Below are 54,700 nucleotides of genomic sequence, written 5' to 3'. Positions count from 1 at the left end.
GGCGACCGGGAACGAGACGCCGACTCGGACCTCGGCCGCCCCGATCCCCGCCTCGGGGCCGATCAGGCGGCGATCGCAGGCGCACGCCAGCACGCACCCGCCGGCGATGGCGGCACCATTGATGGCAGCCACCGTCGGCCACGCAAAGCTGAACAGCGCGTCGAACGTGTCCGACAGCGCGGGAACCAGCCGATCGGTGTAGGCGCTGCCACCCTCGACCACACGGTTTAGGTCGACCCCGGCGCTGAACACCCGACCGGCGCCGACGATGACCAGCGGACCGTTACCCGACTCTTGCAGTTCACGGACGGTTCGGGTCAGCTCTTCGAGCACTTCGACATCGAGGGCGTTGACGCGCCCGGCCGAAAGGGTCAACACCCGCACCGGGCCGACGCTCTGGATCTCCATCACAAGGACACTCAAGCATCCGCCGCCGGCGCTACTGCTGGTGGGTCAGCCTCGCCAGGATCACTGGAATGCCGGTGTTCTCGTCGGTGCGGTAGCTGCCGTCTTCAGTCACCGAGGCCGGGGCGAATCGGTTAAGTCGTTGATGCCCGCGCGTGTATCTCATTGAGGTAGTTGTAAACCGTATAGCGAGTGACATCTAGTGCGGCCGCAGCTGTCTCGGCGGATTGTTTGACCAGAAAGTAGCCTTGCTGATCGAGTTCGGCGACAACCTCCATCTTGTGTTCCTTGCGCATCTCGGCAACGCGCACGCCAACATTGGCGATCGCCGTATCGATGAGCCGTTCCGATAACTCCTCCACGCTGTGCGGAAAATGTTCACTGTCTGGGTCGCCGAGCGCAGGTCGGACAATTGGCGTGGAGGTTGGCAGCGGGATCGGTACGGCTTCGCCGTCCCCGTCGGCTGGTAGTAAGCCGTCGAGAGCGCCGCGGAGATGCTCCCAGGCCGTCACGTCGGTATTGATGCAAAGCGCAGCGGCGGGCTCGTCGTCGCGGGCGGTGAACATGATCGTGCTGGAGCGCAGCACTCGTCCGTCGGGCAGCACGGACTGATATGCGATCTCGTGGCGGATGTCTCCGGCGGCCACACTGCGCAGCAGTCTGTCCGTGGGAGGGTCTCCCGGTCGCCGCCCGGTGATGTCACCGGCAATCGCGCGCACGGTGTTGGGGATTCGGCGCAGGTCGTGCAGGACCACCTCGGTGGGCTGCGGATAGCTGCCCTGCAGTGCATCAACCATTTGCTCGAGCATCAGGTTGATCGTCTCGGCGTCGAGGATGCGCAAAGCGGCCACCAGCTGCCCGGCGTCCTTCTTCAACATGTTGTCGATTTTAGCTGCCATGAACGTAGACACTCCACAACGATTTGTGTAATCTTCGCCGCGGGGCGGAGATCTTTCAACGTACTGTTGAAATAGCTTTGCGTCGTCGGTCTCTCCGGTCCAACTGATGAGGACGCCACACATGACGAATGAGGTCGCCGCCGCATCGGTCGCCGACGAGAGCGCTCCGCACCTGCGCCGCGGCCTTGCCAACCGACATATCCAACTGATCGCGGTCGGTGGCGCGATCGGCACCGGCCTGTTCATGGGATCAGGGCGCACGATTTCTCTCGCCGGTCCGGCGGTGCTGCTGGTGTACGGCATTGTTGGGTTTTTCGTGTTCTTCGTACTGCGGGCGATGGGCGAACTTCTGTTGTCCAACCTGAACTACAAGTCTTTCGTCGACTTCACCTCCGACCTGTTGGGGCCCGGCGCCGGATTCTTTATGGGGTGGTCCTACTGGTTCGCCTGGATCGTCGCCGGCATCGCCGAGGTTGTTTCCATTACCGGCTACTCGCAGTACTGGTGGCCCGACGTGCCAGCATGGCTACCAGCCATTCTTACCGTGACGCTGATCCTCTCGCTGAACTTGTTCAACGTTCGCAGCTTCGGCGAGATCGAATTCTGGTTCGCGTTGATAAAAGTCGCGGCGATCCTCTGTCTGATCGCCGTCGGAGCGATTTTGGTGAGCACCGACTTCGTCAGCCCCGACGGTACCCACGCGGCACTGGCGAACCTGTGGAATGACGGCGGGTTCTTCGCCACCGGCGCGACGGGCATGGTCGGCGGCTTTCAGGTCGCATTCTTCGCCTTCGTCGGTGTCGAACTGCTGGGCACGGCGGCCGCAGAGACCGCTGATCCGCGTCGCACCCTGCCGCGTGCGATCAACGCCGTGCCGGTGCGGATAGTCGTCTTCTACATCGGGGCGCTGCTGGCGATCCTGTGCGTCATCCCGTGGCGACATATCGCGCCCGGACAGTCGCCATTCGTGATGATGTTCTCGCTAGCCGGACTTGCTGCGGCGGCTTCGATCATCAACTTCGTCGTCATCACTTCGGCAACCTCGGCAGCCAACTCGGGGGTCTTCTCGACCGGCCGCATGCTGTACGGCCTCGCCGACGCGAGCAGCGCGCCTGCGGGATTTCGCTGGCTCAACCGCGGTGGGGTGCCGGCCCCCGCGCTCGGGCTGACCGCCGCCTTGCTGCTGATGTCCGTCCCACTGCTCTACGCCGGCGGATCGGTGATCGAAGCCTTCACGCTCATCACGACGGTGTCATCGCTGCTGTTCATGTTCGTGTGGGTGATGATCGTCGCCAGTTACCTCGTGTACCGTCGCCGCCGCGCCCAGCGTCACGCCGAGTCGATCTACAAGATGCCCGGCGGTGTACCGATGTGCTGGGCGATCCTCGGCTTCTTCGCGTTTGTGATCTGGACCCTGACAACCAATCCAGATACCGCGACCGCACTGGCGTGGTTTCCCTTTTGGTTTGTCGTGCTGGCGATCGGGTGGCTGGCGGTCCGCCGCCGCCCAGATCGCGCAGGCCAGTATGCCGATTCCAGGCAGAGATGGACCAATCAACTAGACAGGAACCAATGATGACGCGCATTCCCGAGGAGATCGATACACCTGCCGTGGTCATCGATCATGACGCGCTGGAGCGCAACATCGCGCGGATGAGCGCCGCTATCACCGAACGCGGGATCGGGCTGCGTCCGCACGTGAAGACCCACAAGGTGCCCCAGATCGCGCAGTTGCAACTCGATGCGGGCGCAACGGGCCTCACCGTCGCGACCATCGGTGAAGCAGAGGTATTCGTCGACCATGGCGCCGACGACATCTTTATCGCCTACCCACTGTGGATCGGTCCGCGCCAAGCCGACCGCCTGCGCCGGCTGAGCGGGCGTGCCCGCGTCGCGATCGGGGTCGATTCGCCGCAGGCCGCGATGAACATTGCTGCGAAGTTGGGGAATGACCGTGCGGCAATCGATGTGTTCGTCGAAGTCGATAGCGGGCAACACCGTAGCGGCATCGCACCGCAGCGGGCGGGCGAAGTCGCCAGCACCGCCGTCGACGCTGGCCTGCAAATCACCGGCGTGTTTACCTTCCCGGGGCACAGCTACGGCCCAGGCAAAGCCGCCGAAGCCGCCGCGCAAGAACAGCACGCCCTCATCCAGGCCACTAATGCACTTGCCGCAGAAGGTATTGCGGTCACTTGCCGAAGCGGTGGATCAACCCCGACGGCACTCCTAACCGCCGCCGACGGTGCCACCGAAGTCCGCCCGGGCGTCTATGTTTTCGGCGATGCACAACAGCTCGAGCTTCAACGATGCCGATCCGAAGACATCTCGCTGACGGTTGCCGCAACGGTAGTCAGTCGGCACGACACTGCCGATGGCCCGCGCCGGATCATTTTAGATTCGGGCAGCAAGATCCTCGGCAGCGATCGCCCAGCATGGACCAGCGGCTTCGGCCGCCTCATCGACTACCCCAACGCCAGGATCACCGCACTCTCCGAGCACCACGCCACCGTCGCGTGGCCCGATGAGGCGCAGCTGCCACCCATCGGCACACGTCTACGCGTAATCCCGAACCACGTCTGCTCGGCCATGAACCTCATCGACGAGGTCACCGTCGTGCGCGACGATGCCGTCATCGACCGATGGCAAGTCGCGGCCCGCGGCAAGAATAGTTAGTCAAATCCCCTCACCTGAAAGGCTTTTGATGCCCAACATCACCTCGTCGAAGTCCACAGTGGAACGCCGGCTCGCCGAACGGGGTCTGACCCTGCCACCGGTCGCCGCCCCTGCCGGGGCCTACGTGCCCGCTGTCGCCGACGGTGCCCACGTGTATACCTCCGGACAACTTCCGCTCGTCGATGGTGCGCTTCACACTAACCGGCAAGGTCGGCGCTGACGTCGCACCCGACCAGGCGCGGGCACAGGCGCAGATCTGTGCGCTCAACGCGCTCGCCGCGATCCGTGCCGAGATAGGCGACTTGGACCGCATCACTCGGATTGTCAAGGTGACCGGATTTGTCGCATCCGAGCCCGGTTTCACCGGACAACCCGAAGTCGTCACCGGCGCATCCGAGCTCCTCGGCTGGGGCTTCGGACCCGCAGGCGTACACGCCCGTTCAGCCGTCGGCGTCGCCGCGCTACCGCTCGACGCCCCCGTCGAGATCGAGATCGCCGCAACGTTCAATTAGACCGATACCAGGTTTGGTCCCGTTCCCGCGACGGAGCCCGGTTTGCACCCAAAAGTTGGGATCGGTAGCAATTCGGGCGTTCTGTACTTGCTCCCATGACGACGCCAACGGGGCGGAGCATGAAGGAAGGAACCACCAGTGAAACGTCTTCTCGTGGGCGCAATCGGAACCCTCGGCGTGGCAGCGGCCGTGGTGGGCTGCTCGAGCGGCGGCCACACAGCCAGCCCGGCGTCGAGCTCAGCCCCTAGCGTGGCCTCCGGGAGCGGTGCTCAGATCAAGGTCGGTGGTGCCGACTTGGCAGGAGTCAACCCAGCCTCGGTGACCTGTGTGAAGCAGGGCGGCAAGATCGACATCGGTAGCGGATCCACCGGCGGTGCGCAGCAGGCGCTGGCAGTCGTGATGACCGACGAAGCAACTCCGAAGGTCGAGTCGCTGGCACTTGTGGTGGACGGCAACGCCTTGTCGGTCGCCAGCAACATGGGTGCCAATGTCGGGTCGGCCAACGTGGCGGTGGACGGCAAGACCTACAAAATCACCGGTCAGGCGCAGGGCGCCGACCTGAAGAACCCGATGGCCGGCATGATCACCAAGGACTTCAGCATCAAGGTGACGTGCGGTTAATCGGCTTCACTCCGGGCGGCGGACGTGCTTCACTCACACGTCCGCCGCACCGGGCTGTCCGGGGCAGACTCCCGGTAAATGGATTTATGATGCAGCCGTGTCGATCTCCGGCGAATTAGAGCGAGCCCGCCGCCTGGCACTGGACGCCGACGAGATCGGCGCCCGGGATCTGCTGCTGTCGCTGATACCCGCAATCGAACGCGAAGATCGCGACGAGGAGATCCTGGAAGCCTTCGCGCAGCTGGGCGAGATCTATCTGGCGCGAAGCGCGAATGACGAAGTGCACGAGTGCATCCGGCGTATCCGCGACTGCCTGGACATCTACTCCGGAATCCTGGCCGGCACCCGGCCGGAAACGACACCGATGCCCGCGGCCGACGTGGCACACATGATCCGCCGCTATTCGCGCCGAGCGCAGTTCCTGCAGAGCGGCCTGGCCGCCGCACACGGCGATCACGAAGGCGCCGCAGCGGCACTAACCGAGTTGAGCCGGGCCGACGACGCGTTCCCCGAGCTGGCCGGCGAGCACACCCGCCTGATCATTCATGCGCAACTGCTGTGCGCGAACGCGCTGTGCGACGACGACCTGCATGTGCGGTCGGTTCCGTTGTGGGAGCAGGTGGTCGACGCGATCGACCGCCTGGGCGACGACGAATTCGACGACCGGTTGCGGGTGGATGCATCCACCGCGTACGGCAGGTTCTGCGTCGAGACCGGACGCCTGAGCGAAGCCGAGCCGTGGCTGCGCCGGGCCGGGGCCCGGGCGAAGGCGCGTGGCTGGGAATTAGCCGAAGCCAGAACGCAATTGGAGCGTGCGGCGGCGCGTTGGCTGGTCAGTGACCACTCGACGACCGAGCAGCTGGTGTCCGAGGCCTACCCGGTGATCGCACGGTATGAGCGCGCACACGACGTCGCGCGGTGCTGGCTGTACCTGGGACTCACCCGGCTGGCTCGCGGGGAACTCAAAGCCGCCGACGAGTGCTGGGAGCATGCCGAACGGCACTGGCGCGAGCTGGCAAAGCCCTTGCATTTACATCGAATCCTTTTGCAGCGTAGCTGGATAGCGATCTTCTGGAGCAAGTTCACCGACGCGGTCGAGCTGATCGCCCAGGCCCGCGAACTGCTCGATACGTCGCCACGCAGCAGTTGGCTACAGTACGCCCAGCTGGACAGCCAGCTCGGCACCGTGTGGCGCGCGGATGCGTTGGCGGACCTCGGCTTCGACAGCTCGGGCGATCCCGACGAACCGCTGGAGGAAACCGAGGCAAAGCATGCCGAGGGGCTCGGCATCCTGAAGGGCGAGGTCGGCACGCCCGAATACTGGCGCGGCATGACCAAGCTCGAACAGGCCGCCGAGCTCAAGGTGCCGGCCGCGCTGGCGGTCGATTCGGTGCGCTTCTCGATCGCCGATGCCGACGCGAGGGCGCGCTGGGCGGCCAGCATCTCGGCACCGATTCTGGCCGGCGCCTTCGCCGTCGCGTACGAATGGGAGAACACCCAGCTGATCAGCGAGCTCATCGAATATCACAGCGCGCGTAGCACTTTCGATACCGATCCGCAGCGGCCGGCCATCGGCGAATGGGCGTCGACGGGCACTGCCACGGTGCTCGTCGACGCCGAGCTCCAACCGGCGTTGGCCGCCGCCGGTCCGCCGACGTCGGCCGGCCGTTCCCTTACCCGGCTGGGCCCGTTGCCTCCGTTACAGATGCAGCCCGACAGCCCGCCGATCATGAGTCACTATCGCGCCCTGGCGTTGCAGCGCTACGGCCGCGACGTCACCGCCGCCGAGCCCGCCTGGTCGACCTGGCCATGAGCGACCGGCTGACCCTCGTCCTGCGCTACGCCGACCTCGGGATCGCCACTTACGGCAGCTTGCGGATCATCGGGCAGCCATCGAGGACCGTCACCTGGGTGGTGGAGGAGCCCCTGCTGCTGGCCGCGATCGAAGAACTGACCGATGCCATCCCCGAGCCGTACGGCAGCGAGAGCAGGCGCGACGCGATCGAAAGAGCCTTGGCCACCGGACCTTTCGCGAATCCGGACACCGAGCTCACCGTCGCCTACATTCTAGGTGTGCTGCTGATCTCGACGCAGGGCTGGCAGCTGCTGAACGAGTGTGTGTCCTCGCCACGCGCCACGCTGTTCGTGGCCCCCAGCGCGCGGCTGGCCCGCGTCCCCTGGGGGCTGCTCGCGGTGCCGACATCGGGACCGAGCAAAGAGGAACTGGTGCGCGCCCGCCAGGACGCCATCACGGCAAGCGGAAGAGTCGCGGCCCGGATCCCCTGGCAACTTGCGAATATCGGCGAACACACCGACGGCCATCGGCTGATGGAGTTGGTGGACGTGCTGATGGCGGTGCCGGCGAACATCATGCACGCACCCCGCACCCCGGCACGATGGGACGCCCGCCAGGACGGCCCGCCGGTGCTGGTCCTCGACCCTCGGGTGCCCGGACAGCGCCCCGACTCCGCACTCGGGTCGGTGCTGGGCAGACCTTCGACGGAAACCCAACTGGCACAATACTTTGCCGAACTGATCAAGCGACGAGCGACGCTCCCCACTGTCGACGGGGCGGTCGAACTGTTCCGCCGGCAGGATGCCGACCGCACCTGGCTGGCCAACTTGCTGGCCCAGCACCCGAGCAGGCTGCTCTACGTCGGTCACGCGAGTTCTGCTGACGCGCAGCCAGATCACGCCGCCCAGGCCGACCGCGCGGCCCTGCACCTGGCCTGTACGGCGGCGAGTCGCGGCGATGCCGACACCATCGGCGACCACCGTCCCCTGACGGCGTCGGACCTGATGGCGTTGCGATTGCCGATGCCTCCCCGGGTGGCTCTGCTGGCCTGCGGGTCGGGCGGCGACTATCGATTCGACGAAGCGACCGGCTTGGTGGCGGCGATGATTCTAGGTGGCGCACAGCTTGTCACTGCCACGCTGTGGTCGCTGCCTACCACGGCCGCCTACCGTCAATTTGCCAGTACGGACGCCGATCCGATGACCGATGTCGTCGCCGCCGTCGACCGCGCCCACGAAGGCGACGATGCGGGCTGTGCGGTGAACCGATGGCAGCGCGAGCAGATACGGCGCTGGCGCGATGGAGACCACGCGGCCAGCCCGCTGTATTGGGGCGCACTGGTCAGTTTCGCCGTCGACGGCGCACGCTAGTACTCAGACCGCGGCCAACCACGACGCATGGACCGCCAATACATCGTCGGGCAACGAAAGTTCCTCGCGGGCAGCCGGATCGAAGGCCACCAGAACGACAAGGCCGGGCCGCAGCGTCGACACGTCGGGACCGTCCCCGCTGCGCGCCAATCTGCCGATGAATGTCTCACCCGATACGGCCACCACTTCAACGAAAACCTGCCGCTGACCGGCGACCGCGCGCACGGTACCGACGCCGACAGTACGACCTTCGGCATTCGGGTGCCGCCAGAACGCGAGACGCTCGACGGCCGCCAGCAATGTCCTGAGCTTGTTCATGCAACAAGGATCTGCGTGCCGGCCGGCTACCGAACCCAACTTTTTGGCTGCCGGTATCTTCCGAAAGCCCCTATCCTGTGCTGATGAGCGCGGATCCGCAGCCGGCCACCGCCGTGGCAGCGGGCCATCCACGCCGGTCGGTGATTGACCAGGCGTGGCGAGCCATCGGGCCCGGCGTCGAGGTGCTCAGCAGTGACGACGGCGGTCCGCTGACCCGGACCGTCAAGCGGATCATCGACCCGTTGGTGCTGCGGTTGCGGTCGAACCCGCAGTATTCGGCCCCGGTGGTCGCCCCGGATACCGCCGCGGCGATGCATGAACTGATTATCGGCGGTGCATCCGAATTACGTTCCACCGCATCATGGTTCGCGGTGCTCAAACTCGAGCGGCGCAGGCAGCGGATCCGCGCCGGAAACGCCCAGGAGCTCTACTTCCCGGTGTGTTTCGAACTCGCGGTCACCAAAGGCTTACCGGCGCCCGAAGATCGGGAGACCGCGGCCACCATCCTCGGTGAGATTCACCAGGGCCGCGACCGTACCGGTATCGAGGTCCTGCACCACTACCTGGCAAGTGCGGATGTCGTGGCCACCCTGACCGATCAGATCGAGGTCCTGCACCACTACCTGGCAAGTGCGGATGTCGTGGCCACCCTGACCGATCAGCTCGAAGGCAGTTGGGCTGACGTGCGGGCAGGCGAGACGATGACGGGTCCGTTCCTGGCTGAGCTTCCCACCGTGCTCGGGCCCGCCCACGGGCATCGCGCCGCGACCATCCGCCAGCGGGTCTGGTCGGCCATGATCAGCGACACCACCCCGTACAACCTGGGCGCCCTGGCCCGTGTCGAATCGGCAGAGCTGCCCTGGTCGATCGTCGGACTGGGACTGAGTTCGGTTGCACCGCAACGTCCTCCACCCATCGCCGGCGGGGCGGACGGCGACCGTCCGCTGGATCGCACTGTGGTGGACCGGGTCCGCGCGACCTTGCGCCGCGCCCTGGACCGCGACGCCCTGCCCGACATCCCGCTGCTCTGCGAAGAGGAGGTCGACCGCGCCTGCGCGCCATGGGGGCTGCTATCCGAGGACAAGCAAGCCACGCTGGTAGCCGGCATCGAGATCGCCGTCGAGCTGGCGCCGCTGGACCGAACCGTGGCAAGCCGTTACGCGCTGGCGGCGCAGATCCAGGCACGGCTGCGCAAGGAGGCGTACGTGCTGCACGCCCGGCGCTATCTCGCCGAGGGCGGCCCGATCCATCCCCGGCAGCGGCAAGTGGTCGACGACCTGGCCGCGTACGCGCTGCCCTACCTGAGCCGGCTGTGGGCCCGGCTGCACGGGCGCGACGTGTGGCAGGAGCCCTGCGAAAACGTCGACGAGATGCGGTCGCTGCTAGAGGGGGTCGCACGCTCGGTGAGCCTCGATCACCGCCAGCGGATCAAGTCGATGCTGGAATTGCAGGTAGCCGGATGAAATTGGTTGCCGATTCCGGCCTTTGGACCCTCGGACCGGTTAGCGCCGAGTCACCGCTGGCCGCGGTGCTGGAAGTCAGCGGCGCCGTGCTGTCCTGGACGGTCGACGATCCGTCCGGCGACGGGCGAGCCCGGATCACCTTCACCGATCTGTCCCGCACCGACTGGCTTTGGCGGGTGTTCGGCGAAGCCGGGCATGTCGCGCTGGCTGGTGCCGCGGCCGCGATGGACGGCGCGACCAGCATCGAGCTCACCGGCGTCGACATCGTGGCGGGTTCGATGGATCCGCTGCGCCGGCTGGCCATCGGGCATTGGCTGCGGCGCTGGTGGCCGGCGAGCCGCCAGGACGGCATCGCCGGCCTGGATCGTGCGTTGCTCGACGTCGAGATCGCGCTGCTGACCGTCGGCGCGCAGGGCTTCTTCACCGATGACACGCTGGATTCGGATGCCGCCGAGTTGCTGGCGCCGCATGCCGCGGCGTTGTTCACCCATGTCCGCAGCGACGACCCGCGCATCGCGGACCTGGTACGTGCCGGCGCCGGGCTTGCCGAAGAGATCGGCGTGGACGACGACGCGTGGGCGGAACTGCTTGCCGTTCTTGATGATTCGGCTAGCAAACCAGCGATACCGAGCGGACGACGCGACGACTACGCGCTAGCCGCCGGTGCCGGCGCGGGCCCAGGGGGCGCGACTGAAATCGCCAGGGGCGTCGCAGCCGTCAACTGGACCGCGGTGCCGCCCGCGATCTTCGATGCGGGCGAAGACACCGTCGAGTGGACGGTCGAGGCGGGGGTAGCCGCCGTGGTGCGGGCGGCGATTGTCGGGCCCGACCCGGCCACCGGTGTCCCGGTGCGGTTGCAGTCCGGAGCCGTTAGCGGGGCCGGGGTGCTGGACGGCGATGGCCACGCGACCCTTCCCCTTCTCGACGCCGAGGCGCGGCCGATGACCGAATCCGCGGCCTGGGATCACGATTGGTCGCAGACCGCGGTGATCGTCGGAGCCGACACGGCCGAGCCCCGCGACACCCGCGAACGGATCCGCCGCTGGGTGCACGCCCGCCTGGACCGGCCGCCCGCGGACGCATTTCTGGCCGAGATTTTGGCTTCCGAATCCGCCTACTAAGACCCACTAAGAACCCCTATGCTGAGCGAGTGCCAAACAACTATCGAGTCGTTCAGTGGAACACCGGAAACGTGGGCAAGAGCTCGCTCAAGTCGATCGCCGACAACGCCATCCTGGAATTGGTCGGATGCTTTGCCTGGTCGCCGGAGAAGGTCGGGCGGGACGCCGGCGAATTAGTGGGCATCGCTCCGCTCGGGGTCGCCGCCACCAATGACGTCGACGCACTGCTTGCCCTCAAACCGGACTGCGTCGTCTACAACCCGATGTGGATCAGCGTCGACGAGCTGGTGCAGATCCTGTCCGCGGGAGTCAACGTGGTGACCACGGCGTCCTTCATCACCGGGCACAACCTGGGCGAGGGCCGCGACCGCATCCTCGAGGCCTGCGAAAAGGGCGGGTCAACGATCTTCGGCTCCTGGGTCAGCCCCGGCTTCGCCGAACTGCTGGCGATCGTCTCGGCGATGGTGTGCAACCGGATCGACAAGGTCACCGTCAACGAAGCCGCCGACACCACGTTCTACGACTCGCCCGAGACCGAGAAGCCGGTGGGCTTCGGTCAGCCGATCGACCACCCGGACCTGCCCGCGATGGCCGCCAACGGGACCGCGATCTTCGGCGAAGCGGTCCGGCTGGTGGCCGACGCGCTCGGCGTCGAACTCGACGAGGTCAAATGCGTTGCCGAGTTCGCCCAAACCACAGCCGACCTGGAAATGGCGTCCTGGACCATCCCCGCGGGACACGTCGCGGGGACCTACATCAGCTGGCAGGGCATCGCCGACGGCAAGACCCTGATCGACCTCAACGTCCGTTGGAAAAAGGGCCAGACCCTCGAGCCCGACTGGCAGATCGAGCAGGACGGCTGGGTCATCCAGATCGACGGGCAGCCGACGGTGACGACCAAGGTCGGCTTCCTGCCGCCGCCTTACTTCGAGGCCACGACGCTCGAGGAATTCATGGACCTCGGCCACATCATGACGGCGGTGCCCGCCATCAACGCGATCCCCGCCGTTGTCGCCGCGGCGCCCGGAATCGCCACTTATGCCGATCTTCCGCTGACGCTCCCGCGCGGCTTCGCGAAGATCTAGACCCCCGACGCGGCCCTGGCCGGCGCGGCCGCCCGTCGCCGGCCCGGTTTGGCGTAGGCCGCACCCAGCTGGGGCACCTCGATCGGGCCCTGATGGCGGGCGGCCTCCATCGCGGAACGCAGCGGCCCGGCCAACCCGGCGAACGATCCCATGTCGAACACCCGTGACGTCAGCAGCCGGTTGTGGACGTAGCCGAACGAGCCACCGACCTCGGGGTCGGCCCAGCCGAGCGTCCCACCCAGACCCACGTGCCCGAACCCGCGCAACAGACCCGGCACCGGCGATTCATGATAGCCAAGGTGAAAGGGCATGGGCACCACCATGTTTGCGTCTGGCCACTTGATTCGTGCTTGACCGGCCAGCCCGCGTGCCAACTCCCCGGACAGGTACTTCTTGCCGTCAATGCGGCCGCCGTTGGCCAGCACGGCATACATCTTGGCCAGGCCGCGACCGGTGACCACGCCGTTGGCCGCGGGGATCTCACCGTCCAGGAACGGGGTGTCCCCCTGCATCAGCGACATGATCCCCGGGAAGTACATGGCGCCCAGCGCGCCCGAGTACCGCATGTTGGCCACCCGCGGAGCAATGAAGTTGAGCACCGGGGTCGGCATGATTCTTTTCTGCGGCATCAGGATCTGCGCCGGCGTGGTGGGCGAGCCCTCCGGCGGGCGGCCGAGATGCAGGCCGTCGGTGTTGAGCGGACGCGCGACCTCCTGACGAATCAGTTCTCGCATCCCTTTGCCGGTGACCGCCCGGGCCAGCCCGGACAGCAGCCAGCCGTACGTCAGCGCGTGATAGGCCTGCACGCCCCGTAGGTGGTCGACGGGCGCGGCGGCGAGGCGCTCCTCCATCGCCAGGTGATCCATCAAATCCGTCTTGGTGACGCCGCGCAGGTGTGACAGACCAGACCGGTGCCGAAGCACGTCACGAACCGTGATGTCGCCCTTGCCGTTGGCACCGAAGTCCGGCCAGTATTCGGCGACCGGATCGTCGTAGGACAACAAGCCCCGATCGGCCAACCGGTGAATCACCGCCGACGCGATGCCCTTGGTCGCCGAGAACACCATCGCGCCGGTGTCCGCGGTCCAGGGCTGCGTGCCGGCCCGGTCCGACCACCCGGTCCAGATATCGACGACGGGAATGCCATCGACGTAGACGGCCAGCGCTCCGCCGCCGAATCGCCGTCCAGGGAACTGCTGCGCAAACTTTGTGACGACATTCGCGAAATGCGGATCGGCGGCACCCGATACCCCGCGCGGCAAGCCGTCGTCAGTTACCAGCAGTGTCGACGGTGTCATGGTGCCCCCGGGCCTTGTGCGCATCGGCAGCAACCGCCACAGCGGCTCCTCCCCGATGAGGTGCGATTATCAGAACGAAGCTATCAGTCGAGCAGAGGCATGAGAATCATCCGGGCAGATCGCGCTCCGGAGGCTCGCCGCCTTGGCCACCAGGCAAATGCCCGGGAGGCGATTCGTTCAGATACTTGCGCAGCCGCAGCAGCTGATTGATCACGATGCCCAGACCCAGCAGCATCAGCACTACGACTATCGCCGCCACCGTTGCGGTGCTCATGGAATCCATTGTGATCCATCCCATGCCGCGCGGACGATCTGATTGTTTGCCAGCTTGACCTCGGCACCCCGGGCGGTATCTCCGAGCGCGGCGGTGGCGAATCGAAGTCAGGGGTTTTGGGATCACCGGTTCGGGGGTAGCCGGACTGAGAATCACATCGTGCGAGGAGGAAGCGAAACCCATGAGCGCCGAAGACAAGATCAAGAACAAAATCGAGGACCTGGGTGGCCGGGCCAAGGAAGCCATCGGTAAGGCCACCGGAGACGACGACACCAAGAATGAGGGCCGCGGCGATCAGGCCAAGTCCAGCCTGAAGGACGCCGGCGAGAAGGTGAAGGACGCCTTCAAGAAATAGCTCCCAGTCTCGACCAGCAGGTTTACTGAAGACGCCGGTAAACCTGCTGGTCGTCTCTGTCAGCACCGCAGGACAGGCACTGGCACTAAAGCTCGTCGGCGCGCAGGTTGTGCGGAAGATGCCCGCGCGCGCCTGAGTCGGGATTATCGTCGTTTCATGCCGCTACCGTTTGTCGACCCCCAGCGCCACACATCGGCTTTCAACCGCACCATGACGAAGTTTGCTCGTAGCGGGCTGGGGAAATTCCTCGCCCAGCACGTCGCCGCGAAGACCGATCCGTGGATGATGCGGGTGTCCCGCGATAAAGTGTCCTGGGGAATGTTTGCTGTGCCGTCGGCGACGCTGCACATGAGGGGCGCGAAAACCGGTGAGCCACGTCAGGCCCAGATCTCTTACTTCCACGACGGTCGCGACGTGATCGCGATCGCCTCCAACTTCGGCGGCAGCTCGCACCCGAATTGGTACTACAACCTCAAAGCGCATCCCGAATGTGAGTTGGGCGGGGAGAGCTTCCTGGCCGCGGAGGTCATCGATCCCGCCGATTGGGCGCGGCTCTACGGCCTCGCCGAATGCTCGTACCCTGGCTACAGCGACTACCGCGCCGCGACCGTGGCGATCGGCCGCAAGATCCCGGTATTGCGCCTGGTTTCCCGGTAGCGGTTGAGAATGCACGGTTTGGGCAATCCTTATCGCCGTCTGTATCGAATACCGACAAAAGGCAGACCCGGACTCGACTGGGTGGGATGAAGGTGAACGTCGTGAAGTTGATCAACACTCGGATGCGCAAGCTGGCGGCGGCCGCCGGGGTCGCCGCGCTGATGACGGCCGCCGTCCTGTTCAGCAGCCACGCGCCGTCGGCAGATGCCGAGCCGTGTCCCGATGTCGACCTGGTATTTGCCCGTGGCACCAGCGAGCCGCCCGGTGTCGGCGGCATCGGTTCCAGCTTCGTCGACGCACTGCGCGGGCAGATCGGTGGCCGGTCGCTGGCGGTGTACCCGGTGAACTACCCGGCCAGCAACGACTTCAGCAACCCCGACTTCCCGGCGACGTTCATCGACGGGATTCGGGACGCCACCTCGCACATCGAGTCGATGGCGGCAAGCTGCCCCAAGACCCGGGAAGTGCTGGGCGGTTTCTCGCAGGGCGCGGCGGTGGCCGGTTTCGTCACCTCCTCAGCCGTCCCGAAGAACGTTCCCGCGGCGTCGGTGCCGGCGCCGATGCCATCCGACGTCGCCAACCATGTCGCGGCCGTCATTCTGTTCGGCACGCCGTCGAATCAGTTCCTCGAGCATTACGGCGCACCGGATATCGTCATCGGCCCGCTGTACCAGCCCAAGACGCTGCAGCTGTGCGCTCCCGGCGATCCGATCTGCGGCGGCGGCAACGACGGCGCGGCGCATGCCTCCTACGTTGTCAACGGAATGACGGGCCAGGGTGCGAGCTTCGTCGCCAGTCACCTGTAGTTAACGCCCGCCAGGTTGCCCCGCGAGCGACAAGCCTTGCAGAATCGCTGCGTGCGGATTCTGATAACGGGCGGTACTGGATTTGTCGGTGGGTGGACCGCGAAAGCCATCGCTGACGCGGGGCATTCGGTTCGGTTCCTGGTGCGTAATCCCGATCGGCTGCACTCCTCGGTCGCCAAGCTGGGCGTCGACGTATCGGACTACGCCGTCGGGGACATCACCGATCGTGTCTCGGTGCGGGAAGCACTGCAGGGATGCGACGCCGTGGTGCACAGCGCCGCTCTGGTGGCGACCGATCCGCGCCAGACCAACGAGATGCTGACCACGAATATGCAGGGCGCTCAAAACGTGCTCGGTCAAGCGGTCGAGCTCGGTCTGGACCCGATCGTGCACGTATCGAGCTTCACCGCGCTGTTCCACCCCAACCTGGCGACGATGACGGCCGATCTTCCGGTCGTCGGCGGGGCCGATGGCTATGGAACCTCCAAGGCCCAGGTCGACATCTACGCCCGCGGCCTGCAGGACGCCGGCGCCCCGGTGATCATCACCTACCCCGGCATGGTGCTGGGCCCACCGGTCGGCGACCAATACGGCGAGGTCGGCGAGGGCCTCAAAGCGGCGTTGGGGATGCATGTGATTCCCGGCCGTAGCGGGGGGTGGCTGATCGTCGACGTGCGCGATCTGGCCGCGGTGCACGCCGCGTTGCTGGAGCCCGGCCGCGGCCCGCGCCGCTACACCGCCGGTGGCCACCGTGTTCTGGCGGCCGAGCTCGCGGAGATGCTCGGCCACGCCGCGGATACGCCGATGGTCGCGCTTCCGATTCCGGACACTGCGTTACGCGTCGCGGGCGCGGTTCTGGATAGAGCCAAGCGGCTTCTTCCGTTCGATACGCCGTTCACCTCGGCGGGAATGCAGTACTACACGCAGATACCGGCATCCGATGATTCGCCCAGCGAGAAAGAACTCGGCGTTAGCTATCGGGACCCGCGACAGACCGTGGCTGACGCGATTGACGCGTTACGCAGGGCGGGCGACTAGCCGGTCTTGCGAAGGCCGCGGACGAAGCCGCGCACACCGGCTCCGACGAACGGTACCGGCGCCAGCGTCGCGATCAGCGCGCTCCTGGTGCCGACGAGGGGTCGGCTGCGCAGCCCGAGTAGCAGGTCGGCGCTGTCACTGACCAAGCCCATCGCGGCCCAGTGTCGGAAATCGCCGCCACGCAACAACGCGACGCAGGCACCCGACCCGATAACCAGGTCCCGTATCCCGATCGTCTGCATCAGCAGCGTCTCGGTACCCGAGTCGGGCTTGAAGAATCGATCCGGCGCGAGCAGCATCGCGGCTCCGACTCCGACGCGGGCAGCCGCGACAAGTGCCAAGATCGGCGATGGAGTGCGGGTCGGTTCCGGTGCCACGCGTCAACCCTATCCAACGGCGCAGAGCCGCGGGAAGCGTTGCTAAGCGGTGGGTTTGATCTCCAGGCCGACGTGAACCTTGTCGATACCGCCACGGACGATCGAGTGCAGGTAGAACCACGGGGCGTGATACCAATACCGCTTGAGCACCGCGTTGTAGACCCGCCGCGTCTCGGACTTAGGTAGCACGCGGGCGACTCCCCCGACCTCTTCACTTTTGGGCTTGCCCAGGGCCGTGCTGTTGGCGATCGTCACACGGGGTGTGTTGTTGATCCGCTTGGTTTTCCACGAGCCGTCGTCGGTGATGACGAGAAGCTTGTCGCCCTCGGGCACACCCCAGATCGCCGTCGGCTTGGGACGGCCGTCCTTGGTGAAGGTGGTCAGCAGCAGGTACTTGGACTGGATGATGTCCTGGAAACTCGGGGCCACGCGTTTTCCTTATCTCTGGATGGTTCCCACGACAATTCCCCGGTTGCGAAGTTCTTAATCATGGCGTTGCGCACCGCCCGGTTGCCGCGCGAGCCGCTAATTGGTTGCGGCGGCCGAAATCGATTGGCTCACAGTGTAACTATCGATTCCCTCGACTCCGAGTTCCCGGCCATACCCGCTGTTCTTGACGCCGCCGAAGGGTGCGGCCGGATCCATGATGTAGCCCTCGTTGACGCCGAAGGTGCCCGACCGTACCCGGGCGGCGACGCCGTACCCGCGCTCGACGTCGGCGGTGAACACCGATCCGGCCAGCCCGTACTCGGAGTCGTTGGCGACCCGGATCGCCTCATCCTCGTCACGGTAGGAAATGACGGTCAGCACCGGGCCGAAGATCTCCTCGCGCGCGATCCGCATGTTATTGGTCGCGTCGCTGAACAGCGTCGGGCGCACATACCAACCGGTGTCGAGGCCGTCGGGCATGTCGGCGCCGCCGATAACCAGCTGCGCCCCTTCGCTTTTGCCCGACTCGATGTAGTCGCGGACCCGCTGCTGTTGACGTTGCGCCACCAGCGGGCCGATCTGGGTGCCGGCTTGCGCCGGATCACCGACGGTCATCGACGCCATCCCGGCGGCCAGCGCGTCGACGAACTCGCCTTTGCGGTTCTCGGGCACCAGGATCCGGCTCAGCGCATTGCAGACCTGTCCGCTGTTGGCCAGGCTGGCCATCTGGATGCCGGAGGCTGCTGCCACGGGATCAGCGTCGTCGAGCACTATGGCCGCCGACTTGCCGCCCAGTTCCAGGCTCACCTGTTTTAGCCCTTCGGCGCAGGCAAGGGCGACTTGCCGGCCGGCCGGCGTGGAGCCGGTGAACGAGACCTTGTCGACGCCGCGATGGGCCACCAGGAGCTCACCGACTTCACGGCCGCCGGGCAGCACATTGAACACGCCAGGCGGAAGGTCTGCTGCCGCAACCAGTTCAGCGAGCAGCTGGGCATCGAGCACCGATTCGGGCGCGGGCTTGAGCACCACCGAACAACCGGCCAGCAGCGCCGGCACCACCTTGGTCACGGTGAGGAATTGCGGCATGTTCCACGGCACCACCGCGGCGACGACGCCCACGGCAAGCTTGCGGATCCGGATGTTCTTGCCGTAGAGGCCGGGACGGTCCTGTTGCCATTCGTAACCGGACGCGAAATTGCAGAACGCCGACATGATGGTCAGCGGCAGCCCCACCTGCGCCCTCTTGGCAAACGTGATCGGAGCGCCGATCTCGGCGCAGACCAGTGCGGCCATGTCGGCTCGCCGCTCTTTATAGATGCCGGCCAGCCGGGTGATCGCCTCGATACGTTCCGCCGGCTGCATGCGCGGCCACGGTCCGGTGTCGAAAGCCGCCCGGGCGGCATCGACCGCGCGGTTGACGTCAGCGGGCCCCGCGCACTCCGCGCGCCCGATCACGGCCTCACTGTGCGGGGACAGCACCGAGATGGCGGCTTGAGAACCCTCACCCGAAGCCGGGGCGGCCCACTTCCCGTCGATGAAGAGTTGTTCCGAGTCGTACATGTCCTTGCCAGGCCCCTCTCTAGGTGTTGCGACCGCCGTTGACGCCAAGGATCTGTCCGGTGATGTAACTGGCCTCGTCGGAGATGAAGAAGGCGCACGCAGCGGCGATGTCTTCCGGCTTGCCTACTCGCCGCACCGGGGTGCGTGCGATGTGGTCCTGCACAGTGCCGCCAAGCAGGTGCCGCTTCTCGGCGCTACGCAGCATCGGGGTGTCGACAAACCCGGGCGGAACGGCGTTGACGGTGATCCCGCTCGGCCCGTATTCGAGGGCCAATGACTTGGTCAGGCCGTTGACTGCCGACTTTGCCGCCACGTAGTGGGCCATGAATGGCTGGCCGGAGTGCGTGCTGGACGACGAGATGTTGACGATGCGGCCCCAACCCGCCTCGACCATGTCTGGGAGCACGGCCTGAATGCTGTGGAAGACGCCGTGCAAATTGACGTTGATGACCTTGGACCAATCGGCGAAGGACATGTCGATGAATTTCTTGAAGCCCTCCACCCCCGCCGCGTTGACCAGCACCGAGATCGGCCCGAACGCCTCGCGGATCGCAGATACGGCGGTGTCCACCTGGGCCCGGTCGGTGACGTCGGCAACGTACCCGAAGCCGTCGTCGGTGGCGGAAAGATCGATGACGGCCACCGCGAGCCCGTCACTGCGCAACCGTTCGGCAACGGCGCGGCCAATTCCAGATGCACCACCGGTCACCACAGCCGTCTTCGCGCTCAATCCTCGTCCCATCTTCCTGAGCGATCGCCCAACCAACTGGCTTCCCATGACTATCACCCCGCGTCAACAGCGGTCAAGTAACGGGCCTTGAATATCGAATGCCGGGCAATTTAGGGTCCGGTGATGGACAGGCCGCCGTTCCGTTTCGCAGTCCAAGCGACCAACGCCGCCGGCGGCCGCGAATGGCGCGATACCGTTCGCAAAGTCGAAGACCTCGGGTACTCAACACTTTTCCTCGCGGACCACTACCTGGGTCCTGGCCCCGCACAGCGCGCCGCCCGCACCCCGCGCCAAGACCTCGCTCCCATTGCCGCGATGGCCGCCGCTGCCGCGGTGACCGAGACGCTGCGCATCGGGTGCCGGGTGTTTTGCGTCGACTATCACGTGCCCGCGGTGTTGGCCAAAGAAGCGGCCACACTTGACTTGCTCTCCGACGGGCGTCTGGAATTGGGGATCGGAGCCGGCTGGAGCGAAATCGAGTACGGCGCACTAGGACTGGAGTTCGACCGTCCCGGTCGACGGATCGCGAAGCTGACCGAGGTGGTCGCGCTCATCAAGGCGCATTGGCGGGGCGAGGAGCTCGACTATTCGGGTGACTTCGTCCGGGTGCACGGATACGCCGGACGGCCGCGACCGGTGCAGCAACCGCATCCGCCGATCATGATCGGCGGTGGTGGGCAGCGTGTCCTGTCGCTGGCCGGTCGCGAAGCCGACATCGTCAGCATCTCCAGCGTGCCGTTTGTGGCCCGTGACGACGACGGCCACGATCCACGGGCGGTCGCCGAGCAGCGAATCGCTTACGTCGCGGCCGCGGCCGGTGACCGGTTCGGGCGTCTCGACGTCGAGAGTTCGCCGTACTTCACCGAGATCACCGACGATGCCGATGCCGCGCTGGCGGGGCTGGCGAAGTCGACAGGCATTGCCGTCGACCTGTTGCGCGATCACCCCAACGTGCTGGTCGGGTCGTCGGAAAGCGTTGGGGAATTGCTGAGTTCACGCCGCGAATGCCTCGGCGTCAATTACGTCACAGTGCAGCAGTCGCAGATCGAATCCTTCGCGCCCGTGGTGGCGCTGCTACACGGGCGCTGAGCCTTGACCGCTGCTGGCTGAGGTGGGACCATTTGGGCGATCGCTCAAAGAATGGGACGGCTCTATGGCAAAGCGGACGAGGTTTAGCGAGTACCAGGATCGGTATGCGAACTACCGATTCGAACTCACCGACGACGGAATCTTGTTCATGCAGTGCCACACCAACGGCGGCAGCCTGGTCTGGGACTGGCGTGCGCACGACGACATGTCGGATGCGTTCGCCGACATCGCCGGGGACCGCGAGATCAAAGTCCTGATCCACACCGGCACCGGCGAGAACTACAACGCCAACTGGGGACGCTTGCCCAACGGAGACCTGGTCGACAAGCCCGAGTACCTGCTGATGCCCGGTACCCGTGGCCTGGTCAAGCTCGACGAAAAGGCTTGGTATGCAAGGCATCTGATCACCAACGTGCTCGACGTCGATGTCCCGATGATCAGCGCCGTCAACGGGCCGTGCAACATCCACTCCGAGGTGGCACTGCTCGGCGACATTGTGCTGGCCTCCGGGGACACCTACTTCCAGGACGCATCCCACTTCCCTCGCGGTCAGGTGCCCGGCGACGGCCAGCACGTCATCTGGAGCTTCTTGGCCGGCCACACCCGCGCCCGCTACTTCCTGCTGACCGGCATGAAGCTCGGCGCGCAAGAGGCCAAGGAGTGGGGCGTCGTCAACGAAGTGCTGCCCAAGGACCAACTGCTGGACCGGGCTTGGGAACTCGCACGCGAACTGGTCAAGCGCCCGCCACTGACGCTGCGCTACTCACGCCAGCTGTTCACCAACCCACTCAAGCGGGCGTTCCTCGACGAACTCGGCCACGGTCTGGCGCGGGAAACCTACGCACAGCGCGCCTTCTTCCCGTTCGGCGGCGAGATGGCCCCGCTGGATCGGGCCTGGGACGAAGAGCCCTGGAGCAATGGCGCATCCTCGCATGAAGGAGTCCCCTCGTGACGAGTATCCAGCAACGACTGTCGACCGGCCGCGGCAAGTTCACCACCGACTACCCCGAGCTGGGCACCGGCCCGGTCAACTACGAAGACTCGATTTCCGAGGAGTTCTTCGCCGCCGAACGCAAGGCCGTATTCAAGCGAAACTGGCTGTGCGTTGGGCGTATTGAACGCTTGCCGCGCAAGGGCTCTTACTTCACCCGCGACCTACCCGGCCGGCTTGCCTCGATCGTGATCGCCCGCGACCGCGACGATACCGTTCATGCATTCCACAACGTGTGCGCCCACCGCGGCAACAAGGTCGTCTGGCAGGAGCACCCGGGCGAGGAGTCATCCGGCACCTGCCGCGCGTTCTCCTGCAAGTATCACGGCTGGCGCTACGGCCTGGACGGCAAGGTCAACCACATCACCAACGAGGAAGAATTCTTCGACCTCGACAAGACCAGCCTGCGCATGCCACCGGTGCACTGCGGAGTGTGGGCCGGGTTCATCTTCGTCAACCTGGCCCAAGATCCGTTGCCGCTGCGCAGCTTCCTCGGCGATGGCCTGCTCGGTATCGAGTCATATCCGTTCGAGAAGATGACGCAGCGCTACGGGTTCTCGACCCGGATCAAAGGCAACTGGAAGCTGGCCGTCGACTCGGTGTGCGAGTGGTACCACCCGCCCTACGTGCACGGCCGCTTCATCGATCCCGACGTCTCCAAAGCCGAGCAGATGGTGCCGCCCGTCGACTCCTACCACTACGAACTGTTCCGGCCGCACATGCTTACCTCGGTACCCGGGCCGCCGCCGCTGCCGCCGCGCGACCCCGGCACCGCCGGACCCGCTCGACAGGACCAACGTTGGGTCTACAAGCTGTTCCGCGCAGAGCTTTTCGGTCCCGACGATGTGCCCGATATCGGTCTCGGAAATGAAGTCCCCGATTTCCTCAACCGCGGCGGCATCGCCTCATGGGGTAACGACCAATTCTGGGTCTTCCCAAACATCTCGATCCAGATCTGGGCACGCGGCTACTACATCACCTACACCTACTGGCCGGAAACCGTCGACTCGCACATCTACGAGATCGACATGTACTTCGTGCCGCCGGAAAACGCGCGGGATCGGTTGGCGCAGGAGTTGTTGGTGGACAGCACAATCGAGTTCGCGATGCAGGATGTGAACACCATCGAAGCGACACATTCGGCGCTGAAGACACGGGCGCTGAACACCTTCCATCTCAGCGACCAGGAATTGCTGATCCGCCAGTTCCACGCGGTCGTCCGTGACACGGTCAACGCCCACCAGTCCGGGGAGTCGTCATGACGCTGCCCGAAGGTTTCGCCGACCTCGTACCGTTTGTCGCCGGTTGGGCTCTGCCGACCCGAGCACAACGCTACGAGGCGCGGCTGTCCAAGCCCTACGACGACCTCGTCACGTTCTACGACGCCATCGCGCCAAGAGCCGAGGAAGCGATCGCCCACCTCGACGCCCTTGACATCAACGAGTTACCCGAGGACGCCGAGCGGCTGCTGCACCTGTTGTATTCGATGATTCTGGTCTCCTACGCCGTCAATGTGTTCAAGCAGAATCGCATCCCAGACTCCGGCGCCGCGTTCTTCGGCATGGTTGCCGAACCCGCGGTGTGATAAGACCGGACTGTGACCGCATCTGAGCGACCGAAGGCACGGGACTCCACAACGCGCGACATGCTGGTGGCGGCGACGAGTCAGATCATGGTCGAAGAGGGTTATGCCGCGGCCACGTCGCGGCGGGTCGCCGCCAAAGCCGGCGTCAAGCCGGCCTTGGTGCACTACTACTTCCCGACTATGGACGAGCTGTATCTGGCTGTCTTCCGCATCGGTGCCGCTGTCTATCTGGAGCGTCAGCAGCAGGCCTTGTCTTCCGACCGGCCGCTGCACGCTTTCTGGGACACGCTGATCGCGCCCAAGGACACCCGGCTGTTGCTGGAGTTCATGGGACTTGCTAACCACCGCAAGGAGATTCGTGCTGAGATCGCCGCGTGGTCGGACCGGTGGCGCGAGCAGCAGATCACCGCTCTGAATTTCATCATCCGAGAACACGACATCGATACCGACGAGTTTCCGCCCGCGGCCATCGCGGTCTTCATCGCCTCGATCGGCCGCACCCTGATCTTGGAAGAAGGGCTGGGTTCCTCCGGGGGGCACGACGCGGCCGTCGCGCTGGTCAATCGCCTCTTGGACCGGTTCGAGATGCCGGAACCCAAGGCTCGCCGAGACCGCGGAGCCCAGGGCTGAGCCAAGCGGCTCAGGGCAGCACGACCCGCAGTCTCTCCCAGCCGCGCACGGTCGAGGTCGATGCGAGCTGCGCTGTGTCGTAGTCGATATCCCACTCGGGCCAGCGGTTGAGTATTTCGTCCAGGGCGACGCGCCCCTCCAGCCGGGCCAGGTTCGCCCCGAGACAATAGTGCACGCCTTTTCCGAAGGTGATGTGCGAGATGTTGTCGCGACGGATGTTGAACGTATCCGGATCGGTGTACCGGCGAGGGTCGCGGTTGGCCGCGCCGAACAGCAGCAGCATCGCACTTCCCGCCGGAACGGTGGTGCCGTAGCACTCGAAATCCTTTGCCATCCACCGTGCTACGTGCGGTCCGGTGGGCTCGAAGCGCAGTGTCTCGTCTACGGTGCGGTTCAGCAGCGACCGATCCTGGTTGATCTCGCGACGCTGGTCGGGGTTTTCGGCGAGCACCTTGGCGAGCCAGCCGATCAGCCGCCCGGTGGTCTCGTTGCCCGCACCGGCGACTACCTGGGTGTAATGCAGCACCTCTTTGCGGGTCAGCTTTCGGTGCACCCCATCCTCGTCGTCGAACTCGACGTTGAGCAGTGTCGTCATCAGATCGTCGGACGGGTTCTTCGATCGCCATTCGACATAGTCGGCGTAGATCCGGCCGTCGGCGATCGAGTCGGCGTTGGCGACCTTGAGCGGCGCTCCCGGCTTGGTTCGCAGGTTGGCGTCATTGGCGTCGCGCACCGAGATCTGTTCGGATTCAGGGATTCCCAGCAGCATTCCGATCACCCGCATCGGCATCATCGACGCGAGCTCGGCAATGATGTCGAAGCCCGACGACCCGACGAGTGGGTCCAGACAGCGGATGCAGTACCGCCGGATCTGATCTTCGATTTCGGCCATTCGGCGCGGTGTGAACACCCGCGACATCAGCCCGCGCAGCATCGTGTGCTCGGGTGGATCCTGGAACATCATGACGCCGCGGGGCATATCGAATTTCGACTGGACCAACTCGAGAATGTCGCTGCGACGGTTCGAGAATGTCTCCCAGTTTGCCAGCCCGTGCTCGACATCGGAATGCCTTGACACCGCCCAGAAGTCGTACTGCTCGTTGTAATAGAGCGGGGCCTCGTCGCGCAGCCGCGCGTAGGTCGGATACGGGTCGGAGTTGATGCCGACGTCGTAAGGGTCGTAGTAGACCTCGGTGTCGTTGGTGACGGTCATCGAAGCTTTCCCTTATTTCAGGCAGCTGCCGGCGTCCACCGGCAGCGCTACCCCGGTGATGTAGCTCGCTTCGTCGGAGGCAAGGAACAACACTGCGTTGCTGATGTCTTCGGGCTCCACCCACGGGATCGGCAGATAGTGAAAGCTTTGGCACACCGGCGCAAGATCTTGGGGTCCAGGGTTTTCCAGCTCCGGCCGGAAGGCGCGGTAGGTCGCCTCGTTCAACAGCAGCGGCGAACCCACGTGCGTCGGCAGGACGGCATTGACCCTGACCATGTGCTGCCCTAATTCGACGGCGAACGACCGCATCAGCCCGATGACGCCGTGCTTGGCCGCGACGTAGTGACCCACATGCGGATAGGCCTTGTTCCCGGCGACCGACGACGTCAGGATGATCGCACCGCCTCGGTCTGAAGCCAGCACATGCGGCACTCCGGCTTTCACGGTCTTCCACACGCCGCTCAGGTTGACATCGATCATCTCTTGCCACAGCGCCTCTTTGGCCTTGTGCAGCTTGCCCGCGGTGGTACCGATGCCCGCATTCGCCACGATGACGTCAAGGCGGCCGAGCTGCTCGACGCCACTGTCCACGGCGGCTTTCAATGCTTCGAAATCCCGCACATCGACTTCGGCCGTCACGACGCGCCCCCCGGCGTCCTTGACCATCCCAGCGGTGATGTCCAGGTCTTCCGGCGTCGCACCAGCTACCGGGGAGTTCTCGAAGTCCCGGCAGATGTCGACGGCAATGACGTCGGCTCCCTCCTGCGCGAGCCGAACCGCGTGGCTTCTGCCCTGCCCGCGCGCCGCACCGGTCACGAATGCGACCTTGCCGTCCATTCGGCCCATGGCAACCTCCACCGAGTACTTTTTGAGCGATCGCCCAAATAAGTAACGCAGGCCATGTCTAACAGCCCCGGGACGGGGTCGTCAAGAGTTCGGCGAGGCGTCGATCTGCATCACTCACGTCGCCTGAGCGTGCCGGGCGGCTTCCCGAGCGAGCTGTAGGCGAGAAGTCAAACCCAGCTTGGTGCAGACGTGCGTGAGATGGGACTGCACCGTACGCGGTGACACGAAAAGTCCTGTGGCGATGTCGCTATTGCCCAGTCCCCCGCTGACCAGCCGCACCACCTCGCGCTCAGCCGGCGTCAGGGGTGCCCGCTGCAACTCCAATGCCGCCGCGACCGGGTCGGAGGCACGGGCGAACGCCGCAACGAAACTGTCGCCCTCGCCCTGCTCGACGGGCCGTACGCCGTCATACGTGGCGGAGATGTCCGACACTGCCTGATTCAGCCGTGCGATGGCCGCGCCCATCTCCGCGGGCTGGGTTTCCCACAGCCGCGTCCGCTCACGCCAAGTTCACTCCAATCCACCAGCGGCGTCCCCGCACGTGGATCAATCTCGCTCAGGCTAGCCAGCATGGGGCGTCCAAGAGCAGCAAAACATCAGCAGAAGCGCGCAGATTGCGGCGAGCCGGGGCGGAGATCGCATCGCCACCGCAAAATTCGTGAAGATTGATCACGCGGGTGTGAAAAATTCGTTAAGACGGTGGCCGGGCACCGCCGCAGACCTCAACTTGGAAGTATGACGCTGTTCGAGCTGCTTTTGTCGCCTCGGCACGGACTGCGTCCACAACTCGATCGCGCAATCTGGCCGTTGAGTGCCTCCATCGACGAATTGGGCCGGCTCTGTGTCGGCAGCGTGGCCGCGACCGACATCGCCGCCGAGTTCGGCACACCCGCCTATGTGCTGGATGAGCAGGACTTTCGGGCCCGTCTCCGCGGTTATCGGGCCGCGCTGCCCGGGGTCGAACTGGTCTACGCGGGCAAGGCGCTGTTGAGCACCGCGGTGGCCGAATGGGCCGCCGCCGAAGATGCCGGCCTGGATGTCTGGTCGTCGGGAGAACTGGCCACCGCATTGGCCGCCGGGGTGGCGCCGTCCCGGATCATCTTGCACGGCAATGCCAAGGCCGCCGCCGAGCTGGACAGCGCCCTCGACGCCGGGGTAGGCCGCATCGTCATCGATTCCCCGAACGAGATCGCGCTACTGGCCGCGCGGGTTCGCCGTCGCCAGGGCGTGCTGATCCGGGTGATTCCCGACGTCGAGGCTCGCGGACAGCGCGACGACGGCTTCGGCTTCACCGTGGCGGACGGCCTGGCCACCGGTGCCGTCAAGCGCGTGCTGGATCAGCCGTCGCTGAACCTGGTCGGATTGCACTGTCACCTTGGATCGCAACTCACCGACCCCCTGCTCTACGGTGCGGCGATCCGGGAATTGGTGGCCCTGATGACGCAGGTGCGCGATCGCCACGGCGTCGTACTCGGTGAGCTCAACCTCGGCGGCGGATACGGGGTTCCCTATGTCGCCGGCGACCCTGACTTCGGCCCACCCGAACTCGCCGCAGTCCTCGAAGATGCGCTGGCATCCGCTTGTGCCGACTACGGTTACCCGCGCCCGCAGATCGTGATCGAACCGGGCCGAGCGATCGCGGCGCGTGCGGGAATCACGTTGTACCGGGTGATCGCCGTCAAACACCAGCCCGAGGGGCGCACCTTCGTCGTCGTGGACGGTGAAATGGCCGACAACCCGCATGAGGGATTGCGCGGCGTGAAACATACTGTGGCGCTCGCGAACTGGCACGAACAAACCTCAACCACACCCGTCACCATCGTGGGCCGGCATTGCGAGGCCGGGGAAGAGATCGCGCGTGACATCGAGCTGCCCGACGACGTCCATCCCGGCGATCTGCTGGCGGTGGCGTGTACTGGCGCCTATCACTATTCGATGGGCGCCGCCTGCAACTTGGTGGGCCGTCCGCCCCTGATCGCGGTCACCAACGGCCGGCCTCGCGCACTGGTGCGCCGAGAAACCCTCGCTGACCTGCTGGTCCGTGACTGTGACTGGTCTCACCCGCCACACCGCTCCGGCTCCGTCACAATGGATATCGACGACGCGAAGGGGGAATAGGCATGTCTGACATGGCTGTTGACCCATACGGCGGCAGTTGGCCGCCGATCGCTTCCCGGAACACCCACGAAGGTGCAACCACAGTGCTCCGCGAAAATCGTTGGACAACGATGAGATCGCGGCTGGTGTCCGTGGCGGCGTGGTTGCCTGTCACCATCGGGTACGCCGCCATGCTGCTGGGGGTGTCTTTCCTACTGACGGCGCTCGGCCCGCACACACACGACGTCGCGGTGAGTGAGATGAGCACCAACGTGCACAATCTGGCGAACGGCCACGTGGCCACGTTGGTCGGCAGCGCATTTCTCAGCGACGGCGGACATGTGCTGCTTTGGCTGCCGGGCCTGGTGTGCTTACTGGCCCTGGGCGAACTGATCTGGCGCAGTAAGGGTTTGGTCGTCACATTCACACTCGGCCACATTGGCGCTACCTTGGTCGTCGCCGCTTGGCTGGCCACTGCGCTCACGGCCGGCTGGTTGCCGATGTCCTTAGCGCGCGCCACCGACGTGGGGATGAGTTACGGCGCGGTGTGTGTCCTGGGGGCGCTCACCGCGTCTATACCGTCACGCTGGCGGCCCATCTGGATCGGTTGGTGGCTCGGCAACGCCATCGCCGCAGCCTTGAGTGCGGACTTCACCGCCGTTGGTCACGTGGTTGCGCTGCTACTCGGCATCGCGTTGTCGTTCCGCCTGCGCTCGATCTTGAGCTGGACACTGCTCCATTCGGCTTTGCTTGTCGTCGGTTCGGCCTTTGGCTACATGGTGCTGTGTGGACCGGCAGGGCCGGCGCCGGTGGCCGGCGCGACCGGTGCGCTGATCGCTCTGGTCGCCGCCTGGGCGTTGCCGTCGCGCAGCGGCGCAACCCTGGTGGGCCGCCGGGGGCTGCTGCCGCGGCCGGCACAGTCGTAGTCGGCCAGCCGACAACAACGGACCCGGAAGTGTCCCCGCTATCTTTGAAGCCGCGCTGACCATCGCACCTTGATTTAGTGAAAGTGTTGTGCAACAACACCTTTCAGCGCAAGCGTAGAGTCGGGTGGATGAACTTGGTCGATTCAATCCAGCGCGGCCTCAACTGGCTTGCGACCCCGCACTACCTCGAGCCCCACCTGGAGATGGAAACCCGCCCGATACGGCAGGCGCCGCTGGAAATGGAAATCGTGTACTGCACGCTCTCCCGCGGCAGCGCGACGCTGAAATTTCCGGTGACGATGATGATTCTGCCGACAGGCGCCTCGCCCGTCAGGAACTAGTTAGCCCAAAGAGCAGGTGAAAGTGCCGCAGTCAACCGTGAAAGGCACCGTACATCCCGCGGTCGCGGTGGCGGCAGCGGTGAGGATCGCCGCGAGGATGAGCTTGCTCTTGAGACCAGACATGCCGCTCCATTCGTTAGGCCCCCGGCCGTCGTCGCCTAGACCGCAGTAATTCCCGTACCACGGCGATACGCGACGATTTGACGACAGAATGCCAGAATGTGGCATGCACGCGGACGGTAATTGCAGAGGTTAATCACCACCGGCATGCGCACCTATCGCGCAGCTTCATTCAATTCGACTTATTTTTCCTGGTCAGATCGGTATCCCGACTCGGCTGCACTCGTTTCGGTTCGCCGGGCATTTTCGGGTAATTCGGCGGATAGGGCATATCGCCCAGGCCGCGCTCTTCATCGGCCTCGACCATGTCCAGCAACCGGGTCAGGGATTGCACCTTTTCGTCCATGCCGGCCCATGGGTCGTCGCGGCCCGACACCAGGTCGGGCACGGTCGCCATCGTGTAATTGTCCGGCTCCGCGCCGGCTAACTCGTCCCACGTCAGCGGCATCGACACGGTCGCGATCGCCGTGCGTCGCACGGAGTACGGCGAGGCCATCGTGCGGTCCCGGGCGTTTTGGTTGAAGTCGATGAAGATGCGCTCGCCGCGTTCCTCTTTCCACCACGACGTGGTCACCTCGTGCGGCGCACGGCGTTCGACCTCGCGCGCCAGCGCGATACCCGCCCGGCGGACGGCGATGAAATCCCAGCCCGTGGCGATCCGGAGGAACACGTGGATCCCGCGCCCCCCGGAGGTCTTGGGATAGCCGACCAGGCCGAGCTCGTGGAGCAACGGCCGCAACACATCGACTGCAACCGAGCGCGCCTGCTCGAAGCCGACGCCGGGTTGCGGATCCAAATCGATGCGCAGCTCATCCGGGTGCTCGGTGTCGGGGCAGCGCACCTGCCACGGGTGCAGCGTGACCGTGCCCATCTGCGCCGCCCAGACGATGGCCGCCGGGTGGGTCACCATCAGCGCGTCGGCGGTCCGTCCCGACGGGAAGGTAACCCGGCAAGTCTGCAGGTAATCGGGATGATGCTGCGGTATCCGCTTCTGGTAGATCTCCTCGCCGTCGATGCCGTCCGGAAAGCGCTGCAGGTGGGTGGGCCGGTTGCGCAGGGCGTCCAGCATCGGGCCGCGCGCCACCGCGAGGTAATACTCGACGAGCCGCCGCTTGGTGCCGTTGGATCCCAGTTTCGGGAAATACACCTTGTCCGGGTTGGAGAGTCGCACCGAGACGCCGTCGACGTCGAGCTCTTCTGCTGCCGCAGCCATCTCTCGATTCCAGCACGGCGCACGTCAGAATGAACCAATGGACTTGCCCGTCATGCCACCGGTTTCGCCGATGCTGGCCAAATCGGTCAAGGCAATCCCGCCGGATGCGTCGTATGAGCCCAAATGGGATGGATTCCGATCCATTTGCTTCCGCGACGACGATCAAGTTGAACTGGGCAGTCGCAACGAGCGCCCGATGACCCGATACTTCCCCGAGCTGGTCGCGGCGGCCCGGGACGAGCTGCCGCAGCGCTGCGTGATCGACGGTGAAATCGTGATCGCCACCGATCACGGCCTGGACTTCGAGGCACTGCAACAACGTATTCACCCGGCCGATTCGCGGGTGCGAATGCTCGCCGAGCACACCCCGGCGGCATTCATCGCGTTCGACCTGCTGGCCCTCGGCGACGATGACTTCACCGGGCGCCCGTTCAGCGAGCGGCGCGCCGCCCTCGTTGAAGCCTTGACGGATTCCGGGCACTCGTTTCATGTCACGCCGGCGAGCACCGATTTGCACACCGCACAACAATGGTTCGAGGAATTCGAGGGGGCGGGTCTCGACGGGGTGATCGCGAAGCCGCTGACCGGCACATACCAGCCGGATAAGCGCGTCATGTTCAAGATCAAGCACGAGCGGACGGCCGACTGCGTGGTCGCGGGTTATCGAGTGCACAAATCGGGCGGCGACACGATTGGGTCCCTGCTGCTCGGGCTTTATCAAGGTGACGGCCAGCTCGCGTCGGTCGGCGTGATCGGCGCGTTTCCGATGGCCGAACGGCGGCGGCTGTTCACCGAGCTGCAGCCACTCGTCACCGGCTTCGAAGACCACCCGTGGAACTGGGCCGCATCCGAGGCCGGCGAACGAACCCCACGCAAGCACGAAACCTCCCGGTGGAACGCCGGCAAGGACCTCTCATTTGTCCCGCTGCGGCCCGAGCGGGTCGTCGAGGTCCGTTTCGACCACATGGAAGGTCGGCGGTTTCGCCACACCGCGCAATTCAGCCGGTGGCGTCCCGACCGCGATCCGCGCTCATGCAACTACGAGCAACTCGAGCAACCAGTCAGCTTCAGCCTCGGCGATATCGTGCCGGGCCTCGGCTAGAGCCGATTGCGTTCCCGCAGCTCGGGCGGGCTTCACTACACGTTCGGAATCCGCGCGGGAGGCCACTTCGCGCGAGGTCCACACAGCGTTTGCACAGCTACCTAGAAGCGAAAATCCGTTGCAGTGCCCGCGGCGAAAGCGGATCGTTGATGTCTAGACGGTTAACGGAAAGAAGTCAACGGATGAACTCATCGACATTCATGAGGTCCTTGCCCCTAGGAATCTTGGCGGCCATCGCGCTTTCGTCGGGCACCCCGGTCGCACATGCAAGTGGCACGGATGACTTCCTTCGACAGGTGCGCGCAAATGGAGTTGGGCTGCACAAATCAGATGCCGCCTTGGTTGAGGACGCCGAGGAAGTGTGCGCCATGCTCGACTACCAAGAGTCGGCCTACCAATACCTTGACCAGAACTCCGGTCTGAACGACAAGCAATCCGCCATGTTCGTGGCCGTCTCGGTGCAATACTTCTGCCCGCAATACACCCCTGGATAGGCCCCGAGCAGCGGGTCACATTCAGCCGCGGCGACATCTTGCCGGGCCTTGGATATAAGCGGCGGGATCGAAAGCCGCTAACCCATGCCGAGCCGTGCCTTTTGGCAGGCAGGCAAATGGCGTCGTGATGGGTCATAATTCTTTACCGCTTGTTTGGTCCACGTGCACTGAGGCCGCTTATGGTCTCCCTCCGTATTGACCGGCGGTGGAAGCAGATCCTTGATCGATAGGTCGAAAGGAAGTCAACGAATGAACGCTGTGGCGGCCGCGCGGAAGCCCCTGGGAATCTTGGCGGCTAGCGGGCTTGTGTTGGTAGGGGCGGCGCCGGTCGCGCAGGCAACTCCAACGGATGACTTCCTCCGTCAGGTGCGCGCAAATGGGATCGGGGTCAACGCACCGGATGCCGCCGTGATCGAGGATGCCCAGGAAGTGTGCGCCATGCTCGACTACCAAGAGGCTGCGTACCAATACCTTATTCAGCACTCCGGTCTAGACCGGAATCAGTCCGCCTTCTTCATCGCCGCTTCGGTCACCTACTACTGCCCGGAGTTCGCGCCCAAGCTAGGCCCGGGTCACTGATCGCAACCCGCAGCTTTCAGACAGCCACCGTCAGCTCCGATAGTCCGCGCAGCGTGACGTTCGCCTTGTACTGCGGCTCGCTGTCCAGGCGCGCCTGCGGAAAACGCGCCGTCACCTCCGACAGGGCAATGCCGGCTTCCATCCGCGCCAGCGAGGCGCCCAGGCAATAGTGAATCCCTCGCCCAAAACCTAAGTGCCGCAGTACTCCCCGATCCGGGTCGAAGATGTCGGGCCGATCGAATTCGGTGGGATCCCGATGCGCCGCGGCCAGTAGCAGCATCATCACGTCACCTTCGGGCACCTCGATGCCGCCAATCATCATGTCTTCTAGGGCAATTCGGCCAACCATTTGCACCGGCGGGTCATACCGAAGGGTCTCCTCGACGACCCCCGAGACGCGGTTGGCGTCCGCACCGAGCGCAGCCCAGTGCGACGGCTGCCGCAGCATCGCCAGGATGGCGTTGCCGATCAGGTTGACCGTGGTCTCGTGACCGGCGACCAGCAACAGCAGGCAGGTCGAGACGATCTCTTCCTCGGCCAGCTGATCGCCGGACTCCTCCACCGCGACAAGGCCCGACATCAAGTCGTCACCGGGCTGCGAGCGCCGCCGATCGATCAAGCCGTGCAGGTACTCCCGCAACCACGCACCGGCGTCGAGGCGTTCCTGCAGGCCATCGGAGGCCGAGCCGGTGAACGTGACGAACGGGTCCAGTGATTGCGCGAGTAGTCCTGACGCATGGCTGAATTGCGGCTCGTCGTCCAGCGGCACACCGAGTAGCCGACAGATGACCGCCACCGGCAGCGGATAAGCGAAGTCTTCGACGACGTCGAAGCAGCCCTTCTCGGCGATCCTGTCGAGCATTCCGGACACCACGACGCTGATGTCGGGCCGCAGCGCACTGACCACTTTCGGCGCGAACGCCTTGCTGACCAACTTGCGCAGCCGCGTGTGATCGGGGGGGTCAAGGAACAGAAATCCCGGCGGCACTTGCGCCGGCGGCGGCGCACCGGCGGCGGTGAGTTCCCGGATCTGCGCTTCGACCTGCTCTTGGGCGCGCGACGACTTCATCCGATCGCTGCTCGACGACGGGTGCCGCAGGGCGTCGTCACAGTCGCGGTAGCTCGAGAAAACGACGAGGTGCGCGTCGGGCAGCAGGATCGGCCCACGGTCACGAAACTGTGCGCCCAGCCGATATGGATCGGCCCGATTGGCCGGATCGAGGAATCCGAATAGCAACTTTTGGGATTCGGCCTGGTCGGCGGGTTCTGGGGGCTGCTGAATCGACGCAGTCGTCATGCTCACATTGTGCATGCCGCACCTTAATTCGCACTGAGAACGGCGTGACCGTACCCGCTTCAGCAACTAGCATGTCGCCATGAAGGTGCCTCGTACATGCGGGTTGGGCCTGATCGCCGTTTTCTTGGCTACCCTGGCCAATGTGGCCGTAGCTGCTCCGGGTCACGCCTGTGCGTGCGGTGCGGTGGTCCCTCCCGCCGGCGGCCAGGCCACCATGAATCATGAAGTGGCGCTGGTACATTGGGATGGATCCAGCGAGACCGTCGTCATGCAGATCGCCCTGAACGCCGACACGAACAACGTCGCCCTGGTAGTGCCCACCCCCGCGCCGGCGACCGTCACGGAAGGCGACAAGGCGACATTCACCGAGCTGGACACCCTCACCGCCCCTCGTGTCCAACAGCGCCGGCACTGGGTGCTGGGGCAGACGGGTTCGGCTGCGCACGCCCCGCTCGAGGCCGCGGCTCCCAGGGGACCCACGGTGGTCAACCAGGTCCACCTCGGGCCGCTGGAGGCCACCACGCTGGCCGGCGGTGACCTGAGCGGATTGCAAAAGTGGTTGGGCGACAACGGTTATGCCATCCGTCCCGCCGTGTCGGAAGCACTGGGCCCTTACCTACGCGACGGCTGGTCGTTCGTCGCGATCCGGCTGACCAGTTCAAACCCCATCGTGGGTGGTCTCAACCCAGTGCGGATGACCTTCCCATCGACGCAATTGGTCTATCCCATGCGCCTTTGCGCGGCCGCCGGGGGCCCACAACAAGTCACGATCTTCACGCTGTCCGATCATCGACAGCAGCGCACCGACGCCGATGCCTCAGCCCAGGCCGTCCAAGTTCAGTTCGCGGGCAACATCGCTGCCGCTGTTCAGAATTCGCTGCTACGTGAACTGACGGCGAATCACGGCGGCTATCTGACCAAGCTCGCGGTGAATATCCCTAAGCCGGAACGAATCTCCTCGGACTTCACGTTCGGCAACGCCGCCAACGATGACACCTACCGGCAGGTGATCTACGTCGATCACGATGTCGTGATCCCCATCGAGCTGATCCTGTTCGCCGGATTCGTGCTCGCGGTGATCGCGGTGACGGTGATCATTGTCGTGCTCCGCCGCCAGCGGCGCCGCAGCGCTTAGCGGCGCGGTGTTGGTCATCGGGGAACGGCGCATCGTAGCCCGACCCAGAAGATCCGAAGCGTGCCGCCGCCGTTATCGGAAACATCGGAATGCCTTGCAGTACAAGGAAAGTTTGGCAAGTCGTCGAAGCGTTCGTCGGGTGTTCGCAACGTCTTCACGTCTGGAACATCCTTCCGCTCGTCAAACCCCTTCGGTGCAGCCCGCCAACTCTCGACGCGCCATCAACGCATCGAGATAGGCCAGCTGTCCCTTGAGTAGTTTCCTGCGTGCCTGCGCCACCGGGAACCACCCGACCCGATCGACTTCGGGGAACTCCCGCATCGTGCCCGAGCCCTTCGGCCACTCCAGTTCGAAGGTGTTGCTGCGGGCTTCGGTAACGTCGAGGTCGCTGCGGACGGCGAAGGCGGTGACCACCTTGCCACTTGGTTGTTTGACCGTGCCGAGGTCGAGGCGTGGCCCATCCGGAACGGCTAAGCCCAGCTCCTCGGAGAACTCGCGCTGCGCCGCGGCCCAGGGATCTTCGCCGTCGGTGTACTCACCTTTCGGAATCGACCACGCCCCGTCGTCCTTGCGGGCCCAGAACGGCCCGCCCGGATGCGCGATCAAAGCTTCGACGACACCGTCGCGGATCCGGTACAACAACACACCCGCACTGAGTTTTGGCACCGGGCTCAGACTCCGACGGCGCGTTCCAGATCTTTCAGCGACGACTCCAGGTGCGCTAGCAGGCGCTGCATGTGCGGGACGCTGCTCCGACACCCGACCAGACCGAAATCCAGCTTGTCGGCATTGCTGACCAGGGTGATGTTCAGCGCTTGGCCATCGAGAATCGCAGACAGCGGATAGCTGCCGTCCAGGCGAGCACCGCCGTAGTACATCTGCTCACGGGGGCCCGGCACGTTCGAGATGATGACGTTGAAAGGCGGCGACGTCGAGCTCACCCATCCGGGAACCATCGACATCGCCAGCGCACTCATGTTCACCGCGGAAAGCGCCAAAGCTTGAACTCGCGGCAACTGGGCGAACACCGTCTTGTTCTTGTACATCGACTCGCTGACGGTCTCCAGCCGCTTGGCGGGATCGTCGATGTCGGTGGCCAGGTTGCACAGGATGGCTCCGACCAGGTTGCCGCCGGCGTCGGCCTCGTCCTCGTGACGCAGGCTCACCGGGACCATCGCCAGCAGCGGTGCTTCCGGCAGGGCGTCCTGCTCTAGCAGGTAATACCGCAAAGCGCCCGAACACATCGCCAGGACGACATCGTTGAGCGTCACCCCCGCCGCGCTCTTGACGTTCTTGATTCGGTCCACCGACCATGACTGCGCCGCGCAGCGGCGGGCGCCGCCGATCTTGACGTTCAGCATGGTGCGCGGGGCTCCGAACGGCAGCGTCAGCTGCTGTTCGAACAGCGCCGCACGGGCCAGTGACACCGTCGACGGGGCAAGTGCGGCAAGCGATCCCGCCGTATGCATCAGCGAACGCAGCCGCGACGACGGCGCAGCGTCCGGTTTGGGTTTGCGCAGGCTCCAGGGTGCCCGGATCTCATCGTCGTCGGGGTCGTTGGACAGTGCGCGCTGCATCAGCTTCAGTGCCGACACGCCGTCGATAAGGGCGTGGTGCATCTTGGTGTAGATCGCGAAGCGGCCGTCCTTGAGGCCTTCGATCACGTACGCCTCCCACAGCGGGCGGTGGCGATCAAGCAGGCTGCTGTGCAACAGCGAAGTCAACTCGAGCAGATCGCGGACCCGCCCGGGAGAGGGCAGCCCGGAGCGCCGAACGTGATAGTCGAGGTCGACGTCCTTGTCGTAGGACCACCCGAGGTTGGCGATTCCGCCAAAGAAAGTCGCCGGGCGCTTGAGAAAGGTGGGCTGGAAATCCTGCTGCGCGACGAGGCTGTCGTAGAACTCTCGCACGAACTCCCGACCGGCGCCGGCGGGGGGCTCATATAGCGACAGACCACCGACGTGCATCGGGTGCTCACGGGATTCGCCCAGCAGAAATACCGAGTCGGTGGGGTTCATCAGTTCCATCCGCCAATTAGACGCCCACCGGGGCGCGACCCGCCACCGCGCCCCCGGTCTTGTGCGGGTACGGCTCCGGGCGTGCGCTGCGGGTGGACTCGGTCGACGTGTCACCACCCGAGACACACAGTCAACGCCGACGGCGCACGCCGCCGTTATGCGATCTCACATTCGAGACGAAAGTACTGCGACGCCGTCGCCGCTCAGGTGCCGCAGCGCCCAGGGCCTTCCCGCGAGAACGGATGCGAGGTGGGCGGCTTGCCCCGTGACCGCGGGCCCATCGGCGCGACGAGACCAGTCGGCGTCGCTGGCAAGCAGATTGAGGCCACGAGCCCGCGCTGCTGCCGGGACGAACGGGTTGGGCACTCGAACTTGAGTGTTCAGCACAGCGACGACGGTCGATACGGGCACCGCCGACGCTTTGCCCAACGCATACGCGATGTCGAGTTCATGGATGACGTGGTCGCCCAGCAGCAGCCGCCTCGGGAAAAGGCGGCCGATTCCTCGGGGTCGGCGCGCCAGCTGCACAAAGTCGCCGAGCAATTGGTCTGGACTGCGCCGTGCCGCCAGGCCATGGGCCAGTTTGGTGTTCGCGGCGTCGAACGAACCGCGATGCCGCAGCATGCTCGCGGCGACCGAGGACGGCGCGACACTGTATCCGATAACGAGATGAGCCAGTACTTCGTGATTGGTCCACTCGGTGCACAGGCTCGGTTCTGCCCACTGCGTCGCGCTGATATCGGAAGCCAATTCCGCGAGCCTTGTGTCGTTGTCCCGCAACGTGTTAGCCGACTCGGACACCCAAGTGCTCCTGTAAAAAGGCGGTCTGATCGGCGAGCAGCTCGCTGCGCAGCGGCGGGTGATAGATCTGGAAGTGATCACCGTCGTAGTGCCGCGCGATTCCGCGCGGTGCCGCAGCGGCGACGTCTTCGGCGTGGCGCGGGTCCATCAAGGTTTCCCGACGTGAAACGCAAACCAGCAGCGGCACTTTGATTTTCGCTGCCTCGCGTTTCGCGCTGCTCGACGCGATGCCGAGCACGTCCATCGCCGCCATCCGGTTGTCGAACGTGCACCCGGGCGACACGGTGGAATACCAGCCGTCCAACGCGCCCGCGCCGGTCACCGCGGCCAAGCCGCCGGGCTCGCCAACGATGGGGACGTAGGTTCGGCCCACCCTTCGAATCCGGCCGATGGCGTCGGCAACGATCGCCGGCGTGAGCCGCAAGGCGGGTAGCAGGCCGCTTCGCAGCAGCGTTCCCGGACCGTGCACGATCGGGCATTGCACCACCACCGCCGCGACGTCGAGCCCGTGTTCCGCCGCCTGTAGCACGTGCATCGCACCCAGGCTGGTTCCCCACAATCCCAGCCGGGCAGCGTCGATATCGGCGTGCCCGCGCAAATAGTCACAGGCCGCGGCCACGTCCTGCCGGTGCCCGCACATGCTGAACTGCTGACGCGGCTCACCGTCCGACTCGCCGGTATAGCGATAGTCGAACGCCAACGTTGCGACCCCGGATCGCGCGAAATGCTGCTCGTACTGGGACAGCGACATGCCGTGCGTGGCGCCCAGGCCGTGGGCCAGCACCAGGCCAGGATGCGGCCCGGGCCCGTCGGGAAGAGTGAGCCAGGCCGCGCAACGGGTGCCGCGCGACATGAAGGACACCCGGGTGGTGTCGTAGGCAGCGGTCATGTGAGATCCTTCCCTAGATACGTACACCGTACGTTTTAACTTACGTACGGTGTACGTGTCAATGGGTACGCGTAATGAGGAGGCCGGCCGCAGATGCGGGCACGATTCACTCTCGCCGAGGTGCGGGCGCAGGCGATTTCCATCGTCGACAAGGATGGACTCGCCGGCCTGAGCATGCGATCGCTGGCGGCCGCACTGGGCACCGGGCCTATGACGCTCTACAACTACGTCAAAGACCGCGAGGAGCTCGAGGGCCTCGTCGCCGACGCGGTGCTCGCCGACATCCGCCTGCCACGCCATTCCGACGATTGGCGTGCCGACGTCAAAGCCATCGCGACCGCCTGGTGGCTGGGCGTGCGTCAGCACCCCAATGCCGCGCCGCTGGTATTGACGCGCCGCACGGTATCGGTCGCCGGCTACCTTCCCGCCGAACGCCTCATCGAGGCGCTCCGGCGCGCGGGATTGAGCGACCTCGATGTGCTCGCCGCGTTTCGCGGAGTGCTCAGCCTCGTAATGGGCGCTGCCCAAGTCGAATTGGCCGGCCCGCTCGCTGGAGCCGACCGCGAACAATCCAATGCGGCAGTCGCGAAGCGCATCGGCGACCTCGCCGGCGCCGAGCACCCGCACTTGGCCGCGCTATCCGAGACCAGCCGGCGTTCGACGATGGTCGACGACTTCGACGGCGCCCTCGAAATGCTGCTCACCGGCATCGAGGCCGCGTCATGCGCGCCCAAACGCCGACGGTAGCCGTTGCGGGCCTTGGGAACTCGCCGTGCGGAGGATTAGAGCAGGTCGGTGATCGTCTTGAGGCCCGCGTCGTAGAGCACGCCGGGCAGCATGCCGCCGTCGCATTCGATGGTCGTGCCGTTGACGAAGTCGGCCTGCCCGCCGGCCAGGAAGACGCAGACCCGTCCGACTTCCGCGGGCTCGCCGGGCCGGCGCAACGGAACGGCGGCGAAATACTTCTCGCCGGTCGGATCGTCTTTGGGCAACACGAACGACCGGAAGTTCTCGGTCATCGTCGGGCCCAATGCCACACAGTTGACCCGCACCTTCGGCCCCCACTCCTGCGCCAGTGACCGAGTCAGGTGGTTGAGGCCGCTCTTGGCCGCGCCATAGGAGACCAAGGTGGGTGAGCCCGCCGGGTGCCCGGCGCCGCTGGAGACGTTGATGATGCAGCCGACGCCATCCTGCGTCGACATCTGCCGGTAGGCGCGGATGGCGAACCAGAGCGGACTGATCAGGTTCATCTGCACCGCGAACGCGTGGAACAGCGCGGTGCGTTCGTAGTCGTCGTTGCTGGGCGGTGCGCCCTGAATGCGTTGCACGAGTTCGGGAATGTCCTCCACGTGTGGCGCCGGGACGGTACCGCCCGCGTTGTTGACCAGAATGTCGACGCGACCGTGGGTCGCCACCACCTCGGCGATTAAGGCGTCGATCGAGCGGCAGTCGCCTTGATCGCAGACTCGTTGCGAAGCACGCGCCGCCCATTGCGATTCGATGCCGGGAATGGTGTCCAGCGGCCCGCGCGAACAGCCGATGACGGTGGCGCCGGCGCGCAGCAGTTCATGGGCGATGCCGACGCCCACGCCGCGGCTGGTTCCGGTGACGATCGCGATCTTGCCGTCCAGGTCGCTCATGCACAGGCCCTTCCTACCCGAAACCATTGTTGACAGTCACTGCCAGCGGGTCATACTGTGCCATTTCGATCGTTGACGTGTAAAGGCGTGCAATCGAAAGGACAGCGATGAGTAGTTCGTCCAAGCTTCGCGTAATTCAATGGGCGACCGGCGGCGTCGGCAAGGCCGCCATCGGATGCGTGCTCAACCACCCGCAGCTCGAGCTGGCGGGCTGCTGGGTGCACAGCGCGCAGAAGAATGGTGTCGACGTCGGCCGGATCATCGGGACTACAGACCTTGGTGTCACCGCTACTTCGAGCATCGACGAGATACTCGCGCTGGACGCCGACTGCGTCATGTACAGCCCGCTGGTACCCAACGACGACGAGGTCATCGCGATCCTGCGGTCCGGCAAGAACGTGGTCACCCCGGTCGGCTGGGTATACCCCGATCCGGGCAACGCGCGGCACCAGGCGGTCGCCGACGCTGCGACGGAAAGCGGTGTGACGCTGCATGGTTCAGGCATCCACCCCGGGGGCATCACCGAGCGCTTCCCGCTGATGATTTCCTCGCTCTCGTCCGCGGTCACCCATGTGCGCGCCGAGGAGTTCTCCGACATCCGCACCTACAACGCACCCGATGTGGTGCGCCACATCATGGGCTTCGGCGGCACCCCGGAGGAAGCCACCCAAGGGCCAATGGCCAGCCTGCTTGAAGCCGGCTTCAAGCAGTCGGTGCGGATGATCGCGGATCACATGGGATTTCTGATCGATCCCAACATCGTCACCATCCAGGATGTCGCCGTGGCGACCGCCGACATCGACTACGAACCCTTCCCGATCACCACTGGCACCGTGGCCGCACGCCGGTTCCGCTGGCAAGCTACCGTCGACGGCCAGCCGGTCATCACCGCGGCGGTGAACTGGCTGATGGGTGAGGAAAACCTTGACCCGGCTTGGAATTTCGAGGGGCGGGGCGAACGCTTCGAGGTGGAGATCACCGGCGACCCCGACGTGAGCCTCACCTTCAAGGGGCTGCAACCGGAGACGATCGAAGAGGGACTGGTGAAGAACCCGGGCGTGGTGGTCACCGCGAACCATTGCATCAACGCCATCCCGGACGTCTGCGCCGCCGAACCAGGCATCAAGACCTACCTGGATCTACCGCTATTCGCCGGGCGCCCGGCTGCCAATCTCGCGAAGCCATCGTGACCGGCGAAGGCGTCCTCGACGATGTGTCGTTCTGTCACCTTGTCGTGGGCGTCACGGACATGGACCGTGCACTGGTGTTCTACCGGGACCTGCTCGGTATGGACGTCGTCTTCGAATCCCTGATCTCCGGGGAGCCTTTCGACGCGGTACTGCACGCGACCCGTAAGCAGGAAGGCCGGGTGGTCGGCGGTTTGTTGGGCGGCCTGATGATTGAGCTGCTCTCCCTGGGCAATGAGCGAGCTGGGGAGCAGAAGCCGACCCATCGGGGTATCACCGGGATCCACAACGTGTCGTTGTCGGTAACCGAACTCAACGACATCCATCGCCGTGTCGTCGACGCCGGCTACACGCCGGACCAGGACCCGTTCGAAATCGGCGGAGTCCGAATGTTTTTCGTCAAGGACCCGGACGGGACGCCGGTGGAGTTCATCGAGCTGCCGGGCGGTGCGCGCAGCACTTACGAAATGCACCGCGGCGTGCAGCTGCAGATGGGACCCGTCAGATGAGCTACAGCCATCCCGATTCGATGCGCGGGCACGCCGCGATCGTCACCGGTGCCGCTCAAGGCGTCGGCAAGGGCGTTGCGACCGCACTGCTCCAACGCGGCGCGCAAGTGCTGTTGGTCGACATCCAGGAAGAGGCCCTGGGCACGACCACCACGGAGCTCGAGGCAATCGGACGGGTGGAACAGTTAGTCGCCGATCTGCGCGACCCGGACAGCGCGCAGCGGATCACCGCCGCCGCAGTCGGCGCCTTCGGCACGGCGCACGGCCTGGTCAACAACGCCATCGCCACCAATGAGCCCAAGGCATTCGTCAACATCACCCTCGAGGACTTCGCACTCGGCCACGACGTCGGTCCCCGCGCGACCTTCCTGCTGATGCAGGCCGTGTACCCGCTAATGGTTGAAGCGGGCGGCGGGTCCATCGTCAACCTCGGCTCGGGGACGGGAACAGGTGGTGAACCCAAGTGGGGCGGCTATGCCACCGCCAAGGAAGGCATCCGCGGCCTGTCGAAGGTCGCAGCGCTGGAATGGGGACGCGACAACATCCGGGTCAACGTCATCTGCCCGTTCGCTGAATCCGACGGCGTAAAGTTCTGGAAGTCGTTCGCGCCCAAGGAGTACGACAAGGCCGTGGGGCGTGTTCCGATGAAGCGCATCGGCGACGTGCACACCGATGTGGGGGCGCTGGTCGCATTCCTGCTCGGCAGTGACGCGACATTCATCACCGGTCAGACCATTCACGTCGACGGTGGGATCGGCTGCTTCCGGTGACCACCGAAGGCGAGTCGCTCCGGGATCGCCAGCGCGCACAGATCCGCGCCGATATCCGACGAGCGGCCTTTCGGCTGTTTGTCGAACGCGGATACGACGCCGTTACTACCGAGGAGATCGCCACTGCCGCAGGCGTTTCACCGCGCACCTTCTTCCGGCATGTGCCGACTAAGGAGGAGCTGCTGCTGGCACCCGTGCGCTATGGCGGTGCCGCGATCGTCAACCACTTGGAGAAGCGGCCCGCCAGCGAGTCACCCGATGTCGCACTGATCAACGCCATCATCACGCGGACCCGGTCATTCGACCGCGCCGACTGCGAGGAGTGGCGGGCAGCGCTGCTGGTCGCGCCCGGCCTGCTAGACAAGGCAACGATCCACACGCCCGCCGACAAGGAACGGGCGATGAAGCTCGTCGCCGAGCGCATGGGTGCCGACCCCGAGACCGACATGCGTCCCGGTTTGTTGATTCAACTCGCTTTTGGTGCAGCCGATTTCGCCTTCCAGCAGTGGGTGTTGCGGTCGACCAACCGGCAGCCACTGGATCGCTACGTGACCGAAGCCCTTGAAGCGGTTAAGAACCCTTACTGGAAATAGCGCCTATCGGGACTTGTTAGGCCGAGTGTCACAGTTCCTCATCTTCTATGCCAAAGGCGTTGACTGCCATGGCCAATAGGCAGTAACCCCCAACGGTGAACACCAGGTCCATGCGCTGGTCGTCGGAGAAATGTCGACCCAACTCATGCCAGGTTGGAGTGCAGATGGTGCCCTCGTCAATGAGGTCGTCCACTGTGGAAAGCACCGACTGATCACTATCGTCGGCGAGTTGACCGTCGCGAATGGCATCGATTTCCTCAGCGCTCAACCCGGCTCGCTGCGCGATCGGAAGATGATGAGACCACAGGTAGTCGCAGCCGCGCCGATGCACCACACGCAGCAGGGCCACCTCGCGCACCCGCGCCGACAGCGTGGAGCCGTTGAGCAAGTAGGTATTAAACGGCAGATACGCCCGCGTCAGATCGGGATGTCGCACCAGGGTCGACAAGATATTGCCAGCACCCATCGGGTTAGCCCGCTCAACGGGTATCAGCGAGGCGATTGCGCGGCGGCTGCGGTCGTCCCATTCATCGGCGGGCAGCGGGGCAAGCCGCGGCGAGTGGTGGTCGGTCACCGGGGTCTACTGAATCGGCTCGTCACCCAGCACTGTGGTGCGCAGCATTTCGCGCTCCGAGCTGGAGTCGTAGGGAGCGGCCCGGTGCAGCACACCGCGGTTATCCCAGATGACGGTGTCGCCGATCGACCAGTTGTGGCTGTAGACCAAGGCGGGCACGGTGGCGCGGTTCAGCAGCTCCGCCAACAAGGCACGGCCTTCCTCGCGGCCCATGCCCACCACGTAGTCGGCAGAAGCGCCGAGCACCAACGACTTACGGCCGCTGCGGTGCGTCCATACCAGGGGGTGTTCGTGATCGCGGCGGGACCGCCACAGCGCCAACTGCTTCGGAGTCGGGTCGGGGGTGATGCGGCGCTGAGACGCCTCCAGCGAATGCACTACGCGCAAGGCGCCGTAGCGGCCCTTTTCGTCGTCGGTCAGCGCATCGTAGGCCGCGTATGAGGAGGCGAATTCGGTTTCTCCGCCGCGCTCGGCGACCTGCTTAGCCGACAGGACAGTGGCTTTCTGCGGATAGTCGTCGCCGGTAGGGGTGCAGCCGTCGATATGCCAGTCGAAGGTCGCCTTCAGATAGGCGGCCGAGGAGTTCTTCGACTTGTCCAGCGTCTCCGGGTAGATGCCGGCGACCGGATGATGACCGTCCGAGGAGTGGTCGATGGCGCCGAGGCGGCGACAGAATGCGACTTGGGACTCGGGGTCGAGATGCAGCCCGCGGAAGACTAGAACACCGTCGTCCTCCAAGGCATCCAGGATGGTTTCGCCCACTGGATCGTCGGCGGCCAGGTGCGCGGGATCCAGGCCGGTGACCTCGGCGCCGACGGAGTCGCTGAGCTTGGTGATGGTGAGCAGACTCACGGTCTGTCCTTTCTTGTGGATATCAGGGAGCCGGCTCGACGGTGCGGATCATCACCGCATCCGCGGCGTCGGTCGGGACGGGTTGATGCATGACCTCCACGGCCATGGCGACCATGATCAGCGAATAGATCATGTGCAGCAGGTTGAGCGCATCGTCGGGCAGGTCCTCGAGCGTGAACTTGTCGCAGTAGTCGATCGCCTCTTCGAGCCGCGGGAAGAAAGCATCGTAGAACTCGTGCATTTCGGCCATCGTGCTGGCCATCCGTGCGTTCCAGCGTTCGGTTTCAGTGGCCAGGCACCAGACGCGGGCGTAGCTTTCCAGCTCGGCGAATCCGGTGGGCAACAGGGTATCCGGCACGATCACACTCCCGCCGGCGCCGGGGCATTCTCGCGTCGGTATGCCTCGACCCAGTCGACGACGACCTTGTGCAGGTGGCGGACCAGAATCTCTTGGTCGTTGAGCGGAAACTCCTCGACGATTCCGTATTCCAGCGCGGCCTGCGTCCCGCCGAGCATGCCCGCGTCTTGCAGGGCAAATTCCTTGAGAACCACTGCGGCGACTTCGTGTTCGATGCGCTCATGCACGCTGCGCGCCGGGCTGAAGTAGGTGTAGGCCTCGAACCGGTGCGTGTTATGCGAGGTGGGCCAGTAGCGGTACAGCAGGTACCAGCCGCCGTATATCAATATCTCGGTGTTCGGGAAGATCTGGAAGTTGCTGATTCCCCAAGGTTCAATGCCACCGGGGTTGAGCCCCGCCGGTAGTTCGCCGATGTCCGGAGTGCGCCAGGGCCCGACCAGCCCACTCTGGGTGGCCCGCTCGATCGGATACATGTACTCGTGCGGCAGCAGCCAACGGCGCCTCCCCGCGGTCGACACCAACCGGTGTGGCCCGTCGAGTTGGAAATGGCCGCAAGTGAATCCGGCCTTCGGGTCACGCACCCCCGGGGGGACCTGCTGCGGGTGCAGCGACGGCACGTGGTAGTACTCCTGAAATGCGTCGGCGAAGATCTTCCAGTTGCTGTTGTTGTGCGCGACCCACTCGTAGCGTTCGGTCAGTTTGTCAAAGGGATAACTGTCCAGGCCGGTGACCATCGGGCCCAGGAATTCGCGCAGGCTCTGCCGCGGCTCGGCGTCAAAGTTGATGAAAATGAAGCCATTCCAGATATCGCAGGACACCGGTCTCAGGCCGTAGTCCGCGACGTCGAGGTCGAAGAACTCCGATTCCTGCTGTACGAATTTCAGTGCACCCTCGAGATCGTAGCGCCAGCCGTGGTACTTGCAGGTGAACTGACGGCATGTCCCGTGGGTTGGATCATTGGGAAAGTCGTTCCACACCAGCTTGTTTCCACGGTGTCGGCAGACGTTGTAGAAGGCTCTAATGTATTCGTCTCGGCCCTTGACCAGGATCACCGAAGTCCGGGCGACCTCGATTTCCTTGGTGAGATAGCTGCCGATGCGCGGCAGCTCTTCGACTCGGCCAACGTTGAGCCATGCACGTTTGAAGACCGCTTCGCGTTCGTCCTTGAAGAACTCTTTGGAGGTAGAGTCGGCGAAAGATATATCGCCGGTGCCCAGTTCGGGATAGTGCTCGGTCCAGGATCCCTCCGGGGGCCTACCTTCTCGCGTCATCTGAACCTCCTCGTCTCACAGTCACATCACCGCTCCGCCGTTGACACCCAGCACCTGGCCGGTGATGAAGCCGGCCTCTTCGGATGCCAAAAACCCGACCGCCGCCGCGATGTCGGCTCCGGTACCCAAGTGGCCCAGCGGGATATTGGCGGCGATCTCATCGCTGGACTTGAGGTGCCCCTCGGCTTGCGCCTGGTGCTGCATCGGGGTTTCGATGCCCGACGGAGGAATGTTGTTCACGGTGATTCCGTGTGGGGCGTATTCGCGGGCCAGCGACTTGGTGAGGGTGATGACCGCGCCCTTGGATGCCGCATAGTGCGCAGCAAAGGGCGAGCCACGCTGGGCGCTGGACGACGAAATCATCACGATCCTGCCCCAATTCGCGGCGACCATGTCGGCCAGCGCCACTTGGCAGCAGTGGAACGTACCGGTCAGATTGACATCGACGATCTTCGACCAGGACTCCGGAGTGATCTCGGCGAACGGGGAGAACCCGAACATCCCCGCACTTGTCACCAGCACCACCACCGGCCCCAACTCGCGGTGAACTTTCGCGAACGCCTGCTCAACGGCGGCCCGATCGGTGACGTCGGCGCCGATACCGATTGCGGTGACCCCGCCCGCGCGCAGATCTTCGGTAACACGCTGCGCTGCTTGCTCATTGCTATCGAGGACAGCGACGTTGAGCCCACGGCGGCCCAGCTCGTGGCACGTCGCCTCACCGATGCCAGAGGCGCCACCGGTCACCACCGCAACCCTGTTCATTCGTAAACCACCCGTACCGTCGGGCTCGTCGGCAGGGCCTGGCAGGTCAGCACCCAGCCGTCGGCAACCTCGTCGTCTTCGAGCGCATCGTTATTGAGCATCCGCGCACTTCCCTCGGTCAGCCGGGCCATACACGTTCCGCAGGAGCCGACTTCGCACGACGATGGCGGAGACAGACCTGCCATCCGCGCGGTCTGCAGCAAGGTATCCCGTGCGGAGTAGACCACCGTCGTGGTCGACCGATCCAGCTCGATCGTCACCTTTTCGGTAGCAACACCGTCGCCGGCAGGTCCGGCATACGACGGAGCGCGGGAATCCTGCATGAGGGCAGAGTATCAAGTACTTGTCATTCATCTCAAGTACTAGATACATCGCGCTGAGTGAGCTCGTGGCCGGTGCCCTTTTCGACCACCCGGCCCAGCAATTCGCGCAGCGTCTCCTGCTCCTCAGCAGTGAGCACGCCAAACACCCGCTCGTGAGCGGCGATTGCATCACCGAGTACCTCGGCCACGACGTCTCGTCCCTGATCGGTCAGGTAGGCCCGCAGGATGCGCTTGTGCTGCGGATCTTGCTTTCGTTCCACCAGGCCGCGCCGTTCGAGTGCCGTGACAGCCAGTTGCACGCCTTGCGGGCTGATCAGCAGGCGCCGGGCCAGTTCGGCACCGGATAGTCCGGGTTCGTTGGATAGCTGGCGCAGCACGCCGATCTGCGCTGTGCTCACACCGTGCGCGCTGATCGCGTCGTTGACGGTGGTCAGCGAGAAGTAGAAGGCCTGCTTGAGCAGCCACAGGATGTTCTCGGTGAGTTCCATACCCGCGCTCCGGTCTACGTAGTCGGTGTTTTGTAGATCTGGCCATCCTTCATCACAAACGACACATCGAGGGTGGCGCCGATGTCGGCCGAGGGATTCCCTGGGACGGCGATGATGTCGGCGAGGTAGCCGGGCGCAAGCCGCCCGAGTTCGTGGTCGGCCTCGATGAGTTGGGCGGCCACCACCGTGGCAGCCCGGATCGCCTGCATGGGGGTCATCCCGCGGTCCACCAGAGCCCGGATTTCCTTGGCGTTTTGGCCGTGCGGAATGGCCGGCGCGTCGGAGCCGCATGCGATACGCACGCCGGCAGCAATCGCCTTGGGCAGCATTGCTTTTGCGCGGGGAATACTTCCTCGGCCTTTCTGCGTAGCTCCGGTGCGATCCGGTCGATCGCCATCGCCTCCGTCAGATATGTGGTCGAGACCAGGAAGGTGCCGTGATCGACCATCATCTGAATCGTGTCGTCGTTCGCCAGGAATCCGTGTTCGATGGAGTCGATCCCGGCGCGGATACACGCGCGGATCGCGGAGTCGCCGACGGCGTGCGCAGCCACTCGCACGCCGGCTCGGTGAGCCTCGTCGGCGATGGCGGCGAATTCCGCGTCGGAATATTGCTGGGCGCCCGGGGCGGTGCTGTGCGACATCACCCCGCCCGATGCCGACACCTTGATCAGCTTGGCGCCGTGACGAATCTGGTAGCGGACGCACGCGATGACGTCGGGCACGCCGTTGGCGATGCCCTCGGCGACCGACAACGGCATGATTCCCGGCGCCAGCCGCTGGAACACCGTGGGATCCAGGTGTCCGCCGTAGGGCGTCACCGCATGCCCGGCCGGATAGATACGCGGGCCGGCGTGCCAACCCTGGTCGATAGCCCGCTGCAACGCGACGTCGAGCAGATAGCCGCCGGTCTTGACCATCAGGCCGAGGTTGCGCACGGTGGTGAAGCCCGCCTCCAGCGTGGTGCGCGCATTCACGGCACCCCGCAGCGTGCGATACGCGGGATCGTCTTGAACGCCGTGCATCGGAGCCGGCAACCCCTCGGGCCCACCGGGGCCGCCGATGAGCAGGTTGAGTTCCATATCCATCAGACCCGGCAGCAGCGTGGTATCCCCGAGGTCGATGACGGTGGCCGAATCCGGCACTGGTCCTTCGGGATTGATCGCGGTGATGCGGCCGCCGTCGATCAGCACGACCGCCGGTGCGCGGACCTGGCCGGTATCGACGTCAGCCCAGCGGGCGGCCCGCAAGACGGTCAGCTCGGTCATGGCACGGGCTCAGACACACAGTCCAGGGTGGCGGCCCCGGAGTCGGGTACTCGCGGCTGCTTCCAGCACTCCACCGGAAACGACACCATGATCATCGAGTACAGCAGGTGCATCAGGTTGAGAACGTCCTCGGGCAGGTCGTCGAGGGGGAACTTGTCGCAGTAGGTCAGCGCTTCCTCGGCGCGCGGGGTGATTGCGTCATAAAAGGCTTTCATCTCGGGCATCGAACTGGCCAGCCGCTTGGCGTAGCGCTGCGACTCAGCGGGCAGGCACCACTGCGCGAAAGGTTCAAGCTCGGCGAATTCGGTTGGCAGTAAAGACGACATCCCGGTCATACCCCTGCCTTGAATTGGTCCGTGGTGCGGCGGTAATCGTCGATCCACGCCGCCGTCTCCTTGTGCAGGTGCCGGATCAGAATCTCCTGATCGCAGAGCACGAACCGGTCAAGCACCCGGGACTCGATCATCGACTGGGTGGCTTCCAGCGTATTGGCGTCCTGCAGACCATATTCCTTGAACGACACCGCGGCGAGTTCCTGCGCGACCCGTTCACGCGGCGTGCGTGGCTGCGGGAAGTACAGAGTCCCCTCGAAGACGTGGCTGTTGTAGGAGGTCGGCCAGTAGTGATAGGTCAGATACCAGCCCTGACCCCAGATCAGGATCACGAAGTTCGGGAACAGCTGGAACGAATCCAGGCCCCACGGCTCGCATTTCGCGGGGTTCAGCCCAGGCGGCATCTCCCCCAACTCCGGCTTGTCCCAGGGCCCGAACAATCCGCTCTGGCAGATGTCCTCCATCGGCTTGCGCATCTCATCGGCCATCTCCCAGGCCCGGATACCCGACGTGCTCACCAGCCGGTGCGGACCATCCAGGCGATAGTGCGGCGCCTCAAAACCCGCCTGGGCGGCCGCCTTTGAATAGGCGGTCGGCGATTGGTTCGCGTGCAGCACCGGCGCGTGATAGAACTCCTGGAACGCGTCCATGTACAGCTTCCAATTGGCCTTCACCTCCGATCGGTAGGACCACCGCGAGGTCATCTTGTCGAACGGATAGCCCTCCAGCCCGCTGACCATCGGCCCCAGAAATTCACGCAGCGACTGCTCGGGCTTCTTGGCGAAGTTGACGAAAATGAATCCTTCCCAGACCTCGCAATGGACCGCGACCAGCCCGTATCGGCTCTTGTCGAGGTCGAAGAATTCCTCCTCCTGCTGGACGAAAGTCAGGTTGCCGTCCAGGTCGTACCGCCAGGCGTGGTACTTGCAGGTGAATTGCCGGCACACGCCGTTGGTCTCCTCGTGCGGCATGTCGTTCCACACCAACTTGTTGCCACGGTGCCGGCAGATGTTGTGATAAGCCTTGACCTCACCAGCGGCGGTGCGCACCAGGATGATTGAGGTGTTGACGACCTTGAGTTCTTTAGTGAAGTAGCTACCCTTGCGTGGAACCTGTTCGACGCGGCCGACATTCAGCCAGGCGCGTTTGAAGATGGCATCGCGCTCCAGCTCGTGGATCTGGGGGTTGATGGAGTCCTCGTAGGACACCGGCTCGGTGCCCAGTTCGGGGTAATGCTGTGTCCAGCTTCCCTCCGACGGCTTGGGAAATCGGGGCATGACCGCGCTCCTGTCCGCTTCGATCCGGCACGGGATTCCTCGGGCAGCCCGCAGGACTCCGTCGGGCCGACCGTATATCCTCATCGCGGTAATCACAAGTAGTTGATACTGACTGGTCCGCACGACATCAGCGATAGACATCGCGATCGGCCGCTAGTGCCGCGACAGCTAGGGCGAAGCTTGCCACAAGAGCCTGGGCTGAAGGCCGCGCCCAACACAGGCAAATCATATATTTTTCTGTCTACCATATATTCCAGGTAGTAAGGTAGGCAAAGTAACGATCTCTATTTGTCGAGGTCTGACGGCTTGTCGCGAAGGAGTAGATGGTGGTGGGGATTGCGAATTTGCCGCCCGAGGTGAATTCGGCACGGATGTATGCCGAGCCGGGTGGGGAACAGTTGCTGGCGGCGGCGGTCACCTGGGATCGACTCGCTGCGGAGTTGATCGCAGCGGCGGAGTCGTTCGACTTGGTCCGGTTGACGGCGTCGGCGTCTCGAGCCTGGTCCGGTCCGGCGGCGGAGGCGACGGCCACTAGCGCCGTGGCGTATGTGCAGTGGCTCAAGGCTGCGGCAGGCTGTGCGGAACAGTCGCGATCACTGCGCGTGAGGCTGCCGAGGTATTCGATCGGGCGCGTCAGGCAACAGTGCATCCACTGGAGGTGGCCGCGAATCGTGAAACGGTCACCGCGTTGGTGGCGGGCAATATCCTGGGTCAAAGCGCGACTGCGATCGCAACCACCGAGGCTACCTACGACGAGATGTGGGCACAGGATGTGGCGGCGATTATCAGCTATCAGGTTGGGGTCAGTCGCCTCATTGGGACTTCCGTTAGTCCAGCCCCATCAGATGGTTCGTCATCGCTGATGATGATGTTGTTGTCCAACGGCTTTGACACGGCGCTCTTGACAGGCAGCATGGCAACTTCGGCGTTGCTTTCGATGGAGCCAGAGGCAGCGGCTGGTACAAGGTCGACCGGCGATGTCTCCGAGCCACTTTCGACCCCTGCTGCGCCGGTGCTGGAATCGCTATCGGTGCCACGATCCTGGGCTACGGCGGCGACAGAGGTTCGGTCGGGTGCGTCCGCCGGGGTTGGTGTTCGCGCTGCGGGTAAGTCCTCGGGCACTCCCCGCCCGCTGCACGGGGGTATGGCGACCGGCGGTGTGGCCGGCGCGGACCACCGTAGAGCGCGATGGCCTGCGTTGGAGCAGGCGTACCCGCCCCTGATGCCGCGGGAGGGGGCCTGAAAGTCCGCAGAACTGCGGCCGTATTCATTGACATTGGTGTACCGAATGGAGGAATAGGTAAGTGACTGAACGGCTTACGGCGGATCCGCGCGCGATGCGGGATATGGCAACCCGTTTTGATACACATGCTCAGACTGTGAAGGACAAGGCGCGCAGAATGTGGGCGGCATACGACACTACGGGTGAGATGGATCAGGCGTTCATCAATATCGTAGATATGCTGCACTCGGTGCGGGACGGACTGGTTCGGGCTGCCGATCAGTACGAGCAGACTTCCCGGCAGAGCTTAGGCAGTTAAAGCCCAGCTCGCGACATCAGGCGTCGCCGGCGCTCCGCTGCATCAGCATCGGAGAAGACCACTAAGTTGCACTGGGAATGCGATCACGGTCACGGCCAGTGAGCAGGCGCAGCATCCACATCAACAATCCGATTATTCCGAATATGATTCCAGCCAGCACAACCGCGCGCCACCCGCGGTGGCCATAGGCGATGGCTGCGATGGTCGAACCTGTTGCGCCGCCGAGGAAATAGAACGCGATATAGGCGGAGTTGATGCGGCTGCGTGCAGTCGGGTCTAGCCGATAGATTGCCGATTGGTTAGCGATATGGACGCCTTGGACACCGATATCGATCAGGATAAGCGCGGTGAGCAAAGCGATGATGTTGTGCGCCCCGAAGGCGGCGAACACCCACCCCATGAGGATGGCCACGAGGAAGATTCCCGTCGCCGTGTGCAGTCTTCCTCTGTCGACGAGTCTGCCAGCGCCCTGGGCACACAGCGCGCCGGCCGCCCCGACTAACGCGAGTAATCCTATGGTGGCTTCGCCGTAGTGATATCGATCGGCGGCGAGCAGAGCGACGGTGGTCCACAAGCTTCCGAACCCAGCGAAAGTGACAGCGCCATAAGCGATCCTCACCCGCAACTGGGGATGCTCCACTAGGAGGCTGCCGATCGATTTCAACAGTTTCGGGTAGCTGAGGGTGCTGCTGGGTGCGACGTCAGGCAGGCTAAACACGAGCACGATCGCTATTGCGGCGACGAGAGCGGCTGCAACGCCATACATTAAGCGCCACCCTCCGTGCGCAGCGACTAGACCGGCGATGGTACGTGCCAACAAAACTCCGACTAATAGCCCACTCATCACCTGGCCGACGACGCGTCCTTGCCGGTCGGGGCTGGCCAGCGTTGCGGCCAATGGCACCAAGATTTGGGCGGCGACCGAGCACAGGCTGGCTAGCAGCAGCGCACACGCCAGTGCGGTCAAATTCGGCGCTGCGGCTGCAAGTGCCAAGGCGCCGGCAGTCCCCCCAAGTAGCAGGCAGACGAGCGGTTTCCGACGCACCAGATCTCCAGCCGGGACGATGAAGATGACGCCGACTGCAAAACCTATCTGTGCCAACGTCACCAATAGTCCGACCGTTGGCCCGGGCTCGTGGAGGTCCGTCGCAATCGCCGGAGTAAGCGCCTGAACGTAGTAATTCGTTGCAACCGACAGCGCACATGCGGTGGCAAACACGCCAACCTGCCAGCCCGGCAGCGCTGGGTGGGTCTGGTGGACCGCATCAGTCATCGCCGGCTTGATAGGCGCTTCAGGCAGTTCTTTCCGCATCTCAAACTCCCGGGAGTGTTCAATGTTCTTGCAGCACAGCGGCATCGTCGCAGACGCGATTGCAAGACCGGAGTCCGCAGCAAGTCTGGCGATGTGACAGCTCGGCTCAACACTGAAGCCGCTCCAACGCACACCAAGACGACGACAGTGGCGGTGGCGGCGCGCAGTCTGACATCCATCCAGGATTCAGTACCCGCTCGGGTCAATGTATATTATTTCGCAGGATATATATATTGATTTATTCGGTAGCACGCGGGTGTGGTCCAGAAGCGCGCCGCTTAGGCCGGGACTCGGTTCCCGATGCGTTGCTTTCGTTCGGTACCGGCTCTGTGTCGCATTGGCATCGGTGATGCTTTAGTCTCACGAGAATGCCAGTGCAAGTTCGGATTCCACGTCCTGATAGGGCCGCCCGGACAAGTCGATAGTGACCGCAGCGATGGTGCCGCCGGTGAAGGTGAATGGGGCTTTGTAGTGGCTGGACACTGCCGA

General features: G+C 64.7%; 59 protein-coding genes and 5 pseudogenes (1 of these 64 cut by a window edge). 32 read left to right on the top strand and 32 right to left on the bottom strand.

All coding sequences use genetic code 11. The features are described 5' to 3' along the window. Both H7K34_RS10000 and H7K34_RS09995 read right to left on the bottom strand, forming a co-directional pair. On the bottom strand, positions 1-408 hold the 5' portion of the coding sequence (locus H7K34_RS10000) for an enoyl-CoA hydratase/isomerase family protein (protein WP_264061749.1). Its footprint begins 333 nt before the window's first position; 408 of the gene's 741 nt are visible here — the first part of the coding sequence; the start codon lies at positions 406-408; its stop codon lies beyond the left edge, outside the window. A 131-nt stretch (positions 409-539) separates the two neighbouring features. Next, the gene (locus H7K34_RS09995; protein ID WP_264061748.1) at positions 540-1,304 is read right to left on the bottom strand and encodes a helix-turn-helix transcriptional regulator; all 765 of its coding nucleotides are present in this window, start codon (positions 1,302-1,304) and stop codon (positions 540-542) included. Positions 1,305-1,425: 121 nt separating this feature from the next. On the opposite strand from H7K34_RS09995, the gene H7K34_RS09990 reads away from it, so the two are divergent. From H7K34_RS09990 to H7K34_RS09965, 6 genes and pseudogenes are all read left to right on the top strand, one after another. Beyond that, positions 1,426-2,880, top strand: coding sequence for an amino acid permease (locus tag H7K34_RS09990; RefSeq protein ID WP_264061747.1), 1,455 nt, complete (start codon positions 1,426-1,428; stop codon positions 2,878-2,880). Next, positions 2,880-3,977 (top strand): alanine racemase, encoded by a 1,098-nt coding sequence (locus tag H7K34_RS09985; protein ID WP_264061746.1) that lies wholly within the window; start codon positions 2,880-2,882, stop codon positions 3,975-3,977. The genes H7K34_RS09990 and H7K34_RS09985 overlap by 1 nt, the downstream gene beginning before the upstream one ends. A 28-nt stretch (positions 3,978-4,005) precedes the next feature. Further along, positions 4,006-4,489 (top strand): annotated as a pseudogene (locus H7K34_RS09980) (RidA family protein). A 138-nt stretch (positions 4,490-4,627) separates the two neighbouring features. Further along, a complete protein-coding gene (locus H7K34_RS09975) occupies positions 4,628-5,110 on the top strand; it encodes a lipoprotein LpqH (protein WP_264061745.1) in 483 nt (160 codons plus the stop codon). A gap of 97 nt (positions 5,111-5,207) precedes the next feature. Continuing rightward, the gene (locus tag H7K34_RS09970; protein ID WP_264061744.1) at positions 5,208-6,923 is read left to right on the top strand and encodes a hypothetical protein; all 1,716 of its coding nucleotides are present in this window, start codon (positions 5,208-5,210) and stop codon (positions 6,921-6,923) included. Continuing rightward, a complete protein-coding gene (locus tag H7K34_RS09965; RefSeq protein WP_264061743.1) occupies positions 6,920-8,275 on the top strand; it encodes a CHAT domain-containing protein in 1,356 nt (451 codons plus the stop codon). The genes H7K34_RS09970 and H7K34_RS09965 overlap by 4 nt, the downstream gene beginning before the upstream one ends. Before the next feature lie 3 nt (positions 8,276-8,278). On the opposite strand, the gene H7K34_RS09960 is transcribed toward H7K34_RS09965, so the two are convergent. After that, a complete protein-coding gene (locus tag H7K34_RS09960; protein ID WP_108920173.1) occupies positions 8,279-8,593 on the bottom strand; it encodes a hypothetical protein in 315 nt (104 codons plus the stop codon). An 83-nt stretch (positions 8,594-8,676) separates the two neighbouring features. Between H7K34_RS09960 and H7K34_RS09955 the strand changes: the two genes are divergently transcribed. Genes H7K34_RS09955 through H7K34_RS09945 form a run of 3 tightly spaced genes read left to right on the top strand, consistent with a single transcriptional unit; the run spans position 8,677 to position 12,262 of the window. Continuing rightward, positions 8,677-10,056 (top strand): hypothetical protein, encoded by a 1,380-nt coding sequence (locus H7K34_RS09955; protein WP_264061742.1) that lies wholly within the window; start codon positions 8,677-8,679, stop codon positions 10,054-10,056. Then, positions 10,053-11,177, top strand: a complete 1,125-nt coding sequence (locus H7K34_RS09950) for a hypothetical protein (RefSeq protein ID WP_264061740.1) — start codon at positions 10,053-10,055, stop codon at positions 11,175-11,177. The genes H7K34_RS09955 and H7K34_RS09950 overlap by 4 nt, the downstream gene beginning before the upstream one ends. 29 nt (positions 11,178-11,206) lie before the next feature. Beyond that, a complete protein-coding gene (locus H7K34_RS09945; RefSeq protein WP_264061739.1) occupies positions 11,207-12,262 on the top strand; it encodes an NAD(P)H-dependent amine dehydrogenase family protein in 1,056 nt (351 codons plus the stop codon). On the opposite strand, the gene lipL is transcribed toward H7K34_RS09945, so the two are convergent. Together lipL and H7K34_RS09935 are read right to left on the bottom strand one after the other, a co-directional pair. Then, entirely contained in the window at positions 12,259-13,560 is a 1,302-nt protein-coding gene (gene lipL, locus H7K34_RS09940; protein ID WP_264061736.1) for an esterase/beta-lactamase LipL, read from the bottom strand. The two genes, H7K34_RS09945 and lipL, sit on opposite strands and share 4 nt — an antisense overlap. A gap of 106 nt (positions 13,561-13,666) precedes the next feature. Then, positions 13,667-13,834 carry a hypothetical protein gene (locus H7K34_RS09935; protein ID WP_264062477.1) on the bottom strand — a complete coding sequence of 56 codons (168 nt, stop codon included), beginning with the start codon at positions 13,832-13,834 and terminating at the stop codon, positions 13,667-13,669. A gap of 181 nt (positions 13,835-14,015) precedes the next feature. On the opposite strand from H7K34_RS09935, the gene H7K34_RS09930 reads away from it, so the two are divergent. The 4 genes from H7K34_RS09930 to H7K34_RS09915 all read left to right on the top strand — a co-directional run bounded on the left by H7K34_RS09930 (position 14,016) and on the right by H7K34_RS09915 (position 16,690). Beyond that, on the top strand, positions 14,016-14,189 hold the full coding sequence (locus H7K34_RS09930) for a CsbD family protein (protein ID WP_108920169.1): 174 nt from the start codon (positions 14,016-14,018) through the stop codon (positions 14,187-14,189). Positions 14,190-14,345: 156 nt separating this feature from the next. Then, on the top strand, positions 14,346-14,846 hold the full coding sequence (locus tag H7K34_RS09925; RefSeq protein WP_264061735.1) for a nitroreductase family deazaflavin-dependent oxidoreductase: 501 nt from the start codon (positions 14,346-14,348) through the stop codon (positions 14,844-14,846). A 161-nt stretch (positions 14,847-15,007) separates the two neighbouring features. Further along, a complete protein-coding gene (locus H7K34_RS09920; RefSeq protein ID WP_264062413.1) occupies positions 15,008-15,652 on the top strand; it encodes a cutinase family protein in 645 nt (214 codons plus the stop codon). A gap of 51 nt (positions 15,653-15,703) precedes the next feature. Further along, positions 15,704-16,690, top strand: a complete 987-nt coding sequence (locus tag H7K34_RS09915) for an SDR family NAD(P)-dependent oxidoreductase (protein ID WP_264061734.1) — start codon at positions 15,704-15,706, stop codon at positions 16,688-16,690. Here H7K34_RS09915 and H7K34_RS09910 read toward each other — a convergent pair. The 4 genes from H7K34_RS09910 to H7K34_RS09895 all read right to left on the bottom strand — a co-directional run bounded on the left by H7K34_RS09910 (position 16,687) and on the right by H7K34_RS09895 (position 19,798). Further along, a complete protein-coding gene (locus H7K34_RS09910; RefSeq protein WP_264061733.1) occupies positions 16,687-17,067 on the bottom strand; it encodes a hypothetical protein in 381 nt (126 codons plus the stop codon). The two genes, H7K34_RS09915 and H7K34_RS09910, sit on opposite strands and share 4 nt — an antisense overlap. Positions 17,068-17,109: 42 nt before the next feature. After that, entirely contained in the window at positions 17,110-17,496 is a 387-nt protein-coding gene (locus H7K34_RS09905; RefSeq protein WP_264061732.1) for a PPOX class F420-dependent oxidoreductase, read from the bottom strand. A 96-nt stretch (positions 17,497-17,592) separates the two neighbouring features. Continuing rightward, positions 17,593-19,056 (bottom strand): aldehyde dehydrogenase, encoded by a 1,464-nt coding sequence (locus H7K34_RS09900; protein ID WP_264061731.1) that lies wholly within the window; start codon positions 19,054-19,056, stop codon positions 17,593-17,595. Positions 19,057-19,075: 19 nt separating this feature from the next. After that, complete coding sequence (locus H7K34_RS09895) at positions 19,076-19,798, bottom strand: SDR family NAD(P)-dependent oxidoreductase (protein ID WP_264062412.1); 723 nt, start codon at positions 19,796-19,798, stop codon at positions 19,076-19,078. A gap of 111 nt (positions 19,799-19,909) precedes the next feature. Here H7K34_RS09895 and H7K34_RS09890 point away from each other — a divergent pair, with 111 nt between their 5' ends. The 5 genes from H7K34_RS09890 (at position 19,910) to H7K34_RS09870 (ending at position 24,081) form a co-directional block, all read left to right on the top strand. Next, positions 19,910-20,875, top strand: a complete 966-nt coding sequence (locus tag H7K34_RS09890; RefSeq protein WP_264061730.1) for a TIGR03621 family F420-dependent LLM class oxidoreductase — start codon at positions 19,910-19,912, stop codon at positions 20,873-20,875. A 64-nt stretch (positions 20,876-20,939) separates the two neighbouring features. Further along, a complete protein-coding gene (locus H7K34_RS09885; protein WP_264061729.1) occupies positions 20,940-21,827 on the top strand; it encodes an enoyl-CoA hydratase/isomerase family protein in 888 nt (295 codons plus the stop codon). Continuing rightward, positions 21,824-23,128, top strand: coding sequence for an aromatic ring-hydroxylating oxygenase subunit alpha (locus tag H7K34_RS09880; RefSeq protein ID WP_264061728.1), 1,305 nt, complete (start codon positions 21,824-21,826; stop codon positions 23,126-23,128). Before H7K34_RS09885 ends, H7K34_RS09880 begins: the two co-directional genes overlap by 4 nt. After that, complete coding sequence (locus H7K34_RS09875) at positions 23,125-23,451, top strand: hypothetical protein (protein WP_264061726.1); 327 nt, start codon at positions 23,125-23,127, stop codon at positions 23,449-23,451. The genes H7K34_RS09880 and H7K34_RS09875 overlap by 4 nt, the downstream gene beginning before the upstream one ends. Before the next feature lie 60 nt (positions 23,452-23,511). Then, on the top strand, positions 23,512-24,081 hold the full coding sequence (locus tag H7K34_RS09870) for a TetR/AcrR family transcriptional regulator (protein ID WP_264062411.1): 570 nt from the start codon (positions 23,512-23,514) through the stop codon (positions 24,079-24,081). A gap of 10 nt (positions 24,082-24,091) precedes the next feature. On the opposite strand, the gene H7K34_RS09865 is transcribed toward H7K34_RS09870, so the two are convergent. The 3 genes and pseudogenes from H7K34_RS09865 to H7K34_RS26910 all read right to left on the bottom strand — a co-directional run. After that, the gene (locus tag H7K34_RS09865; RefSeq protein WP_264061725.1) at positions 24,092-25,294 is read right to left on the bottom strand and encodes a cytochrome P450; all 1,203 of its coding nucleotides are present in this window, start codon (positions 25,292-25,294) and stop codon (positions 24,092-24,094) included. Positions 25,295-25,306: 12 nt separating this feature from the next. Beyond that, positions 25,307-26,140 (bottom strand): mycofactocin-coupled SDR family oxidoreductase, encoded by an 834-nt coding sequence (locus H7K34_RS09860; RefSeq protein ID WP_264061724.1) that lies wholly within the window; start codon positions 26,138-26,140, stop codon positions 25,307-25,309. A 114-nt stretch (positions 26,141-26,254) separates the two neighbouring features. Beyond that, a pseudogene (locus H7K34_RS26910) lies at positions 26,255-26,635 on the bottom strand (helix-turn-helix domain-containing protein); the annotation flags it as partial. Between the two features lie 240 nt (positions 26,636-26,875). Here H7K34_RS26910 and lysA point away from each other — a divergent pair. The 3 genes from lysA to H7K34_RS09835 all read left to right on the top strand — a co-directional run bounded on the left by lysA (position 26,876) and on the right by H7K34_RS09835 (position 29,504). Then, a complete protein-coding gene (gene lysA / locus H7K34_RS09845) occupies positions 26,876-28,258 on the top strand; it encodes a diaminopimelate decarboxylase (RefSeq protein ID WP_372510729.1) in 1,383 nt (460 codons plus the stop codon). A gap of 110 nt (positions 28,259-28,368) precedes the next feature. Continuing rightward, a complete protein-coding gene (locus tag H7K34_RS09840) occupies positions 28,369-29,163 on the top strand; it encodes a rhomboid-like protein (RefSeq protein WP_264992784.1) in 795 nt (264 codons plus the stop codon). Positions 29,164-29,291: 128 nt separating this feature from the next. Next, a complete protein-coding gene (locus H7K34_RS09835) occupies positions 29,292-29,504 on the top strand; it encodes a hypothetical protein (RefSeq protein ID WP_264061722.1) in 213 nt (70 codons plus the stop codon). Here the strand turns inward: H7K34_RS09835 and H7K34_RS09830 are convergent, their stop codons facing one another. Further along, the gene (locus tag H7K34_RS09830) at positions 29,505-29,627 is read right to left on the bottom strand and encodes a hypothetical protein (protein ID WP_261859453.1); all 123 of its coding nucleotides are present in this window, start codon (positions 29,625-29,627) and stop codon (positions 29,505-29,507) included. A 169-nt stretch (positions 29,628-29,796) separates the two neighbouring features. Further along, positions 29,797-30,837: a non-homologous end-joining DNA ligase gene (gene ligD, locus H7K34_RS09825; RefSeq protein ID WP_264061721.1), complete on the bottom strand. Its 1,041-nt coding sequence runs from the start codon at positions 30,835-30,837 to the stop codon at positions 29,797-29,799. Between the two features lie 37 nt (positions 30,838-30,874). On the opposite strand from ligD, the gene H7K34_RS09820 reads away from it, so the two are divergent. The 3 genes from H7K34_RS09820 to H7K34_RS09810 all read left to right on the top strand — a co-directional run bounded on the left by H7K34_RS09820 (position 30,875) and on the right by H7K34_RS09810 (position 33,012). Beyond that, positions 30,875-31,939 carry an ATP-dependent DNA ligase gene (locus tag H7K34_RS09820; RefSeq protein WP_264061719.1) on the top strand — a complete coding sequence of 355 codons (1,065 nt, stop codon included), beginning with the start codon at positions 30,875-30,877 and terminating at the stop codon, positions 31,937-31,939. Then, the gene (locus H7K34_RS26750; RefSeq protein WP_308205442.1) at positions 31,870-32,433 is read left to right on the top strand and encodes a DUF732 domain-containing protein; all 564 of its coding nucleotides are present in this window, start codon (positions 31,870-31,872) and stop codon (positions 32,431-32,433) included. Before H7K34_RS09820 ends, H7K34_RS26750 begins: the two co-directional genes overlap by 70 nt. A 249-nt stretch (positions 32,434-32,682) precedes the next feature. Beyond that, positions 32,683-33,012: a DUF732 domain-containing protein gene (locus H7K34_RS09810; RefSeq protein WP_264061717.1), complete on the top strand. Its 330-nt coding sequence runs from the start codon at positions 32,683-32,685 to the stop codon at positions 33,010-33,012. A gap of 16 nt (positions 33,013-33,028) precedes the next feature. Here H7K34_RS09810 and H7K34_RS09805 read toward each other — a convergent pair whose 3' ends face one another. Further along, positions 33,029-34,309, bottom strand: coding sequence for a cytochrome P450 (locus H7K34_RS09805; RefSeq protein ID WP_264061716.1), 1,281 nt, complete (start codon positions 34,307-34,309; stop codon positions 33,029-33,031). 79 nt (positions 34,310-34,388) lie between these two features. Here H7K34_RS09805 and H7K34_RS09800 point away from each other — a divergent pair, with 79 nt between their 5' ends. Beyond that, positions 34,389-35,444: a DUF2330 domain-containing protein gene (locus H7K34_RS09800; RefSeq protein WP_264061715.1), complete on the top strand. Its 1,056-nt coding sequence runs from the start codon at positions 34,389-34,391 to the stop codon at positions 35,442-35,444. A gap of 180 nt (positions 35,445-35,624) precedes the next feature. Here the strand turns inward: H7K34_RS09800 and H7K34_RS09795 are convergent, their stop codons facing one another. The 4 genes from H7K34_RS09795 to H7K34_RS09780 form a co-directional block, all read right to left on the bottom strand. Then, complete coding sequence (locus H7K34_RS09795) at positions 35,625-36,110, bottom strand: NUDIX domain-containing protein (RefSeq protein WP_264061713.1); 486 nt, start codon at positions 36,108-36,110, stop codon at positions 35,625-35,627. A 5-nt stretch (positions 36,111-36,115) separates the two neighbouring features. Next, entirely contained in the window at positions 36,116-37,471 is a 1,356-nt protein-coding gene (locus tag H7K34_RS09790; RefSeq protein ID WP_108920146.1) for a WS/DGAT/MGAT family O-acyltransferase, read from the bottom strand. A gap of 156 nt (positions 37,472-37,627) precedes the next feature. Beyond that, on the bottom strand, positions 37,628-38,263 hold the full coding sequence (locus H7K34_RS09785) for a maleylpyruvate isomerase family mycothiol-dependent enzyme (protein WP_264061712.1): 636 nt from the start codon (positions 38,261-38,263) through the stop codon (positions 37,628-37,630). Further along, entirely contained in the window at positions 38,247-39,152 is a 906-nt protein-coding gene (locus tag H7K34_RS09780; RefSeq protein WP_264061711.1) for an alpha/beta hydrolase, read from the bottom strand. Before H7K34_RS09780 ends, H7K34_RS09785 begins: the two co-directional genes overlap by 17 nt. Positions 39,153-39,245: 93 nt before the next feature. Between H7K34_RS09780 and H7K34_RS09775 the strand changes: the two genes are divergently transcribed. Further along, positions 39,246-39,899, top strand: coding sequence for a TetR/AcrR family transcriptional regulator C-terminal domain-containing protein (locus H7K34_RS09775; RefSeq protein ID WP_264061710.1), 654 nt, complete (start codon positions 39,246-39,248; stop codon positions 39,897-39,899). Positions 39,900-39,934: 35 nt separating this feature from the next. On the opposite strand, the gene H7K34_RS09770 is transcribed toward H7K34_RS09775, so the two are convergent. Further along, positions 39,935-40,792, bottom strand: coding sequence for an SDR family NAD(P)-dependent oxidoreductase (locus H7K34_RS09770; RefSeq protein ID WP_264061709.1), 858 nt, complete (start codon positions 40,790-40,792; stop codon positions 39,935-39,937). Positions 40,793-40,899: 107 nt separating this feature from the next. Between H7K34_RS09770 and H7K34_RS09765 the strand changes: the two genes are divergently transcribed. Genes H7K34_RS09765 through H7K34_RS09750 form a run of 4 tightly spaced genes read left to right on the top strand, consistent with a single transcriptional unit; the run spans position 40,900 to position 43,851 of the window. Continuing rightward, positions 40,900-41,982: an NAD(P)H-dependent amine dehydrogenase family protein gene (locus H7K34_RS09765; RefSeq protein WP_264061707.1), complete on the top strand. Its 1,083-nt coding sequence runs from the start codon at positions 40,900-40,902 to the stop codon at positions 41,980-41,982. Next, on the top strand, positions 41,979-42,488 hold the full coding sequence (locus H7K34_RS09760; protein WP_264061706.1) for a VOC family protein: 510 nt from the start codon (positions 41,979-41,981) through the stop codon (positions 42,486-42,488). Before H7K34_RS09765 ends, H7K34_RS09760 begins: the two co-directional genes overlap by 4 nt. Continuing rightward, entirely contained in the window at positions 42,485-43,258 is a 774-nt protein-coding gene (locus H7K34_RS09755) for an SDR family NAD(P)-dependent oxidoreductase (protein ID WP_264061705.1), read from the top strand. Before H7K34_RS09760 ends, H7K34_RS09755 begins: the two co-directional genes overlap by 4 nt. Further along, complete coding sequence (locus H7K34_RS09750; RefSeq protein WP_264061704.1) at positions 43,255-43,851, top strand: TetR/AcrR family transcriptional regulator; 597 nt, start codon at positions 43,255-43,257, stop codon at positions 43,849-43,851. Before H7K34_RS09755 ends, H7K34_RS09750 begins: the two co-directional genes overlap by 4 nt. 28 nt (positions 43,852-43,879) lie before the next feature. Here the strand turns inward: H7K34_RS09750 and H7K34_RS09745 are convergent, their stop codons facing one another. The 10 genes and pseudogenes from H7K34_RS09745 to H7K34_RS09700 all read right to left on the bottom strand — a co-directional run bounded on the left by H7K34_RS09745 (position 43,880) and on the right by H7K34_RS09700 (position 51,358). Next, positions 43,880-44,425 carry a carboxymuconolactone decarboxylase family protein gene (locus H7K34_RS09745; protein WP_264061703.1) on the bottom strand — a complete coding sequence of 182 codons (546 nt, stop codon included), beginning with the start codon at positions 44,423-44,425 and terminating at the stop codon, positions 43,880-43,882. Positions 44,426-44,431: 6 nt separating this feature from the next. Further along, positions 44,432-45,277 carry a TauD/TfdA dioxygenase family protein gene (locus H7K34_RS09740; protein WP_264061702.1) on the bottom strand — a complete coding sequence of 282 codons (846 nt, stop codon included), beginning with the start codon at positions 45,275-45,277 and terminating at the stop codon, positions 44,432-44,434. Positions 45,278-45,299: 22 nt separating this feature from the next. After that, positions 45,300-45,635 (bottom strand): hypothetical protein, encoded by a 336-nt coding sequence (locus tag H7K34_RS09735; RefSeq protein ID WP_264061701.1) that lies wholly within the window; start codon positions 45,633-45,635, stop codon positions 45,300-45,302. Positions 45,636-45,637: 2 nt separating this feature from the next. Then, positions 45,638-46,906 carry an aromatic ring-hydroxylating oxygenase subunit alpha gene (locus H7K34_RS09730; RefSeq protein ID WP_264061700.1) on the bottom strand — a complete coding sequence of 423 codons (1,269 nt, stop codon included), beginning with the start codon at positions 46,904-46,906 and terminating at the stop codon, positions 45,638-45,640. Positions 46,907-46,927: 21 nt separating this feature from the next. Continuing rightward, the gene (locus tag H7K34_RS09725; protein WP_264061699.1) at positions 46,928-47,671 is read right to left on the bottom strand and encodes an SDR family NAD(P)-dependent oxidoreductase; all 744 of its coding nucleotides are present in this window, start codon (positions 47,669-47,671) and stop codon (positions 46,928-46,930) included. Next, a pseudogene (locus H7K34_RS09720) lies at positions 47,668-47,967 on the bottom strand (2Fe-2S iron-sulfur cluster-binding protein); the annotation flags it as partial. The gene H7K34_RS09725 and the pseudogene H7K34_RS09720, both read right to left, overlap by 4 nt. Before the next feature lie 59 nt (positions 47,968-48,026). Further along, a complete protein-coding gene (locus tag H7K34_RS09715) occupies positions 48,027-48,482 on the bottom strand; it encodes a MarR family winged helix-turn-helix transcriptional regulator (RefSeq protein WP_264061698.1) in 456 nt (151 codons plus the stop codon). Positions 48,483-48,496: 14 nt separating this feature from the next. Beyond that, positions 48,497-49,749 (bottom strand): annotated as a pseudogene (locus tag H7K34_RS09710) (amidohydrolase family protein). Continuing rightward, positions 49,746-50,075, bottom strand: coding sequence for a hypothetical protein (locus H7K34_RS09705; protein ID WP_108920517.1), 330 nt, complete (start codon positions 50,073-50,075; stop codon positions 49,746-49,748). The pseudogene H7K34_RS09710 and the gene H7K34_RS09705 overlap by 4 nt, the downstream one beginning before the upstream one ends. Positions 50,076-50,080: 5 nt before the next feature. Then, positions 50,081-51,358 carry an aromatic ring-hydroxylating oxygenase subunit alpha gene (locus H7K34_RS09700; RefSeq protein ID WP_264061697.1) on the bottom strand — a complete coding sequence of 426 codons (1,278 nt, stop codon included), beginning with the start codon at positions 51,356-51,358 and terminating at the stop codon, positions 50,081-50,083. A 323-nt stretch (positions 51,359-51,681) separates the two neighbouring features. Between H7K34_RS09700 and H7K34_RS26905 the strand changes: the two are divergent. Together H7K34_RS26905 and H7K34_RS09695 are read left to right on the top strand one after the other, a co-directional pair. After that, positions 51,682-52,601, top strand: a pseudogene (locus tag H7K34_RS26905) (PPE family protein). Positions 52,602-52,662: 61 nt separating this feature from the next. Then, the gene (locus H7K34_RS09695; protein WP_372510728.1) at positions 52,663-52,899 is read left to right on the top strand and encodes a WXG100 family type VII secretion target; all 237 of its coding nucleotides are present in this window, start codon (positions 52,663-52,665) and stop codon (positions 52,897-52,899) included. 61 nt (positions 52,900-52,960) lie between these two features. Here H7K34_RS09695 and H7K34_RS09690 read toward each other — a convergent pair whose 3' ends face one another. Both H7K34_RS09690 and H7K34_RS09685 read right to left on the bottom strand, forming a co-directional pair. Continuing rightward, positions 52,961-54,211 carry an MFS transporter gene (locus tag H7K34_RS09690; RefSeq protein WP_264061696.1) on the bottom strand — a complete coding sequence of 417 codons (1,251 nt, stop codon included), beginning with the start codon at positions 54,209-54,211 and terminating at the stop codon, positions 52,961-52,963. Positions 54,212-54,571: 360 nt separating this feature from the next. Beyond that, positions 54,572-54,700, bottom strand: a 129-nt coding sequence (locus H7K34_RS09685; RefSeq protein ID WP_264062408.1) for a hypothetical protein, incomplete at its 5' end; no start/stop codon positions are given.

This window comes from Mycobacterium montefiorense (assembly GCF_025823255.1).
GTDB classification, from domain to species: domain Bacteria; phylum Actinomycetota; class Actinomycetes; order Mycobacteriales; family Mycobacteriaceae; genus Mycobacterium; species Mycobacterium montefiorense.
The sequence above is the reverse complement of the archived record's forward strand: the minus strand, read 5'-3'. Positions and strand labels throughout refer to the sequence as shown.

What these genes read in the sequence shown, in the direction of transcription:
- H7K34_RS09995 (WP_264061748.1), bottom strand. Translation starts at nt 1,304, where the DNA reads ATGGCAGCTAAAATCGACAACATGTTGAAGAAGGACGCCGGGCAGCTG.
- H7K34_RS09990 (WP_264061747.1), top strand. Translation starts at nt 1,426, where the DNA reads ATGACGAATGAGGTCGCCGCCGCATCGGTCGCCGACGAGAGCGCTCCG.
- H7K34_RS09985 (WP_264061746.1), top strand. Translation starts at nt 2,880, where the DNA reads ATGACGCGCATTCCCGAGGAGATCGATACACCTGCCGTGGTCATCGAT.
- H7K34_RS09965 (WP_264061743.1), top strand. Translation starts at nt 6,920, where the DNA reads ATGAGCGACCGGCTGACCCTCGTCCTGCGCTACGCCGACCTCGGGATC.
- H7K34_RS09960 (WP_108920173.1), bottom strand. Translation starts at nt 8,593, where the DNA reads ATGAACAAGCTCAGGACATTGCTGGCGGCCGTCGAGCGTCTCGCGTTC.
- H7K34_RS09955 (WP_264061742.1), top strand. Translation starts at nt 8,677, where the DNA reads ATGAGCGCGGATCCGCAGCCGGCCACCGCCGTGGCAGCGGGCCATCCA.
- H7K34_RS09950 (WP_264061740.1), top strand. Translation starts at nt 10,053, where the DNA reads ATGAAATTGGTTGCCGATTCCGGCCTTTGGACCCTCGGACCGGTTAGC.
- lipL (WP_264061736.1), bottom strand. Translation starts at nt 13,560, where the DNA reads ATGACACCGTCGACACTGCTGGTAACTGACGACGGCTTGCCGCGCGGG.
- H7K34_RS09935 (WP_264062477.1), bottom strand. Translation starts at nt 13,834, where the DNA reads ATGAGCACCGCAACGGTGGCGGCGATAGTCGTAGTGCTGATGCTGCTG.
- H7K34_RS09930 (WP_108920169.1), top strand. Translation starts at nt 14,016, where the DNA reads ATGAGCGCCGAAGACAAGATCAAGAACAAAATCGAGGACCTGGGTGGC.
- H7K34_RS09925 (WP_264061735.1), top strand. Translation starts at nt 14,346, where the DNA reads ATGCCGCTACCGTTTGTCGACCCCCAGCGCCACACATCGGCTTTCAAC.
- H7K34_RS09920 (WP_264062413.1), top strand. Translation starts at nt 15,008, where the DNA reads ATGACGGCCGCCGTCCTGTTCAGCAGCCACGCGCCGTCGGCAGATGCC.
- H7K34_RS09900 (WP_264061731.1), bottom strand. Translation starts at nt 19,056, where the DNA reads ATGTACGACTCGGAACAACTCTTCATCGACGGGAAGTGGGCCGCCCCG.
- H7K34_RS09895 (WP_264062412.1), bottom strand. Translation starts at nt 19,798, where the DNA reads ATGGGACGAGGATTGAGCGCGAAGACGGCTGTGGTGACCGGTGGTGCA.
- H7K34_RS09890 (WP_264061730.1), top strand. Translation starts at nt 19,910, where the DNA reads ATGGACAGGCCGCCGTTCCGTTTCGCAGTCCAAGCGACCAACGCCGCC.
- H7K34_RS09885 (WP_264061729.1), top strand. Translation starts at nt 20,940, where the DNA reads ATGGCAAAGCGGACGAGGTTTAGCGAGTACCAGGATCGGTATGCGAAC.
- H7K34_RS09875 (WP_264061726.1), top strand. Translation starts at nt 23,125, where the DNA reads ATGACGCTGCCCGAAGGTTTCGCCGACCTCGTACCGTTTGTCGCCGGT.
- H7K34_RS09870 (WP_264062411.1), top strand. Translation starts at nt 23,512, where the DNA reads ATGCTGGTGGCGGCGACGAGTCAGATCATGGTCGAAGAGGGTTATGCC.
- H7K34_RS09865 (WP_264061725.1), bottom strand. Translation starts at nt 25,294, where the DNA reads ATGACCGTCACCAACGACACCGAGGTCTACTACGACCCTTACGACGTC.
- H7K34_RS09860 (WP_264061724.1), bottom strand. Translation starts at nt 26,140, where the DNA reads ATGGGCCGAATGGACGGCAAGGTCGCATTCGTGACCGGTGCGGCGCGC.
- lysA (WP_372510729.1), top strand. Translation starts at nt 26,876, where the DNA reads ATGACGCTGTTCGAGCTGCTTTTGTCGCCTCGGCACGGACTGCGTCCA.
- H7K34_RS09840 (WP_264992784.1), top strand. Translation starts at nt 28,369, where the DNA reads ATGAGATCGCGGCTGGTGTCCGTGGCGGCGTGGTTGCCTGTCACCATC.
- H7K34_RS09835 (WP_264061722.1), top strand. Translation starts at nt 29,292, where the DNA reads ATGAACTTGGTCGATTCAATCCAGCGCGGCCTCAACTGGCTTGCGACC.
- H7K34_RS09830 (WP_261859453.1), bottom strand. Translation starts at nt 29,627, where the DNA reads ATGTCTGGTCTCAAGAGCAAGCTCATCCTCGCGGCGATCCTCACCGCT.
- ligD (WP_264061721.1), bottom strand. Translation starts at nt 30,837, where the DNA reads ATGGCTGCGGCAGCAGAAGAGCTCGACGTCGACGGCGTCTCGGTGCGA.
- H7K34_RS09820 (WP_264061719.1), top strand. Translation starts at nt 30,875, where the DNA reads ATGGACTTGCCCGTCATGCCACCGGTTTCGCCGATGCTGGCCAAATCG.
- H7K34_RS26750 (WP_308205442.1), top strand. Translation starts at nt 31,870, where the DNA reads ATGCAACTACGAGCAACTCGAGCAACCAGTCAGCTTCAGCCTCGGCGA.
- H7K34_RS09810 (WP_264061717.1), top strand. Translation starts at nt 32,683, where the DNA reads ATGAACGCTGTGGCGGCCGCGCGGAAGCCCCTGGGAATCTTGGCGGCT.
- H7K34_RS09805 (WP_264061716.1), bottom strand. Translation starts at nt 34,309, where the DNA reads ATGACGACTGCGTCGATTCAGCAGCCCCCAGAACCCGCCGACCAGGCC.
- H7K34_RS09800 (WP_264061715.1), top strand. Translation starts at nt 34,389, where the DNA reads ATGAAGGTGCCTCGTACATGCGGGTTGGGCCTGATCGCCGTTTTCTTG.
- H7K34_RS09790 (WP_108920146.1), bottom strand. Translation starts at nt 37,471, where the DNA reads ATGGAACTGATGAACCCCACCGACTCGGTATTTCTGCTGGGCGAATCC.
- H7K34_RS09780 (WP_264061711.1), bottom strand. Translation starts at nt 39,152, where the DNA reads ATGACCGCTGCCTACGACACCACCCGGGTGTCCTTCATGTCGCGCGGC.
- H7K34_RS09775 (WP_264061710.1), top strand. Translation starts at nt 39,246, where the DNA reads ATGCGGGCACGATTCACTCTCGCCGAGGTGCGGGCGCAGGCGATTTCC.
- H7K34_RS09770 (WP_264061709.1), bottom strand. Translation starts at nt 40,792, where the DNA reads ATGAGCGACCTGGACGGCAAGATCGCGATCGTCACCGGAACCAGCCGC.
- H7K34_RS09765 (WP_264061707.1), top strand. Translation starts at nt 40,900, where the DNA reads ATGAGTAGTTCGTCCAAGCTTCGCGTAATTCAATGGGCGACCGGCGGC.
- H7K34_RS09755 (WP_264061705.1), top strand. Translation starts at nt 42,485, where the DNA reads ATGAGCTACAGCCATCCCGATTCGATGCGCGGGCACGCCGCGATCGTC.
- H7K34_RS09730 (WP_264061700.1), bottom strand. Translation starts at nt 46,906, where the DNA reads ATGACGCGAGAAGGTAGGCCCCCGGAGGGATCCTGGACCGAGCACTAT.
- H7K34_RS09725 (WP_264061699.1), bottom strand. Translation starts at nt 47,671, where the DNA reads ATGAACAGGGTTGCGGTGGTGACCGGTGGCGCCTCTGGCATCGGTGAG.
- H7K34_RS09715 (WP_264061698.1), bottom strand. Translation starts at nt 48,482, where the DNA reads ATGGAACTCACCGAGAACATCCTGTGGCTGCTCAAGCAGGCCTTCTAC.
- H7K34_RS09705 (WP_108920517.1), bottom strand. Translation starts at nt 50,075, where the DNA reads ATGTCGTCTTTACTGCCAACCGAATTCGCCGAGCTTGAACCTTTCGCG.
- H7K34_RS09700 (WP_264061697.1), bottom strand. Translation starts at nt 51,358, where the DNA reads ATGCCCCGATTTCCCAAGCCGTCGGAGGGAAGCTGGACACAGCATTAC.
- H7K34_RS09690 (WP_264061696.1), bottom strand. Translation starts at nt 54,211, where the DNA reads ATGCGGAAAGAACTGCCTGAAGCGCCTATCAAGCCGGCGATGACTGAT.